This window comes from Kitasatospora sp. NPDC048540, from assembly GCF_040651175.1.
Lineage (GTDB): Bacteria > Actinomycetota > Actinomycetes > Streptomycetales > Streptomycetaceae > Kitasatospora.
This window is the reverse complement of sequence record NZ_JBEZIR010000038.1, coordinates 1-57,671: the sequence shown is the minus strand read 5'-3', so window position 1 is coordinate 57,671 and position 57,671 is coordinate 1. Positions and strand designations below refer to the sequence as shown.

Annotated in this window: 43 protein-coding genes, 1 tRNA gene and 2 pseudogenes (1 of these 46 running past the window's edge); 29 read left to right on the top strand and 17 right to left on the bottom strand. The window is 74.3% G+C overall.

What is annotated here, in order from left to right:
* Positions 1 to 330, bottom strand: the start of a protein-coding gene (locus AB0D08_RS17460; protein ID WP_359889643.1) for a PLP-dependent aminotransferase family protein. Its footprint begins 1,173 nt before the window's first position; the window shows 330 of its 1,503 coding nt (coding positions 1–330); its start codon is at positions 328 to 330; its stop codon lies off the left edge, out of view.
* 98 nt (positions 331 to 428) lie between these two features.
* Here AB0D08_RS17460 and AB0D08_RS17455 point away from each other — a divergent pair, with 98 nt between their 5' ends.
* The 3 genes from AB0D08_RS17455 (at position 429) to AB0D08_RS17445 (ending at position 4,284) form a co-directional block, all read left to right on the top strand.
* Positions 429 to 1,082: a membrane protein gene (locus AB0D08_RS17455; RefSeq protein ID WP_051814091.1), complete on the top strand. Its 654-nt coding sequence runs from the start codon at positions 429 to 431 to the stop codon at positions 1,080 to 1,082.
* A gap of 75 nt (positions 1,083 to 1,157) precedes the next feature.
* The gene (gene recN, locus AB0D08_RS17450) at positions 1,158 to 2,891 is read left to right on the top strand and encodes a DNA repair protein RecN (RefSeq protein ID WP_033824868.1); all 1,734 of its coding nucleotides are present in this window, start codon (positions 1,158 to 1,160) and stop codon (positions 2,889 to 2,891) included.
* A gap of 232 nt (positions 2,892 to 3,123) precedes the next feature.
* Complete coding sequence (locus AB0D08_RS17445) at positions 3,124 to 4,284, top strand: glycosyltransferase family 4 protein (protein WP_033824857.1); 1,161 nt, start codon at positions 3,124 to 3,126, stop codon at positions 4,282 to 4,284.
* A gap of 235 nt (positions 4,285 to 4,519) precedes the next feature.
* On the opposite strand, the gene AB0D08_RS17440 is transcribed toward AB0D08_RS17445, so the two are convergent.
* On the bottom strand, positions 4,520 to 6,457 hold the full coding sequence (locus AB0D08_RS17440) for a glycoside hydrolase family 15 protein (RefSeq protein WP_359889660.1): 1,938 nt from the start codon (positions 6,455 to 6,457) through the stop codon (positions 4,520 to 4,522).
* A gap of 686 nt (positions 6,458 to 7,143) precedes the next feature.
* Between AB0D08_RS17440 and AB0D08_RS17435 the strand changes: the two genes are divergently transcribed.
* From AB0D08_RS17435 to AB0D08_RS17390, 10 genes are all read left to right on the top strand, one after another.
* Entirely contained in the window at positions 7,144 to 8,826 is a 1,683-nt protein-coding gene (locus tag AB0D08_RS17435; RefSeq protein WP_304441510.1) for a CTP synthase, read from the top strand.
* Between the two features lie 110 nt (positions 8,827 to 8,936).
* Positions 8,937 to 9,602: an NUDIX hydrolase gene (locus tag AB0D08_RS17430; protein WP_051814090.1), complete on the top strand. Its 666-nt coding sequence runs from the start codon at positions 8,937 to 8,939 to the stop codon at positions 9,600 to 9,602.
* A gap of 202 nt (positions 9,603 to 9,804) precedes the next feature.
* The gene (locus AB0D08_RS17425) at positions 9,805 to 11,754 is read left to right on the top strand and encodes an AAA family ATPase (RefSeq protein ID WP_359889639.1); all 1,950 of its coding nucleotides are present in this window, start codon (positions 9,805 to 9,807) and stop codon (positions 11,752 to 11,754) included.
* A 241-nt stretch (positions 11,755 to 11,995) separates the two neighbouring features.
* Entirely contained in the window at positions 11,996 to 13,111 is a 1,116-nt protein-coding gene (gene ald / locus AB0D08_RS17420) for an alanine dehydrogenase (RefSeq protein ID WP_033819958.1), read from the top strand.
* 462 nt (positions 13,112 to 13,573) lie between these two features.
* Positions 13,574 to 14,641 (top strand): ParA family protein, encoded by a 1,068-nt coding sequence (locus tag AB0D08_RS17415; protein WP_033819957.1) that lies wholly within the window; start codon positions 13,574 to 13,576, stop codon positions 14,639 to 14,641.
* Positions 14,638 to 15,144, top strand: coding sequence for a hypothetical protein (locus tag AB0D08_RS17410; RefSeq protein WP_033819956.1), 507 nt, complete (start codon positions 14,638 to 14,640; stop codon positions 15,142 to 15,144). The genes AB0D08_RS17415 and AB0D08_RS17410 overlap by 4 nt, the downstream gene beginning before the upstream one ends.
* A gap of 69 nt (positions 15,145 to 15,213) precedes the next feature.
* Positions 15,214 to 16,137 carry a segregation/condensation protein A gene (locus tag AB0D08_RS17405; RefSeq protein WP_359889637.1) on the top strand — a complete coding sequence of 308 codons (924 nt, stop codon included), beginning with the start codon at positions 15,214 to 15,216 and terminating at the stop codon, positions 16,135 to 16,137.
* 242 nt (positions 16,138 to 16,379) lie between these two features.
* The gene (gene scpB, locus AB0D08_RS17400; protein ID WP_255369509.1) at positions 16,380 to 17,039 is read left to right on the top strand and encodes an SMC-Scp complex subunit ScpB; all 660 of its coding nucleotides are present in this window, start codon (positions 16,380 to 16,382) and stop codon (positions 17,037 to 17,039) included.
* Between the two features lie 55 nt (positions 17,040 to 17,094).
* A complete protein-coding gene (locus AB0D08_RS17395) occupies positions 17,095 to 18,393 on the top strand; it encodes a pseudouridine synthase (RefSeq protein WP_359889634.1) in 1,299 nt (432 codons plus the stop codon).
* A gap of 198 nt (positions 18,394 to 18,591) precedes the next feature.
* Positions 18,592 to 19,572: a helix-turn-helix domain-containing protein gene (locus tag AB0D08_RS17390; RefSeq protein WP_033820862.1), complete on the top strand. Its 981-nt coding sequence runs from the start codon at positions 18,592 to 18,594 to the stop codon at positions 19,570 to 19,572.
* A gap of 60 nt (positions 19,573 to 19,632) precedes the next feature.
* On the opposite strand, the gene AB0D08_RS17385 is transcribed toward AB0D08_RS17390, so the two are convergent.
* The 3 genes from AB0D08_RS17385 to AB0D08_RS17375 form a co-directional block, all read right to left on the bottom strand.
* Entirely contained in the window at positions 19,633 to 19,995 is a 363-nt protein-coding gene (locus AB0D08_RS17385; RefSeq protein ID WP_033820860.1) for a DUF952 domain-containing protein, read from the bottom strand.
* Positions 19,996 to 20,088: 93 nt separating this feature from the next.
* Positions 20,089 to 21,726 (bottom strand): DUF4139 domain-containing protein, encoded by a 1,638-nt coding sequence (locus AB0D08_RS17380; RefSeq protein WP_359889631.1) that lies wholly within the window; start codon positions 21,724 to 21,726, stop codon positions 20,089 to 20,091.
* 5 nt (positions 21,727 to 21,731) lie between these two features.
* Positions 21,732 to 23,813: a DUF4139 domain-containing protein gene (locus AB0D08_RS17375; protein WP_359889628.1), complete on the bottom strand. Its 2,082-nt coding sequence runs from the start codon at positions 23,811 to 23,813 to the stop codon at positions 21,732 to 21,734.
* 401 nt (positions 23,814 to 24,214) lie between these two features.
* Here AB0D08_RS17375 and AB0D08_RS17370 point away from each other — a divergent pair, with 401 nt between their 5' ends.
* The 3 genes from AB0D08_RS17370 to der all read left to right on the top strand — a co-directional run bounded on the left by AB0D08_RS17370 (position 24,215) and on the right by der (position 27,767).
* Positions 24,215 to 25,300 (top strand): prephenate dehydrogenase, encoded by a 1,086-nt coding sequence (locus AB0D08_RS17370; RefSeq protein ID WP_033825760.1) that lies wholly within the window; start codon positions 24,215 to 24,217, stop codon positions 25,298 to 25,300.
* A gap of 151 nt (positions 25,301 to 25,451) precedes the next feature.
* On the top strand, positions 25,452 to 26,165 hold the full coding sequence (gene cmk / locus AB0D08_RS17365) for a (d)CMP kinase (RefSeq protein ID WP_033825761.1): 714 nt from the start codon (positions 25,452 to 25,454) through the stop codon (positions 26,163 to 26,165).
* Positions 26,166 to 26,312: 147 nt separating this feature from the next.
* On the top strand, positions 26,313 to 27,767 hold the full coding sequence (gene der, locus AB0D08_RS17360; protein ID WP_033825762.1) for a ribosome biogenesis GTPase Der: 1,455 nt from the start codon (positions 26,313 to 26,315) through the stop codon (positions 27,765 to 27,767).
* A 190-nt stretch (positions 27,768 to 27,957) separates the two neighbouring features.
* On the opposite strand, the gene AB0D08_RS17355 is transcribed toward der, so the two are convergent.
* Both AB0D08_RS17355 and AB0D08_RS17350 read right to left on the bottom strand, forming a co-directional pair.
* Positions 27,958 to 28,533 carry a hypothetical protein gene (locus AB0D08_RS17355; protein ID WP_359889665.1) on the bottom strand — a complete coding sequence of 192 codons (576 nt, stop codon included), beginning with the start codon at positions 28,531 to 28,533 and terminating at the stop codon, positions 27,958 to 27,960.
* Positions 28,534 to 28,855: 322 nt separating this feature from the next.
* Positions 28,856 to 29,791, bottom strand: a complete 936-nt coding sequence (locus AB0D08_RS17350; protein WP_359889658.1) for a hypothetical protein — start codon at positions 29,789 to 29,791, stop codon at positions 28,856 to 28,858.
* A 646-nt stretch (positions 29,792 to 30,437) separates the two neighbouring features.
* Between AB0D08_RS17350 and AB0D08_RS17345 the strand changes: the two genes are divergently transcribed.
* From AB0D08_RS17345 to AB0D08_RS17315, 7 genes are all read left to right on the top strand, one after another.
* Positions 30,438 to 31,223 (top strand): transglycosylase family protein, encoded by a 786-nt coding sequence (locus AB0D08_RS17345; protein WP_033825764.1) that lies wholly within the window; start codon positions 30,438 to 30,440, stop codon positions 31,221 to 31,223.
* A gap of 238 nt (positions 31,224 to 31,461) precedes the next feature.
* Positions 31,462 to 31,956, top strand: coding sequence for a transglycosylase family protein (locus tag AB0D08_RS17340; RefSeq protein WP_199520555.1), 495 nt, complete (start codon positions 31,462 to 31,464; stop codon positions 31,954 to 31,956).
* A 101-nt stretch (positions 31,957 to 32,057) separates the two neighbouring features.
* Positions 32,058 to 32,774, top strand: a complete 717-nt coding sequence (locus AB0D08_RS17335; protein WP_033825765.1) for an alpha-ketoglutarate-dependent dioxygenase AlkB — start codon at positions 32,058 to 32,060, stop codon at positions 32,772 to 32,774.
* Positions 32,775 to 33,036: 262 nt separating this feature from the next.
* Complete coding sequence (locus tag AB0D08_RS17330; protein ID WP_033825766.1) at positions 33,037 to 33,900, top strand: acyl-CoA thioesterase II; 864 nt, start codon at positions 33,037 to 33,039, stop codon at positions 33,898 to 33,900.
* A gap of 101 nt (positions 33,901 to 34,001) precedes the next feature.
* The gene (locus tag AB0D08_RS17325; RefSeq protein WP_359889624.1) at positions 34,002 to 34,790 is read left to right on the top strand and encodes a DUF1684 domain-containing protein; all 789 of its coding nucleotides are present in this window, start codon (positions 34,002 to 34,004) and stop codon (positions 34,788 to 34,790) included.
* A gap of 225 nt (positions 34,791 to 35,015) precedes the next feature.
* Positions 35,016 to 36,377 carry an MFS transporter gene (locus AB0D08_RS17320; protein ID WP_359889655.1) on the top strand — a complete coding sequence of 454 codons (1,362 nt, stop codon included), beginning with the start codon at positions 35,016 to 35,018 and terminating at the stop codon, positions 36,375 to 36,377.
* A 180-nt stretch (positions 36,378 to 36,557) separates the two neighbouring features.
* Positions 36,558 to 36,631 (top strand) — tRNA-Pro (locus AB0D08_RS17315).
* A gap of 301 nt (positions 36,632 to 36,932) precedes the next feature.
* Here AB0D08_RS17315 and AB0D08_RS17310 read toward each other — a convergent pair.
* The 5 genes and pseudogenes from AB0D08_RS17310 to AB0D08_RS17290 all read right to left on the bottom strand — a co-directional run bounded on the left by AB0D08_RS17310 (position 36,933) and on the right by AB0D08_RS17290 (position 43,543).
* Positions 36,933 to 37,688: a hypothetical protein gene (locus AB0D08_RS17310; RefSeq protein ID WP_359889622.1), complete on the bottom strand. Its 756-nt coding sequence runs from the start codon at positions 37,686 to 37,688 to the stop codon at positions 36,933 to 36,935.
* Positions 37,689 to 38,578: 890 nt separating this feature from the next.
* Positions 38,579 to 40,174: a serine hydrolase domain-containing protein gene (locus tag AB0D08_RS17305; protein ID WP_359889619.1), complete on the bottom strand. Its 1,596-nt coding sequence runs from the start codon at positions 40,172 to 40,174 to the stop codon at positions 38,579 to 38,581.
* A gap of 352 nt (positions 40,175 to 40,526) precedes the next feature.
* Positions 40,527 to 41,507, bottom strand: a pseudogene (locus AB0D08_RS17300) (chitinase); the annotation flags it as partial.
* Between the two features lie 189 nt (positions 41,508 to 41,696).
* Positions 41,697 to 42,242, bottom strand: a pseudogene (locus tag AB0D08_RS17295) (carbohydrate binding domain-containing protein); the annotation flags it as partial.
* Positions 42,243 to 42,511: 269 nt separating this feature from the next.
* Positions 42,512 to 43,543: a saccharopine dehydrogenase NADP-binding domain-containing protein gene (locus AB0D08_RS17290; RefSeq protein ID WP_359889616.1), complete on the bottom strand. Its 1,032-nt coding sequence runs from the start codon at positions 43,541 to 43,543 to the stop codon at positions 42,512 to 42,514.
* A gap of 104 nt (positions 43,544 to 43,647) precedes the next feature.
* On the opposite strand from AB0D08_RS17290, the gene AB0D08_RS17285 reads away from it, so the two are divergent.
* A complete protein-coding gene (locus AB0D08_RS17285) occupies positions 43,648 to 44,628 on the top strand; it encodes a helix-turn-helix domain-containing protein (protein WP_359889613.1) in 981 nt (326 codons plus the stop codon).
* Here the strand turns inward: AB0D08_RS17285 and AB0D08_RS17280 are convergent.
* The 5 genes from AB0D08_RS17280 to AB0D08_RS17260 all read right to left on the bottom strand — a co-directional run bounded on the left by AB0D08_RS17280 (position 44,625) and on the right by AB0D08_RS17260 (position 50,150).
* The gene (locus AB0D08_RS17280; protein ID WP_359889611.1) at positions 44,625 to 45,857 is read right to left on the bottom strand and encodes a serine hydrolase domain-containing protein; all 1,233 of its coding nucleotides are present in this window, start codon (positions 45,855 to 45,857) and stop codon (positions 44,625 to 44,627) included. The genes AB0D08_RS17285 and AB0D08_RS17280 overlap by 4 nt on opposite strands.
* A 299-nt stretch (positions 45,858 to 46,156) precedes the next feature.
* Positions 46,157 to 47,086, bottom strand: a complete 930-nt coding sequence (locus tag AB0D08_RS17275) for a hypothetical protein (protein ID WP_359889609.1) — start codon at positions 47,084 to 47,086, stop codon at positions 46,157 to 46,159.
* Positions 47,083 to 47,874, bottom strand: coding sequence for a ParA family protein (locus tag AB0D08_RS17270; protein ID WP_033818996.1), 792 nt, complete (start codon positions 47,872 to 47,874; stop codon positions 47,083 to 47,085). Before AB0D08_RS17270 ends, AB0D08_RS17275 begins: the two co-directional genes overlap by 4 nt.
* A gap of 252 nt (positions 47,875 to 48,126) precedes the next feature.
* A complete protein-coding gene (locus AB0D08_RS17265) occupies positions 48,127 to 49,341 on the bottom strand; it encodes a prephenate dehydrogenase (protein ID WP_359889606.1) in 1,215 nt (404 codons plus the stop codon).
* 125 nt (positions 49,342 to 49,466) lie between these two features.
* Positions 49,467 to 50,150, bottom strand: coding sequence for an LmbU family transcriptional regulator (locus AB0D08_RS17260; protein WP_359889604.1), 684 nt, complete (start codon positions 50,148 to 50,150; stop codon positions 49,467 to 49,469).
* Positions 50,151 to 50,698: 548 nt separating this feature from the next.
* Here AB0D08_RS17260 and AB0D08_RS17255 point away from each other — a divergent pair.
* The 5 genes from AB0D08_RS17255 (at position 50,699) to AB0D08_RS17235 (ending at position 57,594) form a co-directional block, all read left to right on the top strand.
* Positions 50,699 to 52,267, top strand: coding sequence for a 4-hydroxyphenylacetate 3-hydroxylase N-terminal domain-containing protein (locus AB0D08_RS17255; protein ID WP_359889601.1), 1,569 nt, complete (start codon positions 50,699 to 50,701; stop codon positions 52,265 to 52,267).
* Entirely contained in the window at positions 52,264 to 52,794 is a 531-nt protein-coding gene (locus AB0D08_RS17250; RefSeq protein ID WP_051812177.1) for a flavin reductase family protein, read from the top strand. Before AB0D08_RS17255 ends, AB0D08_RS17250 begins: the two co-directional genes overlap by 4 nt.
* 100 nt (positions 52,795 to 52,894) lie before the next feature.
* Complete coding sequence (locus tag AB0D08_RS17245) at positions 52,895 to 54,535, top strand: aromatic amino acid ammonia-lyase (protein WP_359889599.1); 1,641 nt, start codon at positions 52,895 to 52,897, stop codon at positions 54,533 to 54,535.
* Positions 54,536 to 54,544: 9 nt separating this feature from the next.
* Positions 54,545 to 56,248 carry a class I adenylate-forming enzyme family protein gene (locus AB0D08_RS17240; RefSeq protein ID WP_359889596.1) on the top strand — a complete coding sequence of 568 codons (1,704 nt, stop codon included), beginning with the start codon at positions 54,545 to 54,547 and terminating at the stop codon, positions 56,246 to 56,248.
* Between the two features lie 50 nt (positions 56,249 to 56,298).
* The gene (locus AB0D08_RS17235) at positions 56,299 to 57,594 is read left to right on the top strand and encodes an AMP-binding protein (RefSeq protein ID WP_033819963.1); all 1,296 of its coding nucleotides are present in this window, start codon (positions 56,299 to 56,301) and stop codon (positions 57,592 to 57,594) included.
* The last annotated feature ends 77 nt before the right edge of the window (positions 57,595 to 57,671 follow it).

The window sequence follows — 57,671 nt, the reverse complement described above, 5'->3', positions numbered from 1 at the left end:
GACGGGGTGGAGGGCGTCGACGGGCGGCCGGGCGCCTTCGGGCAGGGCGGTCCAGCTGCCGGCGCCGCGGCGGCTGCGCAGGTAGCCCTCGGCGCGCAGGGTCTCGTAGGCGGTGGCGACGGTGGTCCGGCTGAGGGAGAGCTCGGCGGCCAGTTCGCGTTCGGCGGGCAGCCGGGCGCCGACCGGCAGCCGGCCCTCGGTGACCAGGGTGCGGACCTGGCCGGCCAGGGTCCGGTACGCGGGGCGGCGGCCGGGCACCTCGGGCAGTGAGGTGGTGCGCAGCAGTCGGGCCAGCGCGGGTGGAGTGACGGTGCTGTGCCACTGGGTCATCGGTGTCACCGGTCCACTTGCTTCGAATTGGACCTGTTGTCGGTCCGATTGGACTTCCATCATGGGTCCGGTCCGAGTAATGCAGCAAGGGAGACCCGATGGCCGTCACCTACACCCCCGCCAGATTCGCCGACGCGCTCCCGCGGCGGCTCGTCCAGCTGCTGGCCGGGCTGGTGCTCTACGGGTCGAGCATGGCGCTGATGCTGCGCGCCTCGCTCGGCGGCAACCCCTGGGATGTGCTGCACCAGGGGCTGTCCCGGCACCTGGGGCTGAGCGTGGGGACCTGGGTGACGATCATGGGCGCGCTGGTGCTGCTGCTGTGGATACCGCTGCGGCAGCGGCCCGGTGTCGGCACGGTCGGCAACGTGCTGGTGCTCGGCATGGCGATGGACGTCACCCTCGGCCTGGTCACGCCGCCGGCCGGCTGGGCGGCCCGGATCCTGCTGCTGACCGCCGGCATCGTGCTGAACGGGCTGGCCACCGGCCTGTACATCGGTGCCCGGCTCGGTCCCGGGCCGCGGGACGGCCTGATGACCGGCCTGCACCGGCGCACCGGGCGTTCGCTGCGGCTGATCCGGACCGGGATCGAGCTGGTGGTGCTGGTGGCGGGCGTCCTGCTCGGCGGCACCTTCGGCGTCGGCACGATCGCGTACGCGCTGGCCATCGGCCCGCTGGCGCAGTTCTTCCTGCGCTGGTGCACGGTCCCGGCCGCGGCGGTGGCGGGAGCGCCCGAAGCCGCCCGGAAGGGATGAACTTGGGCATCGGGGGCCACCGCTCGTCGCGCGGTGTGGGCGGAACCTCGTAAGGTCGTCTCCGTGTTGGACGAGATGCGGATACGAGATCTTGGTGTCATCGACGACGCCGTGGTCGAACTGGCTCCGGGCTTCACCGCCGTGACGGGTGAGACCGGGGCGGGCAAGACCATGGTGGTGACCAGCCTCGGCCTGCTGCTCGGCGGCCGGGCCGACCCGGGGCTGGTGCGGCGCGGCGCCGACCGGGCCGTGGTGGAGGGCCGGATGACCCTGCCCGCCGACTCCCCGGTGCTGGCCCGCGCCCTGGAGGCCGGCGCCGAACTGGACGAGGGCGAACTGCTGGTCAGCCGGACCGTCTCCGCCGAGGGACGCTCCCGCGCCCACGTCGGCGGCCGGTCGGTGCCGGTCGGCCTGCTCGCCGAGCTCGGCGAGGACCTGGTCGCCGTGCACGGCCAGACCGACCAGCAGCGGCTGCTGCGCCCCTCCCGGCAGCGCGGCGCGCTCGACCGGTACGCGGGCGAGCACGTCGCCGAGCCGCTGGCCCGCTACCGCGAGGTCTACCGGCGGCTGCGCGAGGTCTCCGCGACCCTGGAGGAGCTGACCACCCGGGCCCGTGAGCGCGCCCAGGAGGCGGACCTGCTGCGCTTCGGCCTGGACGAGATCGCCGCCGCCGAGCCGCAGGCCGGCGAGGACGCCGAGCTGGCCGCCGAGTCCGAGCGGCTCGGCCACGCCGACGCGCTCTCCTCCGCGGCGACCCTCGCGCACGCCGCCCTGGCGGGCGACCCCTCCGACCCGGAGGGGGTGGACGCGGGCACCCTGGTCGCCCAGGCCCGCCGGGCCGTCGACGCGGTCCGCCACCACGACGAGCGCCTCGCCTCCCTCGCCGACCGGCTGAACGAGGCCGGCTACCTGCTCGCCGACGTGGCGGGCGACCTCGCCGGGTACGCGGACGACCTGGACGCCGACCCGGTCCGGCTGGCCGCGGTGGAGGACCGCCGGGCGGTCCTCGCCCAGCTGCTGCGCAAGTACGCCGGCCCCGAGGGCAGCCTCGCCGAGGTGCTGGAGTGGGCCGAGGCCGGTGCGGTGCGGCTGCTGGAGCTGGACGGCGACGACGAGCGGATCGACCAGCTGGGTGCGCAGGAGACCTCGCTGCGGGCCGAGTTGGGCGAGCTGGCGGCGGAGGTCTCGGCCGCCCGGCACGCCGCGGCCGACAAGTTCGCCGCCGCGGTCTCCGCCGAACTCGCCGAACTGGCCATGCCGCACGCCCGGGTGACCTTCGCGATCAGCCAGGTCGACGACCTGTCCGGGATCGAGGTCGGCGGCCGGACCGTCGCCTACGGCTCGCACGGCGTCGACGAGGTGGAGGTGCTGCTGGCCCCGCACCCCGGCGCCCAGCCCCGGCCGATCGCCAAGGGCGCGTCCGGCGGTGAGCTGTCCCGGGTGATGCTGGCCGTCGAGGTGGTCTTCGCCGGGGCGGACCCGGTGCCGACCTACCTGTTCGACGAGGTCGACGCCGGTGTCGGCGGCAAGGCCGCCGTCGAGATCGGCCGGCGGCTCGCCAAACTGGCGCGCAGCGCGCAGGTCGTGGTGGTCACCCACCTCCCGCAGGTCGCCGCGTTCGCCGACCGGCACCTGGTGGTGGAGAAGACCAACGACGGCACGGTGACCCGCAGCGGCGTCAAGTCGCTCACCGACGAGGAGCGGGTGCGCGAACTGTCGCGGATGCTGGCCGGTCTGGAGGACTCCGAGCTGGGCCGCGCCCACGCCGAGGAGCTGCTGGCCGCCGCCCGCGCCCCGCGCACCGGCTGACGTACCGACGCCACCCTCCCCGGCCCCGGTCACACCCCCGACCGCGGGCCGGGCCCCTGGACCGCCGGGCCCGTCGCCCATCCGCGACGCGCCCGCAGGTCCGGCCGACTGTCCAAGAACCCGCCCGACCTGGCATGGTGGCGGTCGGACATTGGCTTTCCAGTCCCGAGCGCCGATTCGCGGGCCAACCCCGGGCGGCGCGAGTCGAGTGATCGAGCCGGAGCGAAACGACGTGGACCATTCCGCCAGCCGGGGCACCCCAGCCGCCCAGGAATCGGGGCAGCTGCACGTGGTGCTCGTCCTTTCAGCCGGTACCGGGGGCATCGGGGCGCACGTCCGCTCGCTCGCCCAGGGACTGGTCGCCCACGGGGTCGGCGTCACGGTCTGCGGGCCGGCCGGCACCGACGAACTCTTCGGCTACACCAAGGCCGGCGCCCGCTTCCACCAGGTCGAGATCACCCCGACCGCGGGCGCCCGCAGCGACGCGGCCGCCATCGGTGAACTGCGGCGCGCCTTCACCGGTGCCGACGTGGTGCACGCCCACGGCATGCGGGCCGGCCTGCTCGCCGACCTGGCGCTGCGCACCGCCGGCCGCTTCCCGGGCCTTCGCCCGCAGACGCCGCTGGTGGTCACCTCGCACCACGCGATGCTCGCCACCGGCATGGAGCGCCGCCTGCAGCGGCTGATGGAGCGCCGGGTGGTGCGCGCCGCCGACCTGGTCCTCGGCGCCTCCTCCGACCTGGTCGCCCGGGCGCGTGAACTCGGCGCCACCGACGCCCGGCTGGGCCCGATCGCGGCCCCGCCGATCCCGCCCGGCGAACTGGACCGCCCCGAGGCCCGCGCCGCCCTGCTCGGCGACCGGGCGGACCGTCCGGTGGTGCTCGCGGTCGGCCGCCTGGTCCCGCAGAAGGCCTTCGGGCTGCTGCTGGACGCGGCCCGCCGGCTCACCTCCCCCGAACCGCTGGTGGTGATCGCGGGCGACGGCCCGGAGGCGCAGCCGCTGCGGGAGCGGATCGCCGCCGAACGGCTGCCGGCCGAGCTGCTCGGCTACCGCACCGACGTGCCCGATCTGCTGGCCGCGGCCGACCTGGTGGCGGTCAGCAGCCGGTGGGAGGCGCGGTCGCTGGTGGTGCAGGAGGCGATGCGGGCGGGGGTGCCGGTGGTGTCCACCGCGGTCGGCGGGATTCCCGAACTGGTCGGGGACGCGGCGGTGCTGGTGCCGTACGGCGACCCCGCGGCGCTCGCGCGGGCGCTCGACGGCCTCCTCGCCGAACCCGCCCGCCGCGCCGAACTCGCCGAGGCCGGCCGCCACCAGGCCGCCACCTGGCCCGACGAGGCCGCCACCGTGGCCCAGGTCCTCTCCACCTACGACGAACTCGTCCAGCGCCCCTGAGCCGCCCCTCCGGGGGTTCTGTCTTCAAGGGCGCGGAGGGTGCTTTCAGGGGCGCTGGGGGTCCCCCCGGCCGGAGGCTGGGGGCGGAACTGCGCGAGGGCGGGAGGTCGCGGGGCTGGCCCCGGGGTCGGAGGGTGGCCTTGCAGCGCCGTTGCCGTCTTCGAGGTGGGTGCCTTCCGCCCTCGCGCAGTTCCCCGCGCCCCTGAGGAACCCCCGCGCCCCTATGAACCGGGGGTTACTGCGGGGGTTGGGGGGAGGCGTAGGCGCCTGCGCAGGCGGTGAGGCGGAGGGCGGTGTCGATCAGGGGGACGTGGCTGAAGGCCTGGGGGAAGTTGCCGACCTGGCGCTTCTCGCGCGGGTCCCACTCCTCGGCCAGCAGCCCGAGGTCGTTGCGCAGCGCCAGCAGCTTGTCGAACAGCTCCCGCGCCTCGCCGACCCGGCCGATCATCGCCAGGTCGTCGGCGAGCCAGAACGAGCAGGCCAGGAACGCCCCTTCGTGCCCGGACAGCCCGTCGACGTTGTTGCCCTGGTCGTCGTGGGTGGGGTAGCGCAGGACGAAGCCGTCCTCGGTGGACAGCTCGCGCTGGATCGCCTCGATGGTGCCGATCACCCGCTTGTCGTCCGGCGGCAGGAAGCCGACCTGCGGGATGAGCAGCAGCGAGGCGTCCAGCTCCTGGCCGCCGTAGTACTGGGTGAAGGTGTTGCGTTCGGCGTCGTAGCCCTTCTCGCAGACCTCGCGGTGAATCTCCTCGCGCAGGGCGATCCAGCGCTCCAGCGGGCCCTCGGCGGGGCTCTGCTCGATCAGCTTGATGGTGCGGTCGACGGCGACCCAGGCCATCACCTTGGAGTGGACGAAGTGCCGGCGAGGTCCGCGGACCTCCCAGATGCCCTCGTCGGGCTCGCGCCAGTGCTGCTCCAGGTACGTGATCAGCTTCAGCTGGAGCTGGTGGGCGTGGTCGTTGCGGACCATGCCGGTCATGTGGCCGAGGTGGAGGGCCTCGACGACCTCGCCGTAGACGTCGAGCTGGAGCTGGCCGGCGGCGCCGTTGCCGACCCGGACGGGCTGGGAGTTCTCGTAGCCGGGGAGCCAGTCCAGTTCGGACTCGGTGAGTTCGCGTTCGCCCGCGATGCCGTACATGATCTGCAGGTTCTCGGGGTCGCCGGCCACCGCCCGCAGCAGCCACTCGCGCCAGGCGCGGGCCTCGTCGCGGTAGCCGGTGCGCAGCAGGGAGGAGAGGGTGATGGCGGCGTCGCGCAGCCAGGTGTAGCGGTAGTCCCAGTTGCGTTCGCCGCCGAGGTCCTCGGGCAGCGAGGTGGTGGGGGCGGCGACGATGCCGCCGGTGGGGGCGTAGGTGAGGCCCTTGAGGGTGATCAGGGAGCGGACCACGGCCTCCCGGTAGGGGCCCTGGTAGGTGCACTGGGAGACCCAGTCGCGCCAGAACCGCTCGGTGGCGGCGAGGGACTCCTCGGCGTCGGGTGCGGCGGGGGCGGGCAGGTGGGAGGCCTGCCAGGTGAGGGCGAAGGCGATCCGTTCGCCCTCGCCGACGGTGAAGTCGGCGTAGGTGGTCAGGTCGCGGCCGTAGGTCTCGGCGACGCCGTCGAGCCAGACCGAGTCGGGGCCGGCCACGGCGACCGTGCGGTGGCCGCCGTCGGCCTGCTCGACCCGGTGCACCCAGGGCACGATCCGGCCGTAGCTGAACCGCATGCGCACGGCGGAGCGCATCCGGACCCGGCCCTTGATGCCTTCGACGATGCGGATCATCTGCGGGACGTCGGGGGTGCCGAGCAGGTGCCGGGGCGGCATGAAGTCGATCACCCGGACGCTGCCGCCCTGGGTGTCCCACTCGTTCTCCAGGATCAGCGAGTCGCCGCGGTAGCGGCGGCGGTCGCTGGGCAGGGCGGGGGCGGCGGCGGTGACCGGGGGGATCCGCAGGTCGCCGGTGTCGGTGAGGGCGTCGTGCGGTGCGGGCGGGGCCGAGGGGCTGGTCACCGGTTCTGCGGGGCCGATCCGCCAGAAGCCGTGTTCATCGGTGCCGAGCAGGCCCGCGAAGACGGCCGGCGAGTCGAATCTCGGCAGGCAGAGCCAGTCGACCGCGCCGTCCCTGCTGACGAGCGCGGCGGTCTGCATGTCCCCGATGAGTGCGTAGTCCTCGATACGGCCGGCCACGTGGATCTCCAGTTCGCAATTTGTGCTCGGCGACGACCGACGGCGGAGCGCGGGGTCTGCGGGGCCGGAGTGCTCGGGGCGGCACTGTGAGACCCGTGGGTGTGGAGGGACTCGCGGGGTGACCGCACGGGGTTGTGGTGGGCCCCTGGGGCGAGCGGGAGGAACTGGTACGGGAGGTTCCGGTCGCGCATCGGGGACCGAGAGGTGCCGTCCGGACCCCCTCGCCCTCCGCGTGCTCTGCTGTCGGCGATGCGTCCGTGCAGGATACGTCGAGTGGCCGGGCCGGGGCACGCGCAGCGGCTCCGGTCCGGACGCACTCACACCAATAGATCAACAGTGACGTGCGCCGCGGCCGCGCGAAACCACCCGGTCCGGCCATCCGGAGATGATCCTTCCGGGCCATCCGCACCACCCGCCCGCGCGCTGCGGCGAGCCGCCCGTGACGGGCGCCGGCGGGCGCGCCGGGCCCCGGCCGAACGCGTCCTGTCCAGGTCGCTGATACCCTGGTATCCCGTGGACTGGTGGGAAAACCACCTCGGATCCGCCGACTCGACGACCCCGCCGGGCCTCCCGGCCGAGCACCTCCTCCCCGTCACGAAGGGAGGGCCGCTCCTCGTCGGGGCGACGGCGGACCGCCCGGGTGAACCGCCCACCGGCGTCACCCTCGACACGCGACCCACGGGAGCCCCCTCTTGGCACAGCCCCATTCCGGCAAGGCGGCCAGCAGCCGCGCCGTGACGACCAAGCACCTCTTCGTCACCGGGGGTGTCGCCTCTTCGCTCGGCAAGGGCCTCACCGCCTCGAGCCTCGGTGCGCTGCTCAAGGCGCGCGGCCTGCGCGTGACCATGCAGAAGCTCGACCCGTACCTGAACGTGGACCCGGGCACCATGAACCCGTTCCAGCACGGCGAGGTCTTCGTCACCGACGACGGCGCCGAGACCGACCTGGACATCGGCCACTACGAGCGGTTCCTGGACACCAACCTGCACGGCTCGGCCAACGTCACCACCGGCCAGGTCTACTCCACGGTGATCGCCAAGGAGCGCCGCGGCGAGTACCTGGGCGACACCGTCCAGGTCATCCCGCACATCACCAACGAGATCAAGTCCCGGATCCGCCGGATGGCGACCGAGGACGTGGACGTGGTGATCACCGAGGTCGGCGGCACCGTCGGCGACATCGAGTCGCTGCCGTTCCTGGAGGCGGTCCGCCAGGTCCGCCACGAGGTCGGCCGGGACAACGTGTTCTTCGTGCACGTCTCCCTGCTGCCGTACATCGGCCCCTCGGGCGAGCTGAAGACCAAGCCGACCCAGCACTCGGTCGCGGCCCTGCGCAACATCGGCATCCAGCCGGACGCCATCGTGCTGCGCGCCGACCGCGAGGTGCCGCAGGCCATCAAGCGCAAGATCTCGCTGATGTGCGACGTGGACGAGGAGGCCGTGGTCGCGGCCATCGACGCCAAGTCGATCTACGACATCCCCAAGGTGCTGCACGGCGAGGGCCTGGACGCCTACGTGGTGCGCCGCCTCGACCTGGCCTTCCGGGACGTGGACTGGACCGTCTGGGACGACCTGCTGCGCCGGGTCCACGAGCCCCAGCACATCGTCAAGGTCGCGCTGGTCGGCAAGTACATCGACCTGCCCGACGCGTACCTGTCGGTCACCGAGGCGCTGCGCGCGGGCGGTTTCGCCAACAACGCGCGGGTCGAGATCAAGTGGGTCGCCTCGGACGACTGCCTGACCCCCGAGGGCGCCCAGGAGCAGCTCGGCGACGTGGACGCGGTCTGCATCCCCGGCGGCTTCGGTGACCGCGGGGTGGACGGCAAGGTCGCCGCGATCACCTTCGCCCGGGAGAACAAGGTCCCGCTGCTGGGCCTGTGCCTGGGTCTGCAGTGCGTGGTCATCGAGGCGGCCCGCAACCTGGCCGGCCTGCCGGAGGCCAACTCCACCGAGTTCGACGCGGCCGCCAAGTACCCGGTCATCTCCACCATGGCCGAGCAGCTGGCGATCGTCGACGGCAAGGGCGACCTGGGCGGCACCATGCGCCTGGGCCTGTACCCGGCCAAGCTCGCCGAGGGCTCGATCGTGCGCGAGGTCTACGGCGGCGAGCAGTACGTGGACGAGCGCCACCGCCACCGCTACGAGGTCAACAACGCCTACCGCGCCGACCTGGAGAAGACCGGCCTGCAGTTCTCCGGCCTGTCCCCCAAGGGCGACCTGGTCGAGTACGTCGAGTACCCGCGCGAGGTCCACCCCTACCTGGTCGCCACCCAGGCGCACCCGGAGCTGAAGTCGCGTCCGACCCGCCCGCACCCGCTGTTCGCGGGTCTGGTGGCGGCCGCCATCAAGATCAAGACCGGCGCCGAGCAGGCGTAGTCGCACCCGACGGCGGCCACCCGGGGATCCCCCGAGTGGCCGCCGTCGTGTTGTCCGTCCCCGGCGGCGATGGCATAGATTGTGTCGCACTGACGAAAAGGGGATTCGCGATGACCGACGTGCAGCAGTCCACGACCGAGGTGCAGCAGCAGATCCGGGACCTGGAGGAGCAGTGGCCGGTCCGGGCCACCGAGACCCCGTTCCAGGGCCGGGTCACGGGGGTGCGGACGGACGAGGTCCTGATGCCCGACGGCAGCTACGCCCGCCGCGACTACCAGACGCACCCCGGCTCGGTCTCGGTGCTCGCCCTCGACGACCAGCAGCGGGTGCTGATCCTGCGCCAGTACCGCCACCCGGTGCGCCAGCGGTTGTGGGAACTGCCGGCCGGCCTGCTGGACGTGCCGGGGGAGAACCCGCTGCACGCCGCCCAGCGCGAGCTCTACGAGGAGGCCCACCTGCGGGCCCGCCGGTGGCGCGTCCTGGTGGACTTCTACACCTCGCCCGGCGGCACCGACGAGGCGCTGCGGCTGTTCCTGGCGACCGACCTGGCCGACGCCGAGGGCGAGCGCTACGCCGCGCACGGCGAGGAGCTGGAGATCGAGACCGCCCGGGTGCCGGTCGAGGAGCTGGTCCGGCTGATCCTGGCCGGCGGACTGCACAACCCGACCCTGATCACCGGCACCCTCGCGCTGTACGCGGCCCTCACCGGCCCGGGCCTGGACTCGCTGCGGCCGGCCGACGTGCCGTGGCCGGCCCGTCCCTTCCCGGCCGCCTGACGCGGCACCCCGTCCGGGCCCGCGCCGCCGGGCCGCCGCCGTTCGGGTGCGTCCGGTGGCGGTTGTTGATCCGCCGGGGTGATTTGCCCGTTGGTACTACCGGGCGGCAGCTCGGCACCGCGGTGCGCGCGAACTACGCTTCGCGGACAGGGTCCCTCGTACCGGGCCCGGTCTGCTGGGCGACTGGTCGGGAGTGGCGCAGGTGGCGAGGAAGACGGCGACGGTGGACGCACCGCCCCCCGGGTCCCAGGTGAACGACATGCTGCCCGCGGGGGCGGAGCCGTTCGTCGGCCGCCGTACCGAGCTGGCCGCGCTGGCGGCCGCCGCCGCGCGGCCGGTGCCGGGCCGCGGCCGGCTGGTGGTGCTCGCGGGCAGGCCCGGTTCGGGCCGCACCGCGCTCGCCGTCCGGTACGCCCGCACCGCGGCCGCCGAGTTCCCGGACGGCCTGCTGTTCGCCCGGCTGTCCGCACCCGACGGCAGCCCGGTCGAGCCCGGCCGGGCCGCCCGCCGCCTGCTGGAGCAGCTGGACGCGGTGCCCGAGGGGCTGCTGCCCGCCGACCCCGGGGCCGAGGACCCGGCCTGTGCGGCGCTGCGGGCGGCGCTGGCCGGCCGCCGGTTGCTGATCCTGCTGGACGAGGTCCGGGAGGCCGCGCAGCTGCTGCCGCTGCTCGCCGACGAGCCCGGCTGCCTGGTGCTGGCCACCACCACCGGCCCGCTGACCGGGATCGACGCGATCGATCCGGTCATCCTCGGCGGCCTCGACCAGCCGTCCGCGATCGACCTGCTCGGCCGGCTGATCGGCGGCACCCGGATCAGCTGCGACCCGGTCGGCGCCGCCGACCTCGCCGAGGCCTGCGCCTCGCGCCCGGCGGCCCTGCGGCTGGTCGCCACCCGGCTGCGGGGCGACGCCCGCGCGGCCGTCACCGACGCCGCGGCGGAGCTGGCCCCGCCGGAGCGAGACGCGGCCCCGCGGTCCCCGAAGGCGCCCGGCGCCGCCCGGCCCAGGAGCCGCCGCCAGGGCGGTGCCCGCCAGGCCAGGGAGCTGCTCCCGGCCGAGCCGGTGGCGGTGCCGGACACCGACCCGCTGGTGGCGGCGTTCGACCTGGTCTACCGCGGACTGCCCGCGCCGGCCGCCCGGATGCTGCGGATGCTCACCCTGGCGCCCGGGCAGTCCGCCGACCTGCGGACGGCGTCCGCGCTGGTCGGCTGCCCGGCGCCGGAGGCCGGCACCCAGCTGGAGAAGCTGGCCGGCCAGGAGCTGCTGGAGCGCGAACCGGACGCGGCGGACGGCACCAAGCGCTACCGGGTGCCCGGGAGGCTGTACCCGAGGTTGGTGGAGCTGCGGGCCGAGCGTGACCGCCCGGCCGAGGTCGAGCTGGCCCGGGCCCGGCTGCTGGAGCGCCTGGTCAGACTGGTCGACTCGGCGCGGCTGCTGCTGGACCGCACGGCCGGCGACAACCCCGACCCGCTGCCCGGCCCGCTGCGGCTGCGCAGCGCCGCCCAGGCGGCCGGCTGGCTGGCCGGCGAGCGGGACCGGCTGCTGGGCGCGGTCCGGGACGCGATCGGCCAGGGCGACCTGGACGGTTCCGCGGGGCGGCTGGTGACGGCGCTGCTGCGCGCGCTGCCGCTGACCGGCGCCGCCGCCCCCGCCGACCTGTACCAGCTGCACGGGCTGGTGCAGCGGGTGGCCGAGCGGCAGGCGGCCCCGCGCCGGGCGGCGGCGGCCCTGCTCAACCTCGGGGACCTGCAGGCGGCCGAGGGCCACTGGGCCAGGGCCGAGGAGCACTACCGGGCGGCCCTCGAGCACGCCCGCACCGCCGGTGACGAGAGCGCCTGCGCCCGCGCCCTGGAGGGCACCGGCGGCTGCCACCGGGCGCTCGGCGACCCGGTCAGGGCCGCCGACTGGTACGGCCGGGCGCTGGCGTTGCGGCAGGGTCTCGGCGACCAGCGGGCCGAGGCCCGGCTGCTGGTGCGCACCGCCGAGGCGCACGCCGCGCAGCGGCGCTTCGACGAGGCGGTGCGCGAGTACCGGGCGGCGGCCGCGGTGCTGCGCAGGCTCGGCGAGGACACGGCCGCGGCGGCCCTGGCGCAGGCCGTGGAGCGGCTGCGGCGGCTGGTCGACGGTGAGGGGTATCTGCTGGTTTCGGAGTAGTGTCGATTAAGGGCGTTTCGCCCCACATTGACACCTAGATCGTGATGCAAGCCTACGAAACTGCCAACGTGTCCGGCAGATTTATTCAGTTTGGAAGGCTGACGGATCCACTGGGCTTCATTACACTCGACTCCAGTCGCGCAGCGATCCGTGCCCCGGCCTGTCCCGGAGGCTTCCCCGTGCGCGTCACCCGCCGGTCTTCCCCGGCCGGGACCCCCAGGTAAGAGGGACGTGTTTAGCCGTGAAGGTCGGCATCCCCCGCGAGGTCAAGAACCACGAGTACCGCGTGGCCATCACGCCTGCCGGCGTGCATGAGCTGGTCCGCAACGGCCACGAGGTCTACATCGAGGACAACGCCGGCATTGGCTCCTCGATCCCGAACGAGGAGTACGTGGCGGCCGGTGCCGCCATCCTCCCCACCGCCGACGAGGTGTGGGCCACCGCCGACCTGCTGCTGAAGGTCAAGGAGCCCATCGCGCAGGAGTACCACCGCCTGCGCAAGGGTCAGACCCTCTTCACGTACCTCCACCTGGCGGCCGACCGGGCCGGGACCGACGCGCTGATCGCCTCCGGCACCACCGCCATCGCGTACGAGACCGTGCAGCTCGCCAACGGCGCCCTGCCGCTGCTCGCCCCGATGTCCGAGGTCGCGGGCCGGCTGGCCCCGCAGGTCGGTTCGTACCACCTGATGCGCCCGGCCGGCGGCCGCGGCACCCTGCCCGGCGGTGTGCCCGGCACCCACCCGGCGAAGGCCGTCGTCATCGGTGGTGGCGTCTCCGGCTGGCACGCGGCCACCATCGCCATCGGCATGGGCTACGAGGTGACCCTGCTCGACCGCGACATCAACAAGCTGCGCGAGGCCGACAAGATCTTCGGCACGAAGATCAAGGCCATCATGTCCAACAGCTTCGAGCTGGAGAAGGCCGTCCTGGAGGCGGACCTTGTGATCGGCGCCGTGCTGATCCCGGGCGCCAAGGCCCCCAAGCTGGTCACCAACGAGCTGGTCTCCCGGATGAAGCCGGGCTCCGTGCTGGTCGACATCGCGATCGACCAGGGCGGCTGCTTCGAGGACTCCCGCGCCACCACGCACGCCGAGCCGACCTTCGAGGTCCACAACTCGGTCTTCTACTGCGTGGCCAACATGCCGGGCGCCGTCCCGAACACCTCCACCTACGCGCTGACCAACGCGACGCTGCCGTACGTCGTCGAGCTGGCCAACCGCGGGTGGAAGGAGGCGCTGCGCCGGGACGCCTCGCTCGCCAAGGGCCTGAACGTGCACGAGGGCCAGATCACCTACGGTGCGGTCGCCGAGGCCTTCGGCCTGGAGTCCGTCTCCCTGGACAGCGTCCTCGCCTGACGCCGCCCCCGTCCGTACGCCCCCGGCCCGCTTCCCTCGGGCCGGGGGCGTTCGGCATGCCCACGGCCGGGGTGGCCGGGTGGTGACCCCGGGATGTCAATTTATGTGCATCATGTCACCCGCCCTGTGGACCGGGTGTTCTGACCGGCCCTCGGGAAGTGCCCGGGGTCCGCAGAAACGTTAGGGTCACAAGCCCTGCCATCCCTTGACAGATACCTGGTCGGCCGCCGACACATCCGGCCCACTACCGTGGATTGTGTTGCTGCGAACGCCCGAAACGGCCTAGAGTCGCAAACCGTCGGCTAGCTGCCACGCTGACGAATCGACTTAGAGTCCTGGAAACCCAAGGAGGTAAGACGACTTGTGAATGAGTCGACATTTGCTCCCGGGGGTGGTCAGCCAGGACTGGCGGAGCACGCAGCCGGACAGTCGAACGAGGAGCTCACCGCCCGGCAGGCCGCGGTGGGCACGGTGGAGGTCGGCTCGGTGGCGGTCCGCACCTTCGAGGCGCGTCAGCACACCGCCCCCTCCGCCACCCCCGCCGACCTGGACGCCGAGTTCGCCGCCTACGGGCTGGCCTACAACGAGCTCGGCTACGGCCCGTACGACGACCCGGACGCCGAGTACGAGCCGGACCCCGAGTACGCCGCCACCCTGGCCCCCGACGCCGCCCGCCAGCGCCGCGAGCGGGTCGGCCCGACCGGCCGCCCGCTGCCGTACTTCCCGATCCCGGCGCCGCTGGCCGAGCACGGCCCCGCGCAGATCATCGCGATGTGCAACCAGAAGGGCGGGGTCGGCAAGACCACCTCGACCATCAACCTGGGCGCCGCCCTCGCCGAGTACGGCCGCCGGGTCCTGCTGGTCGACTTCGACCCGCAGGGCGCGCTCTCGGTGGGCCTGGGCGTCAACCCGATGGAACTCGACGTCACGGTCTACAACCTGCTCATGGAGCGGGGTCTGACGGCCGATGAGGTGCTGCTGAAGACCGCCGTCCCCGGCATGGACCTGCTGCCCTCCAACATCGACCTGTCGGCCGCCGAGGTGCAGCTGGTCAGCGAGGTGGCCCGGGAGTCCGCGCTGGCGCGGGCGCTCAAGCCGCTGCTGCCGGACTACGACTACGTCATCATCGACTGCCAGCCCTCGCTGGGCCTGCTGACGGTCAATGCCCTGACGGCCGCTCACAGCGTCATCGTGCCGCTGGAGTGCGAGTTCTTCGCGCTGCGCGGGGTGGCGCTGCTCACCGAGACCATCGAGAAGGTCTGCGAGCGGCTCAACCCGGAGCTGCGCCTGGACGGCATCCTGGCCACCATGTACGACTCCCGCACCGTGCACAGCCGCGAGGTGCTGGCGCGCGTGGTCGAGGCCTTCGGGGAGCACGTCTTCCACACCGTCATCGGCCGGACCGTGCGGTTCCCGGAGACCACCGTGGCCGGCGAGCCGATCACCACGTACGCCACCAACTCGGTCGGTGCCGCCGCCTACCGTCAGCTCGCCAGGGAGGTGCTCGACCGGTGCCGCCCCGTCGAGTGAGTCTCCCGGGGGCCGACGAGCTGTTCCGGGCCACCGGGGGGATGGCCCTGTCGCCCTCCCTCAGGTCGGCCGAGGCGTCGGCGGCCCGAGCGGAGACCGCCCGAGCGGCCGAGGCGGCCAGGAAGGCCGATCAGGCCTCCGGGGCACCCGAGGTACCGGCGGCCCGTCCCGAGCCGCACAGCGGCCCCGCGGACGCCTCCTCGGCGGCCGTACGGCACGCCGGCGGCGAGGAGCAGGCGGCCGAGGCCGCCCGGCGGCCCCGCCAGCGCGGCCGCGGCGCCCGCCGGCCGACCGGCCGGGAGCGGCACGACGAGAAGATCACCGTGTACGTCTCCGCCGAGGAACTGATGGACCTCGAGCACGCCCGCCTGGTGCTGCGCGGCGAGCACGGCCTCGCGGTCGACCGCGGCCGGGTGGTCCGCGAGGCCATCTCGGTGGTGCTGGCCGACCTGGAGCAGCGCGGCGAGGCGAGCATCCTGGTCCGGCGGCTGCGCGGGCGCTGACGCCCGCCGTCCGCGTGTCGCGGGCCCCGGGGCGGGGCGCGGGCGGGGCCCGCGCGAAGATGGACGTCCATGTCCAGCACCGCCCACCCCCCGGTCAGCACCGCCCCCGCGCCCGCCGAGGCCGACGGGCGCGGTGGCTTCCAGGTGCGGCTGGACAACTTCGAGGGCCCGTTCGACCTGCTGCTCAGCCTGATCGCCAAGCACAAACTGGACGTCACCGAGGTGTCGCTGTCCAGGGTCACCGACGAGTTCGTCGCCCACATCCGGGCGATGGGCCCGGACTGGGACCTGGACGCGGCCACCGAGTTCCTGGTGGTCGCGGCCACCCTGCTCGACCTGAAGGCGGCCCGGCTGCTGCCCGCCGCCGAGATCGAGGACGAGGAGGACCTGGCCCTGCTGGAGGCCAGGGACCTGCTGTTCGCCCGGCTCCTGCAGTACCGCGCGTACAAGGAGGCGGCGGCGGTCCTCGCCGCGCGCTGGGCCGCCGAACTGCGGCAGCGGCCCCGGACGGTCGGCCTGGAGCCGCACCACGCCGCACTGCTGCCCGAGGTGGTGCTCACCGTCGGCCCGGCCCGGCTCGCCGAACTCGCGGCGCGGGCGATGACGCCCAGGCCGGAGCCGGCCGTCTACGTCGACCACATCCACACCCCGGCGGTCAGCGTCCGCGAGCAGGCCGCGGTGGTGGTCGACCGGCTCACCGCGCTCGGCGAGGCCACCTTCGGCCGGCTGGTCGACGACGCCGGGAACACCCTGGTGGTGGTCGCCCGCTTCCTGGCCCTGCTGGAGCTCTACCGGGAGAAGGTGCTGGACTTCGACCAGCCCGAGGCGCTCGGTGAGCTGCTGGTGCGCTGGATCGCCGAGGCGGACCGGCAGGTCGAGGTCACCGACGAGTTCGACCGCCCGCCCGGGGAGCCGGAACAGCGGGACACGGCACCGGACACCGCACGGGACACGGGACGGGACACGGCGCAGAAGGACGGTGGGCAGCGGTGAGCGACGAACGGTCCGGGCAGCCCCGGCGGGCGCTCGGCCTGCCCGGCCAGGCGCGGCCCGAGGAGTGGCAGGAGTCCGCCCACGAGGCGGAGGAGCGCGCCGAGGCGCTCGCCCGCCTCGCGCAGCAGGCGGCCGCGGAGGCCGCTGCCGGGGAGGCCGAGAACGCCGGGGAGGCCGGGGAGGCCGGGGAGGCCGGACAGGCTGCCCCGGCGCCCGGGACGGTGGAGGTGCCCGCGCAGGCCGTGGCGCCCGCGGCGGCGGACGGGCCGGACCCCGACGCCCCCCGGGTGCCGCTGCGGGCCGCGCTGGAGGCGGTGCTGATGATCGCCGACCAGCCGGTGCCGGAGGGCCACCTGGCCTCCGTGCTGGAGCGTTCCCGGGCCGAGGTGGCCGCCACGCTGCGCGAACTGGCCGCCGAGTACACCTTCCAGGGCCGCGGCTTCGACCTGCGGCAGGTGGCCGGGGGCTGGCGGTTCTACACCCGGGCCGACTGCGCGCCGGCCGTCGACCGCTTCGTGCTGGACGGCCAGCAGGCCCGGCTCACCCAGGCCGCACTGGAGACGCTGGCGGTCGTCGCCTACCGGCAGCCGGTGTCGCGCGGCAGGGTCTCAGCGGTACGTGGTGTGAACTGTGACGGCGTGATGCGTACCCTGGTACAGCGAGGACTGGTGGAAGAAGCCGGCTCCGAGCCCGAAACAGGTGCGATCCTGTATCGGACGACGAACTACTTCCTGGAACGGATGGGGCTGCGCGGCTTGCACGAGCTGCCGGAGCTTGCGCCCTTTCTGCCCGAGGTCGACGACGTGGAAGCGGAGTCCCTCGAAGGCACGGTGATCGCGGAGGCGGTCGCGGCCGCGCAAGCGGCGGGCGACCGCGACGAGGCGGGTCGGGAAGTGCGGTGAGGTCGGCCGGCACGACTTGCACATCCCAAGACGGAACACGACGTACGGACATTTGATGCGTAGCAGTGGCAACGGCAGGAACAGCAGCGGCGGCGGCCAGGGCGGCCGCAGCGGCGGTCAGGGGCGGGGCGGCCAGGGGCAGGGCGGCGGCGGTCGCAGCGGCGGCTCGTCGTACGGCGGCGGCAGCGGCCGTCCCGGCTCCGGTGGCGGCGCCGGGCGCGGCGGCTCGTACGGCGGCGGCTCCGGCTCCGGCGGCGGCCGTGGTGGCTCCGGCAGCTCCGGCGGCTTCTCCCGCGACCGGCGTGACGACCGGCGGGACGACCGGCGGGACGACCGCCGGGACGACCGGCGCGGCGAGGAGCGCCGTTACCCGGACCGCCCGCTGCGCCCCGAGGAGCGCCGCTACGACCGCCCCGAGTTCGGTGGCGGCCCGAACGCGACCCCGAGCCGCGGCAGCTACGCCGCGCGTCGCCCGTCCCCGGCGCCCAAGCCGCGCCGCGAGGGCCAGGGTGCGCCCGGCGACCCGCGCCGCCAGCCGCAGCGCTCGCGCGAGCTGCAGGCCCGGATCGAGGACGCGGTGCTGGCCCGGCACGACAAGCCGGCCGTCAAGCTGCCCAAGACCTTCGGCGAGCCCGAGGGCGAGCGGCTGCAGAAGGTGCTGGCCCGGGCCGGCATCGGCAGCCGCCGCGCCTGCGAGGAGCTGATCGAGCAGGGCCGGGTCGCGGTCAACGGCAAGCAGGTCACCGAGCAGGGCAAGCGGGTCGACCCGGAGAACGACGAGATCAAGGTCGACGGTCTGACCGTCGCCACCCAGTCGTTCCTGTTCTTCGCGCTCAACAAGCCGGCCGGCGTGGTCTCCACCATGGAGGACCCGGACGGCCGTCAGTGCCTCGGCGACTACGTGACCAACCGGGAGACCCGGCTGTTCCACGTCGGGCGCCTGGACACCGAGACCGAGGGCATCATCCTGCTCACCAACCACGGCGAGCTGGCCCACCGGCTGACCCACCCGAAGTACGGCGTCACCAAGACCTACCTGGCCGCCATCCAGGGCCCGATCCCGCGTGACCTGGGCAAGAAGCTGTCGCAGGGCATCGAGCTGGAGGACGGCTTCGCCCGCGCCGACAGCTTCAAGGTGGTCTCCAACATCGGCAAGAACTACCTGGTCGAGGTGACCCTGCACGAGGGCCGCAAGCACATCGTCCGGCGGATGCTCGCCGAGGTGGGCTACCCGGTGGACAAGCTGGTGCGCACCCACTTCGGTCCGATCGCGCTCGGCGACCAGAAGTCGGGCTGGCTGCGCCGCCTGACCAACCCCGAGGTCGGCCGGCTGATGAACGAGGTCGGCCTGTAGGGTCTGCCGCTGTTCCCCGGGCCCCTCCGTCGCTGGTGGAGGGGCCCGGGTGCTTTTGCCAGAGCTTGGTGTGAGCCTCGCCGCAGTGCCTTGTCAGCGCGCGGATCCGTGGCACAGGATGGCCACGAAAACTCGCCTTCTTCGATGGCGTAATCGCGCCACGGCGGAGCCGTGGCCGGGGGTGGGGGAAGGAGCGGCATGCTCGACGCATTCGGAGTGCTCGGCCTCGGACGGCCGGACGGGCAGGTGTACGCGGAGCTGGTGATCGCACCGCAGTCGACCGCGGGGGAGCTGGCCGACCAGTGCGGTCTGACGCTCCGGCAGAGCCAGGACGCGCTCGACCGGTTGGCCGACCAGGGGATGGCCACCCGGGCGCCGGTGGACCGCGACCGCTACCTGGCGGTCGCCCCGGACGTCGCCATCGGCACCCTGATCGGCCACCGCGAGGCCCAGCTGCGCAGCGCCCGGGCCGAGATGCACCGGCTGATGGACGCCTTCCGGGAGGCCTCCCGGTTCACCGACCCGGCGCACTCGGTGGAGGTGCTCACCGGCGGTGAGGCCATCGCCCAGCGGCTGGAGCACCTGATCGAGACCAGCCACTACCAGGTCCGCGGGTTCGACTGCCCGCCGTACATCCAGGACCCGGTGGCCAACCTGCCCCGGCAGCGGGCCAAGCTCCGCTCCGGGATCCGGTTCCGCACGGTCTTCGACAAGGAGGCCATCGCCTGGCCGGGGCGGCTGGAGAAGGAGATCCTGGTCGGCGTCGAGGACGGCGAGGAGGCCCGGGTCCGGCCCACCCTGCCGATGAAGATGATGATGTCGGACGACCGGATGGCGATCATCCCGATCAGTGTCGGCGACGCCGTCCTGGACGCCGCGTACGTGATCCACCCGTCGGCTCTGCTCCAGGCGCTCGACGCGCTGTTCGAGGCGGAGTGGGAACGGGCGGTACCGCTGCAGACCGCGATCGGCGACGGCGACGGTGTGGCCGGCCCCGACGCCGACCACCTCAAGCTGCTCGGCCTGCTGGCCGCGGGCCTGACCGACGAGTCGATCGCCCGCTCGCTCGGCTGGAGCGCCCGCACCACCCAGCGCCGGCTGCAGGGCCTGATGCGGGAGCTGGGCGCCACCACCCGCTTCCAGGCGGGCATGGCGGCCCGTGAGCGCGGCTGGCTCTAGCGCGCCGGGCCTGCCCCGGCCGTGGCGGCGGGGCCCGACGGTCGCGGCGGGCGCGGCCGGTCAGCTCCAGGGGATCAGGGTGGCCCAGAGCCCGTCCGGTCCGCGTTCGAGCTTCTCCAGTCCGAGCACCGCGGTGCGGTTGAGCCGGCCGTAGATGTGCGGGAACAGCGCGCCGGGCGTGGCTCCGGGCGGCGGCCCGCCGGTGGCGGCCTCCCACTTCACCATCGGCTCGACCAGGCTGTCCTCGATCAGCAACGCCATCAGCGGGTCGGGCGTGTCCCGGTAGAAGGCGTTGGCCACGGCCAGCAGGGTCGGCTCGTCGGGCGAGCAGTGGATGAAGCCGTCGGTGAGCAGCGAGGCCGCCGTGTAGGGCCGGCCGGGGTCGCGCAGCCAGTCGTCGAGGGGGGCGAGATGGTAGATCATGCCTCTTTTGTACCGGATGGGTACCGGAGTTGACGGCGTGGATCCTGCCGGCCGCGCCCCGGCCCCCCGGTCACCGGCCCGCCCGGGGACGGATCACAGGCCCGCCACCTTCGCCGTGCCCGACACCTCGTACACCAGCGTGACGGTACGGCGGCCGCCCGGCGGCAGCGCCACCTGCCAGCGGACGATGCCCTCGGCGTCCAGCTCGTCCGGGGCCGGGACGCACGACTCCTTGCGCAGCCGGACCTCGACGGCCGACACCTCGGAGACCGGGATCCGCTCGCGGACCGCCACCACCTGCTCGTCATGCTCCTCCGGACCGGAGAAACGGGACAGGTGCAGCCGTACGGTCCGGGTGACCACGGTGCGCTGGGTCAGCCCGGCCGATGCCCGGCTCTCCTCGGTCTCCCGGACCACCCGGTAGCCGTCCGAGCTGCCGAAGGCCAGCTCGGCGGGGGCGCCGGGAGCGGTGAAGGCCAGCTCGCCGCGGCCGGTGAAGCCGCTGCCGCGGATCAGGTCGACCGGTCCGGCCAGCAGCGCGTGCCCGGAGTCGTTGCGGAACCGGACCACCTGGGTGACCAGCGGGGACAGCTCCGGCGCGCAGGCGTACTCGCTGCTCGCGGTGGTGTCGAGGACGTCCAGCGGGATCCGGTGCGCCCGGCCGTCGGCCGGCACCGAGACGGCGTGCGGCGCCCGCAGCACCCGGACCTCGCCGCCGTCGTCCACCCCGGGCAGACCGTCCAGCGGCGCCGGGCCGGTGCTGCCGATCTCCTCCTCGCGCAGCTCCACCTCGACCGTGCGGCGCTCCTCGGCGGAGCGCTCGCGCAGGGTCAGCCGGTCCTCGGCGAGCCTCGGCGGGTCGGTGGCCAGCGCGGACCGGGCGGTGGAGAAGGACATCCGCGCCCCCGACCAGTCCTCGCCGGTGCGCTGCCAGACCACCGCCTCGGTCTCCAGCCGCAGCCCGTCCCCGGCCAGGGTGGCCCGGTAGGCGGGTCGCCACAGCGCGCACGGCGTCAGGTGGCCGAGCCGCAGCCCGGCCGGACCCGCGGCCTGCGCCTGCACGGTCAGCTCGACGTACGCGACCAGTTCGGCGGGGTCCTGCTCGGCCTCGTCCAGGGCGCGGACGGCCTCGGCCAGCTCGTCGGAGAGCGCGGCCAGCCGGGCCCGGGAGGCCCGCAGCCGCTCGCCGCAGTCCTCGCGTTCGGCGTCGGCCCGGTCCAGCTCGCGGGACCACCGGGCCCGCTCCACCTCGCCGAGCCCGGCGCCCTCGCCGATCTCCCGCAGCAGGTCGGCGGCCAGCTGCCCGAGCAGGACGAGCCGCGCCTGCAGCCGCTCCTGCTGCCGGACCTCGGCGAGCCGGTCCCGGGTCAGGGCGTGGATCCGGTGCCGCAGCGGCGAGTCGTCGTCGGTGGGCGGCAGCGGCGCGCGCGGGGTCCAGTTGCGGACCAGCCGTACGTCCAGCACCTTGGCCGGGGCGCCCGCACCTGCGCCCGCACCCGGGCCCGCACCTGCTTCCGGGCCCGCGGGCGTCAGCTCGGCGTGCAGGGTGCGGTCGACGGCCAGCGCGGTGACCGGCCCGAGGCGCAGCCGCTGGACCCCGGCGGCCAGGTCGAGGACGGTGGTCCGCTCGACCTGGGCGCGGTCCTCCAGGCAGGTGACGGCCGTGACCGGCAGGGGGATCGGTGCGGCGGGCGCCGTGGCGTCCGGGCGGGTGGTCGGCTCGGTGGTCATGGGTGTCAGCTCCTGCGGTTGCCGTCGACCAGGGCCTTGCCGGCCGGGATGCGGATCTCGTAGCCGCCGTCGAGTTCGGCGGTGCCGCCCGCGGGCAGCTCCACCCGCCACAGCCGGGCGCTCGGCGGGTAGTTCCCGGACGGCTGCTCGGGCGCCCGCCAGCCGGCCCGCTCCTCGATCCGGACGTCCGGGTCGGAGCTGACCGGCACCCGCTCGCGGACCTCCACGACGGCCGGCCGCGACAGACGGTTGGCCAGCTCGATGTGGACCCGGTGGTCGAGCACGGTGGTGTTGTTGAGCATCCCGGCGGTGGACTCGCGCAGCTCGGTGCGGCGCGCCACCCGGATGCCCTCCGCGAGGCCGAGGCCCACCCGCCGGCTGCCGCCGGGGGCGAGGGTCGGCAGCGCGGCGGTGAACAGGTGCTCGTCGTCGACCGACACCTCCACCGGGCCCGCGAGCAGCGCCTGGTCGGTGGCGTTGTCCAGCACCAGCGTCGCGTACACGGCCTCCTCGACGGCCGGCACGCAGACGTACTCGGTGCGCACCCCGACCGGCAGCACGGCGACCGTGACGGTGTGCCAGGTGCCGTCGGACGGGATGTCGGCCGGCGCGGCCGCGTCGAAGCGGTGGTCGAACGAGCCGGCCGACTCGCGCGGACGCACGGCGTGGCCCGGCAGCGGCAGGGCCGCCACCTGCTCGGCCCGGCGGCGGTACTCGGCGGCGACCAGGTCGGTGCTCTGCCGGGGCAGCAACTGCCCGCGGCGCGAGCCGGTCCCGCCGGGTCCTGCCAGGGTGAGCGCGGCGTAGTCGAGCAGCGCCGCGTCCGGCCGCGGGGGGCCCGGCGGCGGAGGCGGCGGGGACGGCTCGTACGGCTTCTTGGCGAGCGGCTCGGCGGCCACCCGGGACCGCAGGGCGTCGGCCCGCGGCGCGCTGCCGCCGAAGCCCGCCGACCGGGCGGGCATCGCCGCCTGCGGGGCCGGCGGCGGCGCTCCGCCCGGGGCGGCGGGCCAGGGGGCGGCCGGGGGTTCCGGGGCGTCGAGCATGCCGCCGTAGCCACCCGCCGCACCGCCCACCGCGACCGGGGCCGGCGGCGGGGCGGCGAAGGGCACGGCGGCGGCCGGTGCGACGGGCGGCGGCAGCGGGAAGTCCCGGCCGGCGGCGGGCGCCGGGCCCGCCGCGTCGTAGTCCGCGAACAGGCCGGCCAGCCCCGCGGGTGGCTCGCGCCACCCGGACGGCGCAGGCGCCTCCTGGCGGCGGCCGATCCGGACCGACCGCAGCCTCGGCAGCTCGGTGCGGCGCCGCAGGTCCGCGGTGGACAGCGACAGCCGGACACCCGTCCAGTCCTCGCCCGAGCGCTGCGCCACCGAGGCGCGCAGGACCAGCTCCGCGGTGGGTTCGCCCTGGCGGTGGCCCAGCCGGTAGGTCGGCACCCAGACCGCGCCGGGCACGCCGTACTCCAGCTCCAGCTCGACCACGTCGGTGCCGGCACCGACGACCGCCAGGAGGGCGGTCGCGCTGGTCGCCACCGGCCGTGCCGGAGCGGCGTCGGAGGCCCGCGACAGCTCGTCCTCGGCGACGGCGAGCGCGTGCTCGGCCAGCCGCAGGTCCTCGGTCAGCGCGGCGGCCCGCTCGTGCAGAGCGGCCAGCCGCTCGTCGACGAAGTCGGCCAGTTCCAGCCAGGCCTCAGCGGGCGTACGGCGGTGCGGCTCCTCGCGGCGGCGCGGCGGCGGGACGGCCCGCAGCGCGGAGACCTCCGCGATCAGCCCGAGCTGGCGGCTGTGCCGCTCGTCCGCCGCGTCCCGCGCGTCGCGGGCGAGTTCCAGGCGGCGGCGCAGCTCGGGCAGGTCGCCGGGGTCGTGGAGCTCCGCCTCGACCTCCAGCCTGGCCTCCGTCACCCGCGCGCCGCCCCCGCCGAGCACCCGGGCCCGCAGCGAACCCGCGTCCAGCGACCGCGGCAGCCCGGTGAGCCGGACCCGGCCGTCCGGCGGTACGACGCCGCGGGCCCGTCTGCGGCAGAGTGCGCCCGTGGCGTACACCGTGACGGAGTCGAGCCCCGACTCCCAGCCGCGCGCTGTCCGGTCTGTCACCCTGCTGCCCCCTTCGCCTGCCCTTGCTTGCCCTGCCCGCTGCCCGCTGCCTGCGGCCCGGTGCCTGCTTCCTGCGGCCTGGGCGGCCGCTCCGGCCGGCTGTCTCGCTGCCGCTGCCGCTGCTGCTCCGGCTGCGTGGTCGGCGCTTCGGCCTGCGGCGGTCCGGGGCCAGTCTGCCGCGCCCCGACCCGGCTGTCCGGTGATTTCCGGGGCACGTCCACGGCGCGTCGGGGGTGTGGACACCGCGGGCGGGCCGGTGGTTCCCACCGGGCGCGGTGGTTCGGGTGCGCCCTGCCGGTACCGGTGGGGAGGGCTCGTCCTGGACACCGCGTGCGGCGGCGGGACGCCGTGAGGGAGGATGATCGGACCCACGCCACCGGCACCACAGGAGACCCGCACCCATGCGCACCGCCGTCGTCGTCGGCACCGGACTGATCGGCACCTCCGCCGCCCTCGCCCTCAGCGGCCGCGGGGTGAGCGTCCACCTGGAGGACGCCGACCCGGACGCCGCCCGTACCGCGGCCTCGCTCGGCGCCGGCACCACGGACCCGGCCGACGGCCCGGTCGACCTGGCGATCATCGCCGTACCGCCCGCCCTGGTGGGCAAGGTGCTCGCCGACTGCCAGCGCCGCGGCCTGGCCCGCTGGTACACCGATGTCGCCAGCGTGAAGGCCGGGCCCCGGGCGGACGTGGTCGCGCTCGGCTGCGACACCGTGCACTACATCGGAAGCCACCCGATGGCCGGCCGCGAGCGCTCCGGCCCGCTGGCCGCCCGCGCCGACCTGTTCGAGGGCCGGCCCTGGGTGCTCACCCCGACCCCGGACACCGACACCGGCACGCTCAACGCGGTCCTGGAGCTGGTCGCGCTCTGCGGGGCCATGCCCATCGTGATGGACGCGGCCGCCCACGACCGGGCCGTGGCCCTGGTCTCGCACGCCCCGCAGCTGGTGTCCTCGCTGGTCGCCGCCCGGCTCGAACACGCCGACGAGACCGCCGTCCGGCTCTCCGGGCAGGGCGTGCGGGACGTGACCCGGATCGCCGCCTCCAACCCGGCCCTGTGGGTGGACATCCTCTCCGCCAACGCCGGAGTGGTCGCCGACATCCTGGAGGAGGTCGCCGCGGACCTCGGCGGGACCGTCACCGCGCTGCGCGCCCTGCAGGCCGCCGACGAGGGCGAGCGCCGCTCCGGCGCCGCCGGGATCGAGGCGGTGATGCGCCGCGGCAACACCGGGCAGGCCCGCATCCCCGGCAAGCACGGCGCCCCGCCCACCCGGTACGAGACGGTCACCGTCGTCCTCGGCGACCAGCCGGGCGAGCTGGGCCGGCTGTTCGGCGAGGTCGGCGTGCTCGGGGTGAACATCGAGGACGTCACCATCGAGCACTCCACCGGCCAGCAGGTCGGCCACGTCCACCTCGCCGTCGCCGCGGGATCCGTCAAGCCGCTCACGGCCGGGCTGCGCGAGCGAGGCTGGAGCGTACGGGACTGAGACCGCGGGGCGCGGGGGTGTGGCAGGGGCCAGTGTCCGCGCACCAGGGCGCCCCGAACCCCCGGCCGTCCGACCGGGTGGGGCGGGAGCCGTCCCGCGGTCGTCTAACCTTGACGTAGTCACCCTGGTTGTATGGAGAGAGGTTCGCCCCGTGGACACTGCCGACCGAGCGCACGCCCCGGTCGTCGTCGCCATCGACGGACCCTCCGGCTCCGGCAAGTCGACCGTCTCCCGGGCGGTAGCCGCCCGGCTCGGGCTGAGCTTCCTGGACACCGGCGCCATGTACCGGGCGATGACCTGGTGGATGCTGGCCAACGACGTCGACGTGGACGACCCCGAGGCGGTCGCCATCGCCTGCGGCAAGCCGGTGATCGTCTCCGGTACGGACGCGGCCGGCCCGACCATAACCGTCGACGGCCAGGACGTCTCCGGCCCGATCCGCGGCCCCGAGGTCACCGCCCAGGTCTCCGCCGTCTCCGCCGTGCCGGCCGTCCGCGCCCGGCTGGTCGAGCTCCAGCGGGGCTGCGCCGAGGTCGCCGAGCGCGGCATCGTCGCCGAGGGCCGTGACATGGGCTCGGTGGTGTTCCCCGACGCCACCGTCAAGATCTTCCTGACCGCCTCCGAGACGGCCCGCGCCGAGCGCCGGGCCGCCGAACTGCGCGCCAAGGGCGTCGACGAGGCGACCATCACCGCGATGGCCGCCGACCTGGCCCGCCGTGACGCCGCCGACTCCTCCCGGGCGACCGCCCCGCTGACCCAGGCCGCCGACGCGGTCCTGGTGGACACCAGCGCGCTCACCCTGGACCAGGTGATCGACCGGATCGCCACCCTGGTGGAGGACCGGGCCGGCCTGTCCGCCGTCTGACCCCTCCGCCCTGCCCGCCGGCCCCGCCGGCGGTACCCGTAGACCCGCGGTAACCGACCGCACCACGCAGTACTCGCGCTGCCCGCCAGGGCAGGTACGCACGGCGCGCCCCTGGGAAGGGCCGCGCCGGGAAATGGAAAAACGAAGATGAGCAACGAGACCCCGGCCGTGCACGGCGAGCTGGACTCGGCGGAGTACGCCGAGTTCATGGCCCTCGCCGCCGAGGAGGGCTTCGACTCCGAGGAGATCGACGCCGACCTCGACAGCGCCTCCGCCGGTCCGCTTCCGGTGCTGGCCGTCGTCGGCCGCCCGAACGTCGGCAAGTCGACGCTGGTGAACCGCATCATCGGCCGCCGCGAGGCGGTCGTCGAGGACCGTCCGGGCGTCACCCGTGACCGCGTCACCTACGAGGCCACCTGGAACGGCCGGCGCTTCAAGCTGGTCGACACCGGCGGCTGGGAGCTCGACGTCCTCGGGCTCGACGCGATGGTCGCCGCACAGGCCGAGCTCGGCATCGAGACCGCCGACGCGGTGCTGTTCGTGGTCGACGCCACGGTCGGCGCGACCGACACCGACGAAGCCCTGATCAAGATCATCCGCAAGGCCGGCAAGCCCACCGTCCTGTGCGCCAACAAGGTCGACGGCCAGTCCACCGAGGCCGAGGCCGCCTACCTCTGGTCGCTGGGCCTCGGCGAGCCGTACCCCGTCTCCGCCCTGCACGGCCGCGGCTCCGGCGACCTGCTGGACGCCGTCCTGGCCGCCCTGCCGGAGGCCCCGCCGCAGACCTTCGGGGCCGGCGGCCTCGGCGGCCCGCGCCGCGTGGCGCTCATCGGCCGCCCGAACGTCGGCAAGTCGAGCCTGCTCAACAAGGTCGCCGGCGAGGAGCGGGTGGTCGTCAACCCGCTGGCCGGCACCACCCGCGACCCGGTCGACGAGCTCATCGAACTCGGCGGCAAGACCTGGAAGTTCGTCGACACCGCCGGCATCCGCCGCCGGGTCCACCTGACCGCCGGCGCCGACTACTACGCCTCGCTGCGCACCTCCTCCGCGCTGGAGAAGGCCGAGGTCGCGGTCGTCCTGATCGACGCCAGCGAGACGCTGGCCGAGCAGGACACCCGGATCATCTCGATGGCCGTCGAAGCGGGCCGCGCCGTCGTGGTCGCCTACAACAAGTGGGACCAGCTCGACGAGGAGCGCCGCTACTACCTCGAGCGCGAGATCGAGCGCGACCTCGTCCAGGTCCAGTGGGCACCCCGGGTCAACGTGTCGGCGCTCACCGGCCGGCACATGGAGAAGCTGGTCCCGGCGATCGAGACCGCGCTGGCGGGCTGGGAGACCCGGGTCCCGACCTCCCGGCTGAACGCCTTCCTCGGCGAGCTGGTGGCCTCCCACCCGCACCCCGTCCGGGGTGGCAAGCAGCCGCGCATCCTGTTCGGCACCCAGGCCGGTACCCGGCCGCCGCGGTTCGTCCTGTTCGCCTCCGGCTTCCTGGAGGCCGGCTACCGGCGCTTCGTCGAGCGCCGGCTGCGCGAGGAGTTCGGCTTCGTCGGGACGCCGATCTCGATCTCGGTCCGGGTGCGGGAGAAGCGCCGCCGCAAGTAGTCCGGCCCGGGCCCGGTCGGCCGCCGGCCGGGTGGGCCGGAATGGTGATGAGTGGAACGACGGCGGAGGCCGGGCAGTCACGTACTGCCCGGCCTCCGCCGTCTGCGTGCCGTCCGTGCGTCGTCTACCGGGTGCCTGCCGTCGACCGTCAGCCGTCGACCGTCAGCCGTCAGCCGTCAGCCGTCAGCCGTCAGCTCGGGCCGGTGGCCCGGCCCGGCGGCAGCGAGAGCATCGAACGGTGCCGCCCGCCCGGGCCGGTGCCGTTCCCGTTCGCGGAGTCCGGGGGAGCGGACGCCACCGTCCCTGCCGGGGCACCGGGCGCCGCCGCGGACTGGGCCGGCGCGAGGTAGCCGGCAGCCACCCAGCCCTGGCCGTTGGCGGGGCCGGGCGCGCCGCCGTACTGGCCGGGCCCGGCGTTCCCGGCCGCCCCGCCACCGCTGCCGCCGCTCCCGAACGCACCACCGCCCGCGAACGCGCCGCCCCCGAATGCGCCACCCCCGAACTGGCCGGGCGCCGACTGCTGCGCGGGCATGAACTGCGGCGCTCCGTGGGTCTGCCCCGCGAAGGTCTGGAAGCTCTGGTGCTGCTGGTACGGCATCAGCTCGTGGCGCACCGGCTCCCGCACGGCGAAGCCGGTGAACCGCATGTTCTCCTCGTCCGACCGGTCGCCCGGTAGCGCACGGAAGAGCCGGCGGTACTCGGAGTACAGCGTGTCGTAGATCGGAGTGGCCGAGGACGGGTGCTCCGCGTCGTACGACGGGCGCATGCTCGGGATGGAGCGGCCGGCGGCGGAGGGACGGCTGGGGGAGGCGACGTCATAGCTGTACACATGGGGGCCAACGAGTGAGCCGGTCAGGGGATGCGGGGGTGACGCACGGCGCCCTGAGCTACTGAGGGGCGGTCACCGCGCGCCACACGCCCCCCAGCTGTCACGCGCGCGGGCACGCACCCCGGCGGTGCGCCGGGGTGCGTGCGACGTGGGCACCGATGCCGGCCGCTCGGCCGCTTCGGGGCGCTCGGCTGCTCAGGTGCTCGGGGACTCGCGTGCCCAGGTGCCCAGGTGCCCAGGTGCTCGGGGACTCGCGTGCTCAGGTGCCGGCCAGCGGGAGCATGCCGGCCACCAGGCGCCCCTGGCTCGCCGCCCGGTCCAGCGCGAACCGCAGCAGGTCCTCCCGGGGCTGGCGGCCGATGGTCTCGGCGGGCACCGCGTACATGATCACCTCGGACTGCTTGGCCGCCGCCGCCCGCCAGGCGTCGGTGACCTGGAGCGGCTGGTGCGCCTGCCACCAGGCGGCGCTGCCGCCGGTCGCCGAGGGCTGGAGGATCGCGTGCAGCTGACCGATCGCCATCAGCACCGACCATCCGGCCAGCGGGCGGGCCGGGGCCCGGTTGACCTCCGTGACCTGCTGGAAGCCGTGTTCGACGAGCAGGGAGAGGAACTCGTCCTCGCCGGAGTTGCTGCCCGGCCGGCCGACCGGACCCGTGGGCTCGACCACCAGGGCGGCGTGTCCGGTGTCGCCGCAGAGCACCAGCCCGCAGGTCACGCCTAGTACGGCCGGCTGGTTCCCGGCGACGGGTGCGGCGCCCGCGGGAGCGGTCGGGGCCGTAGGGGCGGTCGCGGCCGGCGCGGCCGCACCGGCCGCCTGGACCGGGGCCGGCGCGGGGAACCCGGCGGCCGCGGCGGGTCCCCCCGGTACTGCGAAGGCCGGAGCGCCCCCCGGAAGCGGGGGCGCGGCCGGGCCGGTGGCGCTGCCCTGGGCCTGGCTGATGCTGCGGACCGCCCCCAGCAGTTGCTCCTCGGAGACCGTCACCACCTGGGAGGGGATGCAGCGGGAGTGCGCGAAGGCGAGGACCGCGGTCTCGTCGCCGACGAACAGCACTGTGCTGGTGGGCTCCCGGAGGGAATCGCCGGGCTGGCGGCACGAGGTGCAGTCATAGGCATCCGGCGCGTGGGCGCCGCCCAGCAGGCGGTCGGCCTCGTCGTCGCCGATCTCGGCTCGTACGTCCTCGCTCACATCGAGCATGCGCGGCACGAAGGCTCCTCTGTTGGTCTGGTCCGGGACACGGGTGTCGGGGAATCGCGGCGGTCGGTTGGGACCCGGCTCGGACGCGCGCCCGGCCGCCATTACCAACGGGCCCCTGTGTCAGGGGTCACGGGTGAGCCCGGCTCCGACGGGATTTGCCGCAGATCTGACTGCCGTGGGTGAGCGAGTGGTCGCATCCTGTCGATGATGTGCCCGACCTCACAGGGCCTCAGAAGTGGCCCGGGCCACAACGGAGCGTAATTCGAACTTCGCAAATGTGGTCAAACCGGTCATTTGGCTTTGATTTGCTTGATCAATACCGCCGGTAACCCTCGATTGACCTGGGATGACCCGAAAACGTTTGGCGCTCCCTCATCCGGCTCGTAGCTTCGTTCCCAGTGCAACGAGCACTACCCGGGCTCACCCCCAGGTGCCAGAGCGGCCGGCTGACCACCGGCGACGCGAAGGGCATCGGCCGGAGCGCAGACCCCGCGAGCAGCGGGCGCGGCGCACGGCAGCCGGAAGGGTGGCCGGGACGGCACGGCACGTCGGACACGTGCACAGCCGTCCAGCGGACGCGGCGAACGGAACCACGCCCCCAGGGCCTGGTTCCGCATGCCCGCCCGGGGCCTTTGAGAGGACACTCATGACCTTCCGTAACGAGACCGCCGCTGCCACCACCACCGCCACCAAGCGCAACCGCGTGCGGATGGCCGTTCTGGGCAGCGTCGTCGTTGCCCTCCCGGTGGCCGGCCTCGTCACGGCCACCTCGGCCTCCGCCGCCTCCGTGTCCACCTGGGACAAGGTTGCGCAGTGCGAGTCCACGGGTAACTGGAGCATCAACAGCGGCAACGGCTTCTACGGTGGCCTCCAGTTCACCTCCAGCACCTGGGCCGCCTACGGCGGTACCGCGTACGCCCCGCAGGCCAACCTGGCCACCAAGGCCCAGCAGATCGCCGTCGCCGAGAAGGTGCTCGCCTCCCAGGGCCCCGGCGCCTGGCCGGTCTGCTCCGTCAAGGCCGGCCTGACCGCGGGCGGTGCCCCGGCCCAGGTCGACACCGGCGCGGCCGCCGCCAAGACCGAGACCCCGAAGCCGGCGGCCCCGAAGCCCGCCGCGCCGAAGCCGGCCGCCCCCAAGCAGGACGCCGCCAAGCCGGCCGCGCCCAAGCAGGACGACCGCGCCAACCGCAGCACCGAGCGTCAGCCGCTGGCCGCCGAGGCCCCGAAGGCCGCCGACAAGCCGGCTCCGGCCGCTCCGGCCGCCCCGGCCGAGAAGACCAACGGTGCCGACTACACCGTCAAGAGCGGTGACACCCTGAGCGACATCGCCGCCGCCAAGGGCCTCGACTGGAAGACCCTCTACAAGAACAACGCCGGCGTCATCGGCGGCAACCCGGATCTGATCCTCCCGGGCCAGGTCCTGTCCGTCTGACGGACCTGAGGGATCTCCGACGGATCTTCCGCATCGGCGCCGCCTGACAGCGCTGTCCGATCGGCACCCACGCAGGCCGCCGGCCGCACCCCACCGGGGTGTGACCGCCGGCCTGCGGGCGTTGTGGGTGGTGGGTGGTGGGTGGTGGGTGCGGGTGTGGGGGCGGGGCGGCGCCCGGACGGCCGCTTTGCGGCCGTCGCCGCAGGCGTCCCGGAGCGGCCGCCCCTACCGTCGGTGGATGGGCCTAGCTGCGCTGAACCGGGTGCCTGCGGTCGTCGTGGCCACCGCTGTCGCCGCCGTTCCCGTGCTTGCCGGTGTTCCCCTGCCGGCGGCCGCTACCCCGCAGGCCGTGGCCGCGGCCGCGAAGCCGGCCTCGACCGCCGTCCGCACCGCCGCCGCTTCCGTACGGGCCGTCGGCGCCGTACGGTCCGTCCCCGTCGTACGGGCCGGTGGCACCGTGCGGGCCGTGCGGCGCACCCCCGACGAGGTCTGGGACCGGATCGCCGAGTGCGAGAGCGACGGCGACTGGCAGGCCGACACCGGCAACGGCTACTACGGCGGCCTGCAGATCTGGCCGCCGACCTGGCGCGAGGCCGACGGCCTGCGCTTCGCGGCCCGCCCCGACCTGGCCACCCGCCGCGAACAGATCACCGTCGGCGAGGAGATCCTGCGGCAGCAGGGCTGGGAGGCCTGGCCCGGCTGCGCCGCGGACCTCGGGCTGCTGCCGGACTGAGCGCCCTGGAGCCCAGCCCACGTGCCCCGCCCTTGAGCCCTGCCCTCGAGCCCTGCCCGGGAGACCAGTTCGGGTCCCGCCGGCGGTGCGAGGATGGGGGCGTGCCAGGCGAACTGTTCCCCCGCGAACGCTCCGACCCGGCCCCCGGGGCCGTCCTGCTGCCCGACTGGCTCACCTTCGCCGAGCAGCGCGAGCTGGTCGCGGCCTGCCGCGAGTGGGCGCGCCCGCCGGCCGGCCTGCGGACGGTACGCCTCCCGACCGGCGGCGAGATGTCCGTCCGTACGGTCTGCCTGGGCTGGCACTGGTACCCGTACGGCTACGCCCGCACCGTGGTGGACGGCGACGGCTCACCGGTGAAGCCCTTCCCGCCGCTGCTCGGCACCCTCGCCCTTCGCGCGGTCGCCGACGCGTACGGCCCGGGCGCCGGCGCCCACGCCCTGGACCACGAGGCCGCCGGCCCGGTGGCAGCGCGGCCGGAGATCGCCGGGGCAGCCGGGTACGCGCCGGACGTCGCGCTGGTCAACCACTACGCCGAGGGCGCGCGGATGGGCCTGCACCGCGACCGCGAGGAGCGCGTCGACGCCCCGGTCGTCTCGCTGTCGCTCGGCGACAGCTGCCTGTTCCGGCTCGGCAACACCGAGACCCGGACCCGTCCCTGGACCGATCTGGAGCTGCGCAGCGGCGACCTGTTGGTCTTCGGCGGCCCGTCCCGGTTCGCGTACCACGGTGTGGTCCGTACCCTCCCCGGCACCGCGGATCCGGAGCTGGGGCTGAGCGGCCGGCTGAACATCACCGTCCGGCAGTCCGGGCTGAGCTGATCCCGGAGCCCCGCAGCTGCCGCTGCCCGGGCTGCCGCTGCCCGGGCTGCCGCTGCCCGCGCTGCCGCCGCCTGGGCCGCCGCTGCCCGGGCTGCCGCTGCCCGCGCTGCTCCGCCCGGGCCCCGGCGGCCGCTCACCCGGACGGCGGGAATTCCCCGGCGGCGCGCAGACTTCTGGGTAGACGAAGGCGGCGGGACCGGGTGGAGCATGCCATCCGGGGCCGGCCGCGGGCCGGGAACCCCGGCCCGGAGAGGGAGAGATCATGGGAACGCCCGTCGACCAGCTCGTCGATCTGCTGGACCTGGAGCAGATCGAGCTCAACATCTTCCGGGGCCGCAGCCCCGAGGAGGCCCTGCAGCGGACGTTCGGCGGCCAGGTGGCCGGCCAGGCGCTGGTGGCCGCGGGGCGCACGGTCGAGGACGGGCGACCCGTTCACTCGCTGCACGCCTACTTCCTGCGCCCCGGCGTGCCGGGGGTGCCGATCGTCTACCAGGTCGACCGGATCCGGGACGGCCGTTCCTTCACCACCCGCCGGGTCCTCGGCATCCAGCAGGGCCGCTCGATCTTCGCTCTCACCGCCGACTTCCACCTGCCCGAGCAGGGCGGCATCGAGCACCAGGACGCCATGCCCGACGTGCCCGCGCCCGAGGACCTGCCGAGCGCGCTGGACGAGGTCGGCTCCAAGCTCGGCGAGCTGCCGCCGTTCATCAGCCGCCGCCAGCCCTTCGACATCCGGTACGTCGACCGGCTGAGATGGACCAAGGAGGAGCTGGTCGGCGTCCAGCCGCGCAGTGGTGTCTGGCTGCGCACCAACGGAGCGCTGCCCGACGACCCGCTGATCCACGTCTGCGCGCTCACCTACGCCAGCGACATGACGCTGCTCGACGCGGTCCGCGCGCCCGTCGAGCCGCTGTGGGGCCAGCGGAACTTCGACATGGCCTCGCTCGACCACGCGATGTGGTTCCACCGCCCGTTCCGGGCCGACGACTGGCTGCTGTACCAGCAGGAGTCGCCGATCGCGCACGGCGCCCGTGGCCTGGCCCGCGGGGAGATCTACGACCGCAGCGGGCAGCTGGTGGTCTCCGTCATGCAGGAAGGGCTGTTCCGGCCGCTCGCCGGCCGCTGAGCCAAGGCCCCCGGGGTCAGGGCCGGCGCCGGAGAGGTACAGACCGAGCACCCGCGCAATCCGTCCAACCGATCGAGCCACAGCTGGGAGGGGATGGTCCGATGACCGCCGCCGAGGACTGGAAGCACTGGACCGAGGCCCGTACGGCCGCCGCCGGCGCACCGCACGGGCCGCTCGCGCTGACCGGGACGCACTGGCTCGAGCCCGGACCGGCCGCGATCCCCGGTCTGCCGGGCCGCTGGTGGGCCGCCGACGGAGCGGTCAAGGTGAGCCTCGCCGCCGCCGACGGCATCCGGCCGGAGGGCGCCGCCGAGGACGGGCCGGCCCTCGACGGTGAGGTCACGCTGCTCCCGGACACTGACCCCGGGTCCCAGCCGCTGACCTACGGCGACATCCGGCTTGTCCCGATCGAGCGGGAGGGCGAGCTGGCGCTGCGGGTGTTCGACCCCGCCTCCCCGGCCCGCGCGGCGTTCGCCGGGATCACCGTGTACCCGTACGCGCCGGAGTGGGCGGTGCAGGCGGTCTTCACTCCGTTCGAGGACCAGCAGGCGGTGGTGGTCCCCAACGCGGACGGCCGGGAGCGCCCGCTGGACGTGGCCGGCCGGATCGCGTTCCGCCTGGCGGGGGAGGACCACACCCTCACGGTCAGCCGCTCCGGCGACCGGCTGTCCGGGGTGATCGCCGACGGCACCAGCGGCCGGGAGACCTACCGCTTCCGCTTCATCACCCTCCCGGCCCCGGATGCCGACGGCCGCACGGTGCTCGACCTGAACCACGCTTATCTGCCGCCGTGCGCCTTTGCCGACCACTTCGTCTGCCCCTTCCCGCCGCCGGGGAACCGGCTGACGGTCGCGGTGGAGGCCGGGGAGAAGCAGGTGCTCTCGAAGTGACCGCGGGCGGGGCGGCCGGGGTGTCCGCGACGGTTCCGGTCCGTCCGGGGTGGCCGAGCGCTGCGGGTCGTCGTTCCGGGACGACCCCGGCGTGGGCGCCGATGGGCGGGTGGACGAACATAAGTCTCTGTGTCGACAGAGCAACCAACCGCCGCTGAGACCCCCGCCGGTTCCCCCGAACCCGCGGCCCCTGCCGGCCCCGGGGAACCAGGGGCCCACCCCGACCTGACAGCCGCCCGGCGCCCACGCACCGGCCGGCTCTCCGCGGCCGCCCGCGGCGCCCTCGCGGACATCGGCCCGATCCGCGACAACCCCGACTACCGGCGGGTCTGGCTCGGCCAGTCGGTCTCCGCCATCGGCCAGCAGATGACCGCGGTCGCGGTGGCGGTCCAGGTGTGGGACCTCACCGGGTCCACCTTCGCCACGGGCCTGGTCGGCCTGTTCTCGCTCGGCCCGCTGATCGCGTTCGGCCTGTACGGCGGCGCCGTCGCCGACCGCGTCGACCGCCGGAAGCTCGGCCTGATCGGCTCGGCCGGCCTGGCCGTGGTCTCGGCGTTCCTGGCCGCGCAGGCACTGCTCGGACTGGGCGTGGTCGCGCTGCTGTACGCGGCCGTGGCGGTGCAGGCGGCCTTCTTCGCGCTCAGCTCCCCGGCCCGGTCGTCGATGATCCCGCGCCTGGTCCCCCGTCACCAACTGCCGGCCGCCAACGCCCTCAACACCATCAGCATGAACCTCGGCATGACCGTCGGCCCCATGCTCGGCGGCATCCTGATCGGCGCGTACGGCGTCCGCGCGGCCTACCTGGTCGACACGGTCGCGTTCGGCGCGACGCTGTACGCGATGTGGCGGCTGCCGGCGATGCGACCGCTGGCGGCGGACGGCGGGGCGGCGGACGGTGGGAGAGCCGACGGCGGGGCGGCGGACGGTGGGAGGGCCGACGGCGGGGCGGCGGACGCCTCGGGCGGGGAGCGTCGGCGGGCCTCCGTCCTGGACGGGCTGCGCTTCCTTCGTGACCAGCCCAACCTGCGGACCAGCTTCCTCGCCGACCTCGCCGCCATGATCTTCGGCCTGCCCCGCGCCCTGTTCCCCGCCATCGCCGTCGGTTTCTACGGCGGCGGCCCGGGGACCGTCGGCCTGCTGGTCGCCGCACCGGCGGTGGGCGCGCTGGCGGGCGCTCTGTTCTCGGGGTGGATCGGGAAGGTGCACCGGCACGGGCTGGCCGTCCTCGCGGCGGTCTGCGCCTGGGGGCTGTCGATCGCGGCGTTCGGGCTGGTACGCGAGCTGTGGCTCGGGCTGCTCCTGCTCGCGGCGGCGGGCTGCGCGGACACCGTCAGCATGATCTTCCGCAACACGATGATGCAGGTCGCGGCCCCCGACGAGATGCGCGGCCGGCTCCAGGGCATCTTCATCGTCGTCGTAGCCGGCGGCCCCCGCCTCGGCGACTTCGAGTCCGGCACCGTCGCCTCCCTCTGGTCACCCACCGTCTCCGTCGTCACCGGCGGCCTCGCCTGCGTCGCCGCCGTCCTCCTCCTCGCCGCCCGCCGCCCCGCCTTCCTCCGCTACGACGCCCGCCACCCCACCCCCTGACCTGCCCCTTCCCCCAGACCCCGGCCCGGGCGACACCCTCACCACGCCGCACCCGGGCCCACGGAAACCTGGCAGCGAGCACCCCTCCACGTGCTGTATTGTTTTCCACGTCGCCGGGAGACCGGGGACAAGGTCGAGAAGCCAAAGATCACCGCAAGGTGACCGGAGGCGCCAAGACCACGGGACGTGGCGCAGCTTGGTAGCGCACTTGACTGGGGGTCAAGGGGTCGCAGGTTCAAATCCTGTCGTCCCGACAGTGGTCAGAGGGCCGGAGACATGAGTCTCCGGCCCTTTCGACATCCACGGGTGACATCAGCCCTGTTGCATCAGCGCTTCGCGGGCATCGCTGCGACGCGTGGGGGACCGGAACTCATCGCTGCTGGTCGAGCTGCCCACCGGTATTCGTTCATGACGCCGCCGAGGACACGGAGTGGGGACTCCAGGTGCCGACCCGGCCTGGCGGGTTGAGGTGACAGCGCATCTGGAGCCGCGAGGAGATCAGTGGCAGTACCGGCCACACATCTGCCTCGGGCGTCGACGATGGCTGTGCCACGGTCACGGGCGGCCTGGGCGCGGGACGGTGGCGCGGGTCTGTATGTCGATCACTGCTACGCCGTCCGGCATGCCGAGCATCACCAGGGTGCCGGTGAGCCCCATCGACCAGATCTCCGAGCCGAGCCGCAGGTCGTGCACTTCGCCACTCCTGCTCAGGCTCCGCAGCCGGACGAGCCCATCGGACCAGGCCGCGGCCACCAACGGGCCGGCCGCCGTCGTACTGACGGCCACCGCTGTTACCGGGCAGGCGCGTCGGTCGGTCGGTTCGGCCATCGGATCGGAGTAAGGGCCCCAGATTCGTACGGCGCCGTCGAGACCACCGCTCACGAGCAGGGGTATTTCCGGGTCGTACAGTCCGTGACCGCCCAGGGCGGTGCCTGACAGCGCGGTCACAGGGCCCTGGTGGAGTTTCCCGCTGACGACCCGGCCACTCCCGTACCAGTGCACGGTGCCTTCCGCGTCCCCGAAGGCCGGTGCGGCCAGTGGGAGCCGACCGATCGCCGCCACTGCGCACAGCTCAGCGGAGGAAGTCTTCACTGCTTCGAGCGCCTCGGTCAGCGCGTACGGTTCCAACCCAGGCCGTGGCTCGGCCGGAGCAACCAGCTCCGTCCCACCCCACCCGTCGAGAAGCACGATGGAACCGCCGGCCGTGACCGCCGGCCCGCGCAAAGGTCGTGGCGCGGGTACCACGATGCTGCCGAGCCGACGTCCGGTGGCGGCGTCGTAGGTTCGCACCCAACCGCTCGGATCGGCCACCAGGAAACCGGGATGCGTACTGCGCCGAGCCGGTCGCGACTGCGACCGCAGGTCCTGGCCACCCCTCCTGTTCGGCCCTCCGCCATCGTGCCCATCGCCCGGCCCACCCGGCGGCCGGACCGGCCGGCGTGGACGCGGCGACAGTGTCGACACCCAGCAGCCGCGTTCGTAGGACGGCCGCCCTGATTCCGGGGTCGGGTTCGTCGATCACGGCAGGACCCGCAGCATCCCAGGCCCGGGATATCGCGTCGTCCCGCCTCTCGGTCGCGGCCGTCACCGCCGCCGGGCGGGCCAGCGCGTGGAGCATCGGGTCCGCCGCCAGTGGTCCGAGGTCACCCGCACGGGAAGCCGCTGTCCAGAGGTCCGAGAGCAGTTCTTCGTCGGCTGCGCGCAGGTCGAGCGAGCCGTCGGAGCTGCGGGGCACCCGGGCGATCAGTTCCACCGAACGGTCCAGGGCCGGGACCGGCGCCGACGCGGGCCCAAGGGCCGAACCCGGCACGGCATAGGCGTCCGGATCCGCGCCGACCTCGGCGCACCAAGCGGTGAAGCGCGCCCGGTCCGTCCACTGCGGGTGATCCAGGTTCAGCACGGCGGGTTCTGCCACCGCAGCGAACGAGCCTGTCGTAGGGCTGCCGGCGGACGACGTTTCCACGACCAGCCGGACATGCGGAAACTCCAGCATCCGGTCGAGCAGTTCGGACACCAGCAGGCCCGGATCGGCCGCCAGGTCCAGCTCCGGAACGCAGATGGCGGTACGCCTGTCGTCGGCGGTCCTGGACGCACCGTACGGGCGAGCCCCGGGTGATGCGCAGCCAAGGCACGGACGCGCTGCGGCACGACGCGGCGCTACCCGGCACGACGTGGCGCGCCCGGGGCCTGGCGCCGGGCGGCTATCCGGCGGGGGTCGCCGGACCGACGGTGCGGCGGACGGTCTCGAGGCCGACCACCTCGATGCGGGGGGTGTCGTCGACGTCGCGGCCGAGCCGGACCGGGTTGCCGACCAGCGGACCGCCGGTCATCACGTAGCTGCCGTCGTCCAGGACACCGAGCGGCATGGTGCGCGGGCCGAGGCGCAGCGACAGGTCGGGGCCGCTGCGGGTGAGCCGGTAGCCGCCCTCGTAGTGGCCCAGGTAGGGCGCGGTGGCGCCCGGGTCGGTCGGGAAGGTGCGGCTCCCGAGGGCGCGTAGGGCCTCCAGGGCGTCCAGGTAAGCGGTGTGGACCTTGGCGGTGACGCCCTTGTTGAGGCCGAACCGCTCGCCGAGCAGCAGGTTGAGCACGTAGAGGTAGAAGAACAGCCCGGTCGGGGCCGGGTTCATCCCGTTCAGCACGACCAGCCCGAGGTCGTGCTCGGGCAGGAAGCCGATGTACGAGGCGAAGCCGTCGATCCCGCCGTTGTGCCAGATCAGCGACGTGCCGTCGCAGAACCGGTTGCTGATCCACCCCATCCCGTAGCCGGACGCCGTGACGTCCGGATCGAGGTCGGGCGAGACGGGGACCGGGATGTGCGGCTTCCAGCACTCGGCGAGGTTCTCCGCCGACACCACCCGGCGGCCGTCGGCGGAGACACCGCGCCGCAGTTGCAGCCGGACGTAGGCGGCCATGTCGTCGAGCGAGGCGAGGGTGCCGCCCGCCGGGGCGTAGCTGCCGACCGGCCCGTAGGCGAGCGGCCGGTTGGCGCCGGTGAGGTCGGGGCCGTAGCCGCGCATGAAGTCGGTGACCAGGCCGCGCGGGTCGTCCGCGATTCGCGCGCCGGCCATGCCGGTCGGACCGTACACCCGGCTGCGCATCTCGTCGGCGAAGGTTCCGGTCAGGAGGTCGGCGGAGACGCCGTCGGCGAGCAGCGGGAGGTAGCCGCCGGCCGAGTACACGGTGTTGTTGTAGTGGAACTCGGTGTTCGGCGGCGCCACCACCGGGAGGGTGGCCACGGAGCGGAGCAGCTGCGGGGCGGTCGGGTCGCCCTCGTGGAGGCCGGACAGGGCGGGCGGCTCGTCGATGCCGGTGGCCATCCCCAGCAGGTCGCGGACCCGCAGGGAACGGGTCAGTTCATCGGTGGGAGCCCGGAAACCGGGCCAGGCCTCGACCGCCCGCTGGTCCCAGGCCAGCTGCCTGCGGTCGACGTAGGCCGCGGCGAGCAGCGAGGTCATCGACTTGGTGGTGGAGGCGACCAGGAACCGGGTCGACGGTGTGACCGGCGTACGGCTCTCCGCGTCGCGTACGCCGAGCGGGAGGGTGAGCAGGACCCGGTCCGCGCTGACCACGGCCACCGCGGCGCCGACCAGTTCCATGGCGGCGAACTCCGCGCGCACCTGGGCGGCGAAGGCGTCCCATCCGTCCGCCGCTGCTGTCCCGTCGGACGCGTCCGCGGCCCGCGCCGGGGACGGCGCGGCTCCCAGCCCGGCGCCCAATCCGGCTGCTGCCAGTCCCTTGAGCAGCGTCCTGCGCGTCGAGGTGGTCGACGAGACAGCGGTCGCGGCGTCGAGCCCCACCGGCGTTCCCCTCACTTCACTGCTTCGGGCGGGAGCCGCCGGGGCACCCGGCGGTCACCCACTGCTGCCTGAACCGTGCGGCCGGCCACCCTCCGGGCAGGCCGAGGGCCGCCCCGACAAGCTATCCAGGCCCGTGCGGCGGGCCGCCGGACACTCCGTCGGCCGGGCGTGACGTCATCCGATCAGCGGCACCGGATCGTGGTCCGGGGCGGTGGGGCACGGCAGTACGGCACGGGGTGGCTCTCGGTGGTCGGCGGATCGGGGCCGGGTGGGGCCCGGGAGTAGGTGGCTCTCCCGGGCCCCGCCTTGCCGAGGTTCCCGGGCCCGCCCCGGGTCCGCGCTCAGCCGGGCGTCAACGTCCTTGCAGGGACTTGACGTTGTCGCCGAAGGTCCAGCCCTTGGAGCCGTCCCAGTTGACCGACCAGGTCATCAGCCCCTTGAGCGAACCGCCGAAGGCGTTCCAGGACTGGCCGACCAGGCTCGGCGTCATGTAGCCGCCGCCCGCGCCGGGCTGGGCCGGCAGGCCGGGCACCTGCTTGTCGTACGGCACCTTGACGGTGGTGCCCTGGACGACCAGGCCGTTGTTGAGGCAGGTGGTCTGGGCGGTGAAGCCCTGGACGGTGCCGGCCTGATAGGAGTCGCCGGAGCAGCCGTACATGCTGCCGTTGTAGTACTGCATGTTGAGCCACCACAGGCGCCCGTTGTCGGCGTACTTCTTGATGATCGGGAGGTAGGAGCCCCAGATCGACCCGTAGGTGACGCTTCCCCCGGTGACGTAGGCGGTCTCGGGGGCCATGGTGAGGCCGAAGCCGGCCGGCATCTGGGCCAGGACGCCGTCGATGATGCGGATCAGGTTGGACTGGGAGGCGGAGAGCGTGTTGATGTTGCCGCTCCCGGACAGGCCGGTCTCGATGTCGATGTCGATCCCGTCGAAGTTGTACTTCTTGAGGATCGGGACGACGGTCGCCACGAACTTGTCGGCGACGGTGCTGGAGCTGAGGTCGATGCCGGCGGCGGCGCCGCCGATCGACATCAGGAGCGTCGCCCCGGCCGCCTTGGCCTGGCACATCTCGGCGGGGGTCGAGACCTTGACGCCCGCGTCCATCCCGTCCTGCCACAGCACGGTGCCGTCGGAGAGGATCACCGGGAAGGCGGCGTTGATGACGTTGTAGCCGTGGGCGGCGATCCGGCTGTCGGTGATGGGGACCCAGCCCATGCCGGGGTGGACGCCGTTGGCGGCGCCGTCCCAGTTCTCCCAGTAGCCCTGCAGCACCTTGCCCGACGGCTTGGGCTTGGTCGCGCAGGTGTCGCCCGGTGAGGTCGGGCTGGTGGACGACGTGGGGCTGCTCGAAGGGCTGGTGGACGGGCTGCTGGAAGGCGTGGGGCTGCTGGACGGGCTGGCGGACGGTGAGGGGCTGGTGGAGGTGGTCGGGCTGGTCGACGGGCTGGGGCTGCTGCCGCCGGGACCGGTGAGCGACACGTCGTCCGCGTAGTAGGCGGGCTGTCCGTACCAGCCGTGCAGGTAGACGGTCACCGAGGTGGTGGTCGACCCGGTGGTGAAGGCGACGCTGAGCTGGCCGTACGACGCGTTGTTCGGCGTCCAGGTGGACGGGGCGGTGGTGAGGCCGGTGCCGGTGGCGCCCAGGTAGACGTAGCTGCCCTGGACGTAGGCGCTCAGCGTGTACTGGGAGTTGGGCTGGACGCTGATGGTCTGGCTGCACTGGGCGTTGTCCTGGCCGCTCGGCGTCGCCTTGAGGGCGGAGGCGCCGGAGTGGACCGGACTGCTGACCGCCACCCCGGAGCCGCCGGAGCAGCTCCAGGCGGAGAGCCCGCTCTCGAATCCCGCGTTGGCCACCAGGTTGGGGGTGGCGGCGCCCGCCGTGACGGTGCCGGCCACAGCGAGGCCGGCTCCGATGACGGCTGCGGCGCTCACCCCGGCGAGTGAGCGTCGCAGGGCGGTCGGTCCGTGCTGGGGGTGGGCGGCTCGCGGCGGCGGGCCGCCGGCCCGCTCGCTGCCGGGGCGGATGCCGCCCGATGGACGTGGGGTACGCGACCTTCGACGGAACATGTTGCGCTCCCTTCCCGCCGAGCGTGCGTCATGGACATGACCAACGCGTGGGGGCGTGGCGCCCGGCTCTGGGTGAGGTGGGGACATGTGGGGCTGTGCCGATCCGGATCGTAGGAGCGGTGGCAGTGCCCGTCAATAGGTCTGGACCAATTGTGGCGGGGTGCGGCCCGGGCCCGCGCGCCAACGCTCATGACGGGGCGTCGGCCCGGCCGTCCCGGCGGCGTACGGGCGTCGAGGGCCGCCGGTGGAGTCCGGCGGGTAGAGGTCCGTCACCCGTGCAGGTCGAGGGAGAGGTGCGCGGAGAGCGACCGGAGGAAGTCGGGTGCGTCGAAGATCTCGCCCGCGGAGGCGACACCGGCCGTCCTGGTCCGTCCCGTGAGGATGCGCTCGACCGCCTCCACCGCCAGCGGGGCGGTGACGGCGTAGATGTCCTGACCCGTCGCCACGGCTCGCCGCTCGGCGCCGCCGGAGCGGACCACGACGTCGACCAGGAAGGTCTGGGCCGACCGTCCGTCCCGGTCCACCGGGGTCGGCGCCGGGGTGTCCGGGGCCGACAGCTCCCGGACCGCCTCCACCGTCATGTAGCTGTGCACCTCGGGGACCGACAGGTGGCGAGGGACGGTGACGGCGTCGGCCATCGTGAACTCCCCGACGACGGCCCGGGGGCCCATCGGGTCGGGAAAGGCCCACTCCAGGGTGGGCGGGGCGTCGTCGCGGTACTCCAGCCGCCCGTCGGCGAAGCGGACCCGGCGGCCGCCCCGCCGCTCCCGGGAGACCCGGCCCGCGGCGCGCGTCCCCTCCGTGGGGTGCCAGCCGTTCAGCCCGTACGCGATGTGCACCTCGTCGGCAGCCGTCCAATCGCCCATCGCGGTGGTGGCCAGCAGGTCGCCGAGTCCGCCGTAGAAGGCCATCGCGGGCACGACGACCGCCCCGGCGGCCCGGGCGCGGTCCGAGAATCGCGCGAACGTGTCGACGTTGGCCTCGATCTCGGCCGCCACGTCGACGTACGGGATCCCGGCCCGCAGCGCCGCCTCGATCACGGGTGCGGCCGTCGTGGCGAAGGGGCCGGCACAGTTGATGACCGCCGCCGTCCCGGCCAGGGCGCGGTCCAGCGAGGCCGGGTCGTCGACCGACGCGGGACGCGGCTCGCTGCCGGGATGGGCCGCCGCCAGCGCTTCCAGCCTGCCGGGGTCGCGCCCGGCGAGCACCGGGAGGAACCCGCGCTCCCGCAGCCGCGCCACCACGAACCGTCCGGTGTGTCCGTACGCCCCGAACACCGCCACAGTCCTGGCCTGTCCCATGAGACCCTCCCTCTCGTGCCGGATCGATCCGGCGCGGCCAATTCTGGTGGGACGGACGATCCGCCGTGAGTGTCCGGAACGCCATGGCCCGTACAGTTCCGGACATGGGTACTGTGGCACTGGCCGTCACCGACGGGATGCTGCACTTCGAACTGTCCGTGGCCTACGAGGTCTTCGGCTCCGCCCCGGCGGCGGTGGCGGGCCCCTGGTACGACGTCGCCGTCTGCGGGTCCGACGCCGTGCGGGTCGGCCGGTTCCGGGTCGAGCCCGACGGCGGGCTCGACCGGCTCCGGCGCGCCGACACCGTGATCGTCCCCGCGCTGGCCGACGTCGACGAGGCGCCGCCCGCCGACCTGGTCGACGCGGTGCGCGCGGCCCACGAGGCAGGCGCACGGGTGGCCTCCCTGTGCACGGGCGCGTTCGTCCTGGCCGCGGCCGGCCTGCTGGACGGGAAGCGCGCGACCACCCACTGGGCGCACACCGAGGCGCTGGCCGACCGCTACCCCCGGGTCGAGGTGGACCCGGACGTGCTCTACGTCGACAACGGCAGCGTGCTCACCTCCGCGGGCAAGGCGGCCGCGATGGACCTGTGCCTGCACCTGGTCCGGCTCGACCACGGTTCGTCGATTGCCAACGTGGTCGCCCGCCGCCTGGTCGTGCCCCCGCACCGGGCCGGCGGGCAGGCCCAGTTCGTCACCACGCCGGTACCGGCCCGGACCGGCCACCCGCTCTCCGCGCTGCTCCCCTGGGTGATGGAACGGCTCGACGAGCCGCTGACCGTCGAGGACCTGGCCCGTCGGGCGGGGATGAGCCCGCGCAACCTGGGCCGGCAGTTCCGGGCGGTGACCGGCACCACGCCCCTGCAGTGGCTGCTGACCCAGCGGATCCGCCACGCCCAGGAGTTGCTGGAGAACTCCGACGACACCGTCGACGCCATCGCGGCGGCCACCGGCATGGGCACCGCCACGACGCTGCGCCGGCACTTCAACCGGACGGTCGGCGTTCCGCCGGACACCTACCGGCGCACCTTCCGTGCGGGGGCGGGTGCAGGGACCCGCCCCGGCACGGGGATCGGCACGGCCTAGCGGGGCGGGACCGGGCGGTCGTAGACGTTGTCCGGGGTCACGATCTCGGTGAGCGCCCGGGCCAGCGGCGAACTCGGCTCCTGGCCGCCGGAGCTGATGTCGGTGTTGAGCAGGAGGACCATGGTGGCCCGCTGGGCGGGCAGGTACACGGTGACGCTCTCGTAGCCCGGGATGGAACCGTTGTGCCCGATCCAGCCGCCCGTCTCGAAGATGCCGAGGCCGTAGCAGGTCCCGGGGAAGCCGGTCGGCAGCATGGTGAGCCGTTCCGCCTGGGTCCGCGGGCTGAGCAGCGTGCCGGTGGCGACGGTCTCGGCCCAACGGCGCAGGTCGTGCAGGTTCGAGATCATCGCTCCGGCGGCCCAGGCCCAACTGGGGTTCCAGCCGGTGGAGTCGGCGACCGCCCCGCTCGGCGTCTGGTCGGTGTAGCCGTGGGCGTGCGGCTGCGGGAACTCGGTCCCGCTCGGGAGCAGCGTGTGGCGCAGGCGGGCCGGGCGGAGCACCCGCCGGTCGATGAAGTCGGCCAGGCGCAGGCCGCTGACCTTCTCGATCACCAGGCCGAGCAGCACGAGGTTGCTGTTGCAGTACTGGAAGGTCTCGCCCGGCGCGAAGGTGTTCGCGTGCTTGAAGCCGTACGCGAGCGTCTCCTGCGGGGTGAACGAGCGCGCCGGGTCGTTCTCCAGCGCCTGGATGAAGTCCGGGTCGGAGGTGAACGGGAACAGGCCGCTGCGCATCCCGGCGAGCTGACGGAGCGTGATCCGTTCACCGTCGGGCACCCCGTCGACGTAGGCGCAGATCGGGTCGTCCAGGCCGATCCGGTGCTCGTCGACGAGTTGGAGCAGCGCGGTGACCGTGAAGGTCTTGGTCTCGCTGCCGATCCGGCTGAAGACGCCGGTGGTCATCGGGGTACCGGTCGCGGTGTCGGCGACCCCGGATGCGCGGACGTAGCTGCCCCGCTCCGGGAACCACAGCCCGACCACGGCACCGGGGATGCCGGCCTGTCGGCGGGTGTCCTCGACGGCCCGGTCCAGCCGCGCGGTCAGTTCGGGACCGAATCCGTCCGCCGGGCCGTCGTCCGAGGACCGGCCGGCCGCGTCGGGCACTGCGGCCGTGTCGGGTGCTGCGGTTGTGTCGGGCTCCGCGGCCGTGGCGGGGGCCGCTGCCACGGGGGACAGCACGGACGCCGCGAACAGCGCTTTGGTGAACAGGCGGCGGGAGGGGGAACGGCTCACGTCGGCGCTTCCTTCGGGTCGGGGACTCGGGTGCCAACGTCACCACCCGGTCCCCGGGCCGTGATCCCGGTCCGGTGCGGGATCCGGCGAGTCCACCCGTTCGGAGGCACCACGGTCCCTGGGTCCTGCCCCGGCCCCGGCCCGTCCTCCCGGTACCGCCCGCCGGCGGGTGGCGGCGGGTGGCGGCGGGTGGTGTGGCCGGTGGTGGCCGGTGCCGTCGGCCGGCGGCGTTCGTCGGGGAGGCGCCCGGGGTCCGACGGCCGAGCGGCCGGGTCACGGACGACCCGGCCGCGGGGCCGTTACGGGTGGACCGGCTGGCGCTCCACCAGGTCCGTCCCGACCAGCGCCGCCGCTCGGCGAAGCTGCCGGCGCAGGTCCGCGACGGCTGCCCGGGTCTCGTCGGGGAACCCGCGGGCGGCGGTCGCGGGCAGGGAGCCCGGCAGATCGCGCAGGGCGGCCCGCAGGACGCCGGCCAGCCGCTCGAGGTCGCCGAGCGCGAGCCGGCTGTCCTCCAGGTCCGGTGCCGGTGCGGGCCGGTCCGACGGCTCGCCGGGTGCCCACTCGCCGACGGTCACGGGGGCGTAGCCCAGTTCGGTACGGGCGGCGGTCAGCGCCTTGGCGGTCGGCCTGGCGCCGTCGGCCAGCGCCTTCTCCACCACCTCCCGGACCTGCGCGGGGCCGTACTCGCGCAGGACCGGGACCAGCACCCGCGCCTGGGACTCGCGGAGCACGAGGTTGCCAAAAGCCGGATTTGGCAACAGCGCGGCCTGGACCGGGATCATCTCCAGCAGGCGGTGCGCATAGGACCGGGACAGGCCCCAGCGGTCGCCGAGGTACTCCTCCCAGGTGCTGTGGGTGGAGCGGTAGAGCTTCCGGTCGTGGATCTCCCACAGGGCGGGTCCGGCCTGCTGGGCGAACCGGGTGTGGGCCGTCTGCTTGTCCGCCTCGAACTGCGCCTCGGCCTGTCGGACGGCCTCCATGCCTTCGGCCTGGGCGGCGGCCACCCGGGCCTCCAGCTCGGCGAGCGTGCACTCACCGAGGCCGTCCGGCCGGAGGGTGGCCCCGGCGGACCCCGCCGGGCCGGTCGGTCCCGCCGGGCCGGGGGAACCGGTGGCAGCGGCGGGGACGGCTGCCCGGCGGCTGCCCGGGCGGTTGCCGATCAGCAGGGTCTCCGGGCCGGTCAGGGCCGCGCTGCCGTCGGGACGCTGAAGGCGCGGGCGCTCGCTCATGCGGCGGCCTCCTGGAGGTCCTTGACCCGGGTGGCGAGCTTGGCGAAGTCGTCCGCGACCTCGCGGGCGGGCTGGCTGCGCAGCGAACGGAGCGGCGCCACCGAGTCGGCGGCGGCCTTGACCACGGCCCGTTCCCTGATGTGCGGGGCCCAGACCAGGCCGGGGAAGCAACTGTCCAGGCCGTCGATCTGGAAGTCGTGGACGCCGAGGCCGGTCCGGACCCGCGAGGGGACGACGCCCGCCACCCTGAGCCGGGGGTTGCTGAGGTCGTCGGCGTGGTCGCGGACGAAGTTCAGCACCCGTACGGCGCCCTCGATCCCGTCGAACTCCGGCTCCGCCACGATCAGCACCACGTCGGCTGCGACCATCGCGAGCTGGGTCAGGTGCCCGAGCGAGGGCGGGCAGTCGAGGAGGGTGATCCGGCGGTCGTCGCAGCCGGCCAGCGCCCGGCGGAGCCGCTTGACGGCGCCGACCGTACCGGCCTCGGAGATCCGGTTCTCCAGCTCGAACCGGGCCGGCAGGACGCGGATCCGGCTGCCGTAGATCCCGCCCCAGCCGCAGGGGACGTAGGCGTCCCGGGCGGCGCCCAGGGCGTCGCACTTGATCGCCTCACTGATCGTCATCTGGTCGGCGTCCGGCCGGGCGCCCAGCCGGCGGGAGGAGTTCCCCTGCGGGTCGACGTCGGCCACGTCCACCTCGTCGCCGCCCTCGGCGAGCGCGGCGGCGAGGTTCACCACCATCGCCGACTTCCCCGAACCACCCTTGTTCTGACACACCGCAATCCGCATCCGCACTCCCTCTGTGCCGCTCCGGCCGCCCTGACGTGGGCCGTGCTCGCAGAGTAACTATCCGATCACCCAACAGGGCCGACGGCTGCTCGGCCCCGGCGAGGAACACCCGGACGGCGGTGGGGCGGCGGCGGCCGGGTGCGGGCTCGGGCTCGGGCTCGGGTGGGGCTCGGGTGCGGGAGCGGGAACCGCTGTGCGGGCGGCTCGGCCGCGGTGGGTACGGGGCCCGGCACAGCGGGTCGAGCGCGGTGTTCACGACCGGCCCGCGCCGTCGCCGGACGGCTGCGGGGGACGGGGGCCGGTGAGGGTGGTCCAGCCGCCCTCGCGCAGCCGGTCGGTGAGGTGCAGGGCGGTCGCGGCGGGCACGGTCAGCCGCACGGCGGCGCCGGGTCCGGCGGACAGGTGGTCGAGCCGGACGTCGTCGATGTTGACGCCGGCCGCGGCGACGTCGGAGAACAGCCGGCCCAGTTCGCCCGGCCGGTCGCTCACCACCACGCCCAGGGTGGCCGCCCGGCCGGTCGCGGCGGGCGGCGGGATCCGGGCGCGGCCGGCGGCGCCGGTTGCCAGCAGCTGCCGCAGGTCGGTGGCGGCCGCCCGCCGGGCCTCGTCGCGGGCGCGGTCGGACGCCGGGCCGGCCCTGGTCCCGGCTCCGGTCGAGGTCCCGGTCCCGGCTCCGGTTCCGGCGGCCAGGGTGCGCAGTGCGGTGATGCCGACCCGCAGCCGGTCGCCGATCCGCTCCAGGACGTCGGCGACCGCCTCGGCGTTGGCGGTGAGCAGTTCCGCCGACCGGGCGGTGTCCCCTTCGGCGCCGCCGGTGGCCGGGTACGCGGGCTGCGTGGACAGCCGCAGCGCGAACTCCTGATCCGGGGTCAGCTGGCCCGCCGCCAGCGCGGCGAGCAGCAGCGGGGCGTGCGAGACCAGGGCGACGGCCCGGTCGTGTTCGGCGGCGTCCGCGATCACCGGGGTGGCGCCGCACAGGGCGACCAGTTCCAGGGCGCGGTTGAGGACGGCGTCCTCGGTCGCGCCGGTCGGGGTGATCACCCACGGGTGCCGGCGGAACAGGTCGGCGCGGGCGGCCAGCGGTCCGGCACGGCCCTCGCCCGCCATCGGGTGGCCGCCGATGTAGCTGGAGAGGTCGCAGCCGAGGGCCAGCGCCTGCTGCCGGGGCAGCAGTTTGACGGCTCCCACGTCGGTGTACGCGCGGGCCGTGCCGTCCTTCTGCAGCGCTGCCAGCACTCCGGCGACCCGGTCCGGCGGGACGGCCACCACGGCGATGTCCACGCCGTCCGCCGCGGGCGGCCGGCCCCGGCCCGGTGGTGGCCCGGGGCGTCCGGCGCCGAGTGCGGTCGCGGCCCGCAGCGCGGCCGGGTCGGTGTCGAAGAGGTGGACGTCGACCCCCTGGGCGCGCAGTGCGAGGCCCACCGAGGTGCCGATCAGGCCGGTGCCGACGACCAGGGCGGTTCGCATCACAGCCACCTTCCGGGGCGGGGTCTCGGGTGTGCCGCAGGCGGTGCGGGCGGCGCGGGCGGTGCCGGTGCGGCCGGTGCGGCCGGTGCGGGCGGCGGTGGGTCGGCCGGTCGGGGACAGCCGGGTCAGGGGCCCGGTACCGGCTGCGCCGCGGCCGCCGCGGCCTGCTCCAGCGTGGTGATGATCCAGTCGTCGAGCGGTACGCCGGCCCGGCCGGCCGCGGCCTGCCAGCGGTCCATGGCCTGCGCGGGAAGGGTCAGGTCGGGGAGCTTCGCCGGGGCGCTCACCGGGACGGGGTTGCGGGCGGCGCGCAGTCGGCGGCGCAGCTCGCTCTTGGACCAGCGGTTCTCGTGGGCGCGGGCGAGCCAGAGGTCCTGCCCGGCGTGGTCGAGCGGGGCGACTTCGGCGTGGTGCTGGAAGCTGAGCTCCGGGTGCCGTCGGTCCATGGTGAACTTCCTGGCCACCCAGGCGTAGTTGCGCAGCGTCTGGTAGTCGAGACCGGCCGTGTCGATCGCCCGGCGGTAGCGGTCGCCGTACTTGTCCTGGCCGTAGACCAGCCAGTCGCCGAGGCACCAGGCGAACGAGTCGGCGGTCTCGAACAGCTTGGCGCCGGCCTGCTCCCAGGTCTCGAAGGCGAGTGCGGCCGGGAACCGCAGGCCGACCCGGGTGGTGAGGATCTGCTGTCCGCGGTGGGTCCGGGGTTCGGCGGCGGGCAGGTGCCGGGTGGGGCCGTGGGGGGCCGTCCGGCGGGTGGTGCGGTCGAGGGGGTGACGTTGTCCCGTTGTTGGTTCGGTCCTGGTGGTGCTCACGTTTCTCATCCGTCCGTCGTCTTCCACCTGAGCAGGGACGGCGGTGGGAGTTGTCGTTTCCCCCGCTCCCGGACGCTCCTTCGTGTTGGTGCGAAGCGCCGGCCCCCGCAGCCAGAATGGCCCCGGCCGGAGGGCGTGACCAGTGTTGACCGGTTGACTCCACCGGGAAACAGGGAAACGGTCCGCCCGGCGGCCCGGTCCCGGGTGCCGCGGCGCTGGTCGGAGCGGGTCGGAGCGGGTCGGCCGCGGGTCGGCGAGGCCGTCACCGCGCTCCGCCTGTCCTGCCGGCGGGACAGCCGGAGAGGTGCCCGGACTGACCGTCAGGACCGGTGCCCGGTCGTCGGGTTGCCTGCGCAGGGCCGGTCCGCGGATTCCTTGACACCCTTCGACGCCGAATATTAGTTTCCGTCGGCGAGGGAGCCGCAGAGGAAATGCGAATGGGCCGCCGGATCCGGTGCGGCCGCGGCGGACCCGATTTCCCGTGGACCGCTGATCCGCGGTCCTCGGGCGCGAGGAAATTCCGGCAGAATGATCGGGAAGGCGTGAAAATGGCGGACGAGGCACAGAATTCGGTCCGGCCGTACACGGGGGACGAGTATCTGGAGAGCCTCCGCGACGGGCGCGAGGTGTGGGCGTACGGCGAGCGGGTCAAGGATGTGACGACCCATCCGGCGTTCCGGAACAACGCGCGCATGGTGGCCCGGCTGTACGACGCCCTGCACGACCCGGAGCGCCGCGGGCGGCTGACGGTCCCCACCGACACCGGGAACGGCGGCTTCACGCACCCCTACTACAAGGTGCCGCGCTCGGCCGAGGACCTGCGCACCGGTGTCGGCGCGATGGCCGAGTGGGCGCGGATGTCGTACGGCTGGCTGGGGCGCACACCGGATTTCAAGGCGGCCTTCCTGGCGACCCTGGGTGCGGATCCGCAGCACTACGCGCCGTTCGAGGCGAACGCGGCGCGCTGGTACCGCGAGGCCCAGGAGAAGGTCATCTTCATCGGTCACGGGATCGTCAACCCGCCGGTCGACCGGGACCGGGACGTCACCGAACTCCGGGACGTCCACCTGTCGGTGTGCCGGGAGACCGACGCGGGCCTGGTGGTGTCGGGGGCGAAGGTGGTCGGCACCAGTGCGGCGCTGACCCAGTACATCTTCGTCGCCAACTACGGTCAGGTCCCCGAGGGGGCCAAGGACCTCTCCTGCTACTTCATGGTGCCGACCAACACGCCGGGCGTGAAGATCATCTCGCGGGCCTCGTACGAGTACCAGGCCACGGTGGCGGGCAGTCCGTTCGACCAGCCGCTGAGCAGCAGGATGGACGAGAACGACGGAATCCTGGTGTTCGACGAGGTGCTGGTGCCCTGGGAGAACGTGTTCTGCTACGACGTGGAGAAGGCGAATCGGTTCTTCACCGGCTCCGGCTTCTATTTCCGTTCGATGCTGCACGGCTGCGTCCGGCTGGCCGTCAAACTCGATTTCCTCACCGGGCTGCTGACCAAGGGTCTGGACACCACCGGCGCGATCGAGTTCCGCGGGGTGCAGACCAGGCTCGGCGAACTGCTCGGCTACCGACACGTCCTGTGGGGGCTGGTCGACTCGATGGTGCACAATCCGGTGGTCCGTCCGGACGGCTCGGTGATGCCCAACAGCGAGAGCGCGCTGGCGTACCGGATGTTCGCCTCCACGGTCTACCCGAAGATCCGGGAGATCTTCTTCCGCGACCTCGGCAGCGCCCTGATCTACAACAACTCGCACGCCAGCGACTGGGCCACGCCCGAACTGCGGCCGTACCTCGACCGCTACATCCGGGGCCGGCACGGCGTCGAGGCGATCGACCGGGTGAAGCTGATGAAGCTCATCTGGGACTCGGTCGGCAGTGACTTCGGCGGCCGCTGGGAGCTGTACGAGATGAACTACGCGGGCAACCACGAGAACATCCGGATCGAGGCGTTCCAGCGCTACCGGGCGACCGGCGGCCTGGACGAGTGCAAGGCACTGGTGGACGCGTGCCTGGCCGAGTACGACGTCACCGGCTGGCGGGCGGACGACCTCACCGACCCGGAGGCCGTCGTGGTGGCCGGGCCCGCGGCCGGCCGCCGGGCCGGCAAGCCGTGAGCGGCACCCGGGTCGAGCGGCGCGGCCCCGACCCGCGCACCGACGGCGGCGAGCAGGCCTTCCGCGAGGTGATGGGCGAGCTGGTGACCGGGGTCTGCGCGGTGACCACCCGGGCCGGCCGCGGCCCCGACGCCGGCCACGACGCGATCGTGGTCAACTCGCTGACCTCGGTCTCGCTCCGCCCGCAGCTGGTCTCGATGTACCTGCGGGAGGACTCGTCCTTCCTGCGCTCGCTGTCCGCGACCGGGGTGTGGGCCGCGTCGATCCTGCCGGAGGGCAGCGGCCCGGTGGCCCGCACGCTGGCGCTGCCCGCGGACCGGCGGCCCGGCCCGGAGCTGGTCACCGGCTGGGTCCAGGGGGCGGCCACCGGCTGCCTGACCCTGCCGGACGCGCCCGGGGTGATCGAGTGCGAGCTGGACCGCTGCGTCACGGTCGGCGACCACGTACTGGTGGTGGGGCGGGTGGTCGGCCTCACCCGGCGGCCGGCCCGGCCCCTGGTCTTCCACCGCGGACGGTTCGACGCCTGACCCGCGGCCGCGGCCCCGCCGTCCGTACGGCGGCCGCGCCCGGCCGCACCCACCCCGTCACACCCGCCTGTCCCGTTCCACCGTCGAGGAGCTCTCTGTCATGACCATTTCTGAAATCACCCGCAGCGAGCCGGCCCCGGCCGGCCCGGACACCCGGCGCGCCATCGACGGCCGGACGCTGACCATCGAGGACGTCGTCCACGCCATGCGCAACCCCGGCACCGACTTCCGGGTGGCCCAGGAGGCGGCCCGGGCGATGGCCGCCTCCCGCGAGCTCAAGCACGAGCTGATCGCGGACCGCAAGCCCATCTACGGCGTCACCACCGGCTTCGGCGACAGCGTCACCCGCCAGATCTCCCCGGAGAAGGCCGTCGAGCTGCAGTACAACATGATCCGCTACCACCTCAACGGCACCGGTGCGCCGGCCCCCGACGACGTGGTCCGGGCCACCCTGCTGATCCGCGGCAACTGCCTGGCCCGCGGCCGCTCCGGGGTGACCCCGGAGATCGTCGCCCGGCTGCTCGACCTGATCCGCCACGACGTGCTGCCGCAGATCCCCTCCCGCGGCTCGGTCGGCGCCAGCGGCGACCTCGTCCCGCTGTGCTACGTCGCCTCGACCCTGATCGGCGAGGGCCTGGTCCGCCACGACGGCGCCCTGCGCGACGCCGCCGAGGTCTTCACCGAACTCGGCCTGGAGCCGGTGCGGCCGGAGGCCAAGGACGGCCTCGCGCTGATCAACGGCACCTCCTTCAGCTCCGCCTGGTCCGTGCGGGCCTGGGCCGACGCCGCCGAACTCGCCGAGGTCGCCGACATCTGCACCGCGCTGGCCAGCGAGGCGCTGCTCGGCAACCGCGGCCACTTCGCGGCCTTCATCCACGAGCAGAAGCCGCACCCCGGCCAGCTGACCAGCGCCCGCACCATCGGCGACCTGCTGGAGGGATCGGAGCTGGCCCGCTCGCACAGCCAGGTGGTCGACCTCAACGACGACCTCGCCGACCGGGGCTTCCAGCAGCTGCGCCGCAGCATCCAGGACCGCTACTCGATCCGCTGCGCCCCGCACGTCACCGGCGTGCTGCGGGACACCCTCGACTGGTCCCGGCAGTGGGTCGAGACCGAGATCAACTCCTCCAACGACAACCCGCTGTTCGACGTCGAGGCCCGCACCGTGCACAGCGGCGGCAACTTCTACGGCGGCCACGTGGTGCAGGCGATGGACTCGCTCAAGGTTGCCGTCGCCAACATCGCCGACCTGCTGGACCGCCAGCTGGAGCTGATGGTCGACGAGAAGTTCAACAACGGCCTGACCCCGAACCTGATCCCCCGGTTCGCCGACGACGACTGGAACGCCGGGCTGCACCACGGCTTCAAGGGCATGCAGATCGCCTGCTCCGCGCTGACCGCGGAGGCACTGAAGACCTCCGGGCCGATGAGCGTGTTCTCCCGGTCCACCGAGGCGCACAACCAGGACAAGGTCTCGATGTCCGCGATCGCCGCCCGCGAGGCCAACACCGTCGTCGAGCTGGTCCGCGAGGCCGCCGCGATCCACCTGCTGGCCGCCTGCCAGGCCCTCGACCTGCGCGGTCCCGAGCTGGCCGGCCCGCGCACCCGGGCGGTGTACGACCTGGTCCGCAAGCACGCGCCGTTCGTCGGGCACGACCGCCGGATGGACCAGGACATCGCCGCCGTGGTCGAGCTGATCCGGACCGGCGCACTCACCGACGCCGCGCGCGTCGCGGCCTGAGGGGCGGTCATGGTACTGAGCACGGACGCCCTGCTCGACCTGGAGCACCGCCGGCGGCTCGCCGCGGACCAGGGGATCGGCGGCGGCAACGCCTGGGCCGCCGCCCGCCGCCACAGCCCCGCCCCCGACGCCAAGGTGCTGCTCGCCGACCGGCCGCTGACCGGCCTGGACGGCCGCCTGCAGGCCGAGTTCAGCATCGCCGAACTGGACGACCTCGCCCAGGCGTGGTCCGGCTGGTACCTCGACCTCGGGGTCCGGCCGCGCGACCGGGTCGCGGTGTACCTGGACGACTCGTTCGAGGACCAGCTGCACCTGGCCGCGCTGTCCCGGATCGGCGCCATCGCCGTCCTGGTCAACGGCCGGATGCCGGTCGACACCGCGCTGGGCCTGATCCGCCGCACCGCCCCGGTCGGCCTGTACACCGACCGCGCCCACCTGGCGGAGCTGGCCGGGCGGCAGGCCGGGGCCGGCGTCGCCTGGACCCGCACCGCCGAGGACGCCACCGGACTGACGCACCGACCGCTCCCGGACGCGGCCTGCTACCGGCACGCCCCCGACGACCCGGTGCTGATCTGCCACTCCTCGGGCACCACCGGCGACCCCAAGCCGGTCGTCCACACCCACGCCCAGAGCGTGGCCGGCCTGCGGGCCCGGCTCGCCGAGCGGGCCGAGGCGCCGGACGTGCGGATCCTGTCCGCCGCACCGCAGTCGCACGCCGGGGCGACCGCGTTCACCCTCTACTGCCTGCTCGCCGGGGTCCCGCTGATCGCGCTGTCCCGGCCCGGCGGCCCCGAGGTGGCGGCGGCGGTCGCCCGCTACCGGCCCACCCTGGTGCTGGCGTTCAACCAGACCCACGCGGCGCTGGCCACCACGGAACTGCGCGAGGAGGACTTCGCCTCGGTGCGCTACTGGATCAACATGGGTGACGCCGCGCACGACCGGCACGTGCGCACCCTGATGCGGCTCGGGTACCACCTCGCGGACGGCGAACGGCGCCCCGGCTCGTTCTTCGGCGACGGTCTGGGCTCCTCCGAACTCGGCTGGAACGCCCTGGGCCGGGTCTTCACCCCGGACTCGCCGCCACGCCCGCGCCACCTCGGCCGGGTGGTACCGCCCGCCCGGGTCGCGGTGCTGCGCCCGGACGGCAGCGAGGCCGGGCCGGACGAGGTCGGCATGCTCGGCGTGGACAGCCCCGCGGTGACGCCCGGCTACTGGAACGACTCCGACACCACCTACCGCAGCCGGATCGGCACCTGGTTCCTGTCCGGGGACCTGGTCCGGCGGGATGCCGGGGGCGACTTCTTCCACGTCGACCGGGTGGTCGACGCGATCCACACCGCGGACGGCCCGGGCTACTCGGTGCTGATGGAGGAGACCCTGCTGCTCGCCCTGCCGGAGGTCGCCGACTGCGCGGTGGTCGCGGGCCGGCACACCGGCCGGACCGTCCCGGTCGCGGTGGTCCGGCTGCGCGAGCCCGGGGCCGACCCGGCCGAGCTGCTGGCCCGGGCCGGCAAGGCCCTGCGCGCGGCGGGCCAGCCGGAACTCGCCCTGCTGGAGTGCGCCGCCGAGCAGGACCTGCCGGTCGGCGCGACCGGCAAGGTGCTCAAGCGCGTGCTGCGGGAGCGGTACGCCGACCTGGCCGGCCTGCCGGCCCTGCCCGGCCGCGCCTTCGCAGCGGCGGCCCCCGCGAGCGCGCCGCACCCGGCGAGCTGAACGGCGCGCCGAACGCGCGCGCCCGACCCGAACGAAGGAGGAGGCCGGCGATGCCCGCCCCACTGCCGCAGATCGGCGACTGGACCAGCTTCGAGGAGCTCGGCCGGATCCAGTCCAAGCAACTCGACACCGTCCTGGAGCGGGCCATGCGCTCCCCGTTCTACCGGGAGCGCCTCGCGGGCCGTCAGCCCTCCGCCCTGGCCGACCTCGGGGTCACCCGCAAGGACGACCTGCGCGCCGGCTACCCGTTCGGGATGCTCGCCGTGGAGCGCCGGGAGCTCGCCACCTATCACGAGTCCAGTGGCAGTAGCGGCGTTCCCACCCCCTCGTACTACACCGCGGCCGAGTGGACGGACCTCACCGACCGCTTCGCCCGCAAGTCGGTCCCCATGACGGCCGACGACACCCTGCTGGTGCGGATCCCGTACGCCCTGGTGCTGGCCGGCCACCTGGCCCACCAGGCCGCACTGGCCACCGGCGCCACCGTGGTCGCCGGGGACTGCCGCTCGCTGGCCGCCCCGTACTCGCGGATCGTCCGCGCCCTGCACGACCTGGACGTCAGCCTCACCTGGTCCACACCGAGCGACACCCTGGTGTGGGCGGCCGGCGCGCAGCTCGCGGGCTACCGGCCCGCCGAGGACTTCCCGGCGCTGCGCGCGCTGTACGTCGGCGGCGAGCCGCTCGGGCCGGTCCGGCGGGAGCGGATCGCCGCGATCTGGGGCGTGCCGGTGGTCGAGGAGTACGGCTGCACCGAGATCGGCTCGCTGGCCGGCACCTGCCCGCAGGGGCGGATGCACCTGTGGGCGGACCGGGTGCTGGCCGAGGTCCGCGACCCGGCCACCGGCGAGATCTCCGCCGAGGGCGTCGGACAGCTGGTGCTCACCCCGCTGTTCCGGGAGGCGATGCCGCTGCTGCGCTACGACCTGGAGGACCTGGTCGAGCTGCGTTCGCAGGACTGCCCCTGCGGCTGGTACCTGCCGACGATCCGGGTGCTCGGCCGGGCCGGGAGCGACATCCCGGTGGCCGGCGGCTCGGTGACGTCGCGCCAGGTCGAGGACGCGGTGTTCGGGCTCCCCGCCGAGTACGGGGTGATGTTCTGGCGGGCCCGCGCCGGGGCGGACGCCCTCACCGTGCAGATCGAGGCCGCGCCGCCGTTCGCCGCCGACGCCCGGGCCGCGCTGGCCGCCCACGCACCGGAGGCGCTCGGGGTGCCGGTCCGGGTCGAGACCGTTCCGGTCGGGACCCTGGTGCCGCTGGAGCTGCTCTCCAACCGGCTCGACGCGATGAAGCCGCGCAGGCTGTTCGCCGCCGACGAGGACTGGGACGCCGCGGTCCTCACCTGCTGAACCCGACCCGGCCCGGCACCCCGAGCGCCTCCGGTGCGTGGGCGGCCAGCGCGGCCCGGGCGTCGGCGGCGAACGGC

Bases quoted from the DNA above. Each gene is read 5' to 3' on its own strand.
- AB0D08_RS17235 (WP_033819963.1), top strand. From the start codon at position 56,299: ATGCCCGCCCCACTGCCGCAGATCGGCGACTGGACCAGCTTCGAGGAG.
- AB0D08_RS17355 (WP_359889665.1), bottom strand. From the start codon at position 28,533: ATGCGCCCGTCGTACGACGCGGAGCACCCGTCCTCGGCCACTCCGATC.
- AB0D08_RS17290 (WP_359889616.1), bottom strand. From the start codon at position 43,543: ATGGGACAGGCCAGGACTGTGGCGGTGTTCGGGGCGTACGGACACACC.
- AB0D08_RS17240 (WP_359889596.1), top strand. From the start codon at position 54,545: ATGGTACTGAGCACGGACGCCCTGCTCGACCTGGAGCACCGCCGGCGG.
- AB0D08_RS17370 (WP_033825760.1), top strand. From the start codon at position 24,215: ATGCGCACCGCCGTCGTCGTCGGCACCGGACTGATCGGCACCTCCGCC.
- AB0D08_RS17255 (WP_359889601.1), top strand. From the start codon at position 50,699: ATGGCGGACGAGGCACAGAATTCGGTCCGGCCGTACACGGGGGACGAG.
- AB0D08_RS17350 (WP_359889658.1), bottom strand. From the start codon at position 29,791: ATGCTCGATGTGAGCGAGGACGTACGAGCCGAGATCGGCGACGACGAG.
- AB0D08_RS17270 (WP_033818996.1), bottom strand. From the start codon at position 47,874: ATGCGGATTGCGGTGTGTCAGAACAAGGGTGGTTCGGGGAAGTCGGCG.
- recN (WP_033824868.1), top strand. From the start codon at position 1,158: ATGCGGATACGAGATCTTGGTGTCATCGACGACGCCGTGGTCGAACTG.
- AB0D08_RS17455 (WP_051814091.1), top strand. From the start codon at position 429: ATGGCCGTCACCTACACCCCCGCCAGATTCGCCGACGCGCTCCCGCGG.
- AB0D08_RS17390 (WP_033820862.1), top strand. From the start codon at position 18,592: ATGCTCGACGCATTCGGAGTGCTCGGCCTCGGACGGCCGGACGGGCAG.
- AB0D08_RS17340 (WP_199520555.1), top strand. From the start codon at position 31,462: ATGGGCCTAGCTGCGCTGAACCGGGTGCCTGCGGTCGTCGTGGCCACC.
- AB0D08_RS17325 (WP_359889624.1), top strand. From the start codon at position 34,002: ATGACCGCCGCCGAGGACTGGAAGCACTGGACCGAGGCCCGTACGGCC.
- AB0D08_RS17395 (WP_359889634.1), top strand. From the start codon at position 17,095: ATGCGTAGCAGTGGCAACGGCAGGAACAGCAGCGGCGGCGGCCAGGGC.
- der (WP_033825762.1), top strand. From the start codon at position 26,313: ATGAGCAACGAGACCCCGGCCGTGCACGGCGAGCTGGACTCGGCGGAG.
- AB0D08_RS17405 (WP_359889637.1), top strand. From the start codon at position 15,214: ATGTCCAGCACCGCCCACCCCCCGGTCAGCACCGCCCCCGCGCCCGCC.
- AB0D08_RS17380 (WP_359889631.1), bottom strand. From the start codon at position 21,726: ATGACCACCGAGCCGACCACCCGCCCGGACGCCACGGCGCCCGCCGCA.
- AB0D08_RS17275 (WP_359889609.1), bottom strand. From the start codon at position 47,086: ATGAGCGAGCGCCCGCGCCTTCAGCGTCCCGACGGCAGCGCGGCCCTG.
- AB0D08_RS17245 (WP_359889599.1), top strand. From the start codon at position 52,895: ATGACCATTTCTGAAATCACCCGCAGCGAGCCGGCCCCGGCCGGCCCG.
- AB0D08_RS17265 (WP_359889606.1), bottom strand. From the start codon at position 49,341: ATGCGAACCGCCCTGGTCGTCGGCACCGGCCTGATCGGCACCTCGGTG.
- AB0D08_RS17285 (WP_359889613.1), top strand. From the start codon at position 43,648: ATGGGTACTGTGGCACTGGCCGTCACCGACGGGATGCTGCACTTCGAA.
- AB0D08_RS17330 (WP_033825766.1), top strand. From the start codon at position 33,037: ATGGGAACGCCCGTCGACCAGCTCGTCGATCTGCTGGACCTGGAGCAG.
- AB0D08_RS17345 (WP_033825764.1), top strand. From the start codon at position 30,438: ATGACCTTCCGTAACGAGACCGCCGCTGCCACCACCACCGCCACCAAG.
- AB0D08_RS17385 (WP_033820860.1), bottom strand. From the start codon at position 19,995: ATGATCTACCATCTCGCCCCCCTCGACGACTGGCTGCGCGACCCCGGC.
- AB0D08_RS17430 (WP_051814090.1), top strand. From the start codon at position 8,937: ATGACCGACGTGCAGCAGTCCACGACCGAGGTGCAGCAGCAGATCCGG.